We start from the raw sequence: 57,671 nt of genomic DNA on the forward strand, positions 1-57,671 counted from the left end.
GCTTCTTCTTGATCGCGAGACAAAATGGCCGCATCAAACTCATCCATGATACCGACTTGAAAGAGACGTTCATTGATGGTCATTCCAGCCAGTTTGCTCATAATCGTCTAGAGGCCCTATAACAGCGTATTCAACGAACACGTTCGTATAACACGCATTCGTATAATTCCAACCAAAACGAGTTTTCCTGAACGAAAAAACCTATATAAAACAAAGCATAGCAGGAAACCCCACGGCTACCGCCGGAGTTATACACCCACCCCGGCATGCGTCTTTCCACCCCCCGGGGGGCGTATAACTCCAAAACAACCAAAACGCTGATTCAACCATATCAGATACTTACACTGCTTTCTCGCACGGTTTCTGGGATTTTGCGAACGAGTTCGTATAACTCCACGCCGCAGCTTCCGTTGACTGCCAGCGCACGCTAAATATACTGTACATAAATACAGTCAAGGAGATTTGTGATGGATATGGATATCCCCTCCCCCTTGCCAGCAGCTCCTGTGAGGTTTCTGGACAGGCTACGCGGCTTCATTCGTATGCGCGGGCTTGCCTATAAAACTGAGAAAACCTACCTGTTCTGGATCAAACGGTTCATTCGTTTTCATGATCGCAAACACCCGGAGACGATGGGCGCCTCAGAAGTGGAGGCATTCCTCTCGCATCTGGTCCTGCAGGCAAACGCCAGTGTGGGCACGCAGAGAGTGGCGTTGAATGCCCTGGTTTTCCTGTACCGAGAATTCCTCGGCGCCCCGCTCGAAAATCTGAATTATGAGGCCGCGCGCAAGCCACGTAAGCTGCCAACGGTTTTCAGCCCCGAGGAGGCCAAGGCCGCCATTGGCAATATGAAGGATGAATTCCGGCTGATAGCCATGCTGATTTACGGTTCAGGCCTGCGGATCAATGAGGTCTTGCGTCTTCGCGTCAAGGATGTGGATTTTGGGATGCAGCAACTGGTGGTTCGCAGCGGCAAGGGAAACAAGGATCGCGTCACACTGTTACCCGACTCGCTGATTCGCCCTCTTACTCAGCAAATTGAATCCGCGCTGCTGCAGCATGCCAGCGACCTGGCCAAGGGCTACGGCTCGGTGTACCTACCCACGGCGCTCTCTCGTAAGTACCCGAACGCAAGCCGGGAACCCGATTGGCAGTATGTTTTCCCGGCCACAGATTTCTCCGTAGATCCACGCTCAGGTATCCAACGCCGGCACCACATGCTTGATCGAACGGTTCAGAAGAACTTTCGGAAAGCCATTCGATCTGCCGGTATTCGAAAGCCGGCAAACAGCCATACGTTTCGGCACAGCTTCGCCACTCGACTGTTGGAGTCCGGGTACGACATCCGAACCATTCAGAAGCTGCTCGGACACGCCGATATACGCACCACGGAGATCTACACCCACGTTGTCCGCAAAGGCGGCTTTGGCGTTCGCAGCCCGGTAGACGACGGCTTCTAGCTTTCCCAGTTGCTGGCCGGTAGTCGTTTTACATGGATGTGGCTGATCAGCCGGATCGTGGGGCGAACCAGGAACTGGAAACTGCCGATGATGAACAGCCAGATTGCCGCTTTCTCATATTCGGGGAACAGGAACAGGATGCTGCCCGCCAGAAACCAGATGGCGATGAAGAAGTCGTTGATGATGCTCAGCACTTCGTAGCGGCGACGGATAATCAGTTCTTCATGACCCAGCTTGAGAGTCAGGGGGCTGTCGGTGCGGTCGTCAACCATGATGCGTCTTGGTCCGGGAAAGCGGGAGGCAGTGGCGGAAAGGGATTCCGCCACTGAAGGTGTTAGTGCATGTCCCGGAAGGCCGCATCGGTCTTGGCCGCCATGACGAAGTCATTCTTGTGCAAACCGCCGATGGCGTGGGTCCACCAGCTCACGGAGACTTTGCCGTACTCAAGAAGGATGGCGGGATGGTGGTCTTCCGCTTCGGCCAGGTCGCCCACTTTGTTGGTGAAGGCCTGGGCCTGGGCAAAATTCTTGAGCTTGAACACCTTGTGCAGCTGTTCCTCGCCGTCGGTCTCCACGATTTCCCAGTCGGGAACCTCCTTGTGCAGGGACTGCTTTTCAGTCTCGGAAACCGTTGGCGCACCCGCACGGCAAGCTTCACAGGATTGCTGGGTTAATTCGCTCATCCGTTACCTCCGACGTTGTTTCATTCCCCCCTACTCTGGGCTTCATGTCTGGCTTTATCAACCGGGGTGCAGCGCTCTTGGTCGTTCAGCAACGTGTGCGCAATTCCGCACCCCGCTAAACACGAGATCCGGAGCCGGCCTTTTCAAGCTTAACCGCCACCTTGGGCCATAATAATAATCGTGGCAGGGGCACCTTGTGGCTCCTGAGCCCCTGCGGAGCGGACACAATCATGAATACAGACAGAGCCGAATGTGGCCACCTGACAGAATTCTCAGCACAGCTCGCCCGGCAATTGGACGCGTTCCTGACCTTTCAGCACCCCGATGCCATGCAGCAGGCCAATGCCTGGCGTCTGGCGCTGGATCAACCGGTACCGGAAGAAGGCATTGGTATCGAGAAGGTCCTGATGGAGCTGGGCCAATGGGTGATTCCCAATGGTTCCCCAATTCCCTACCCGGGCTGCACGGCGTTCATCACCACGGGCGCGACAACCATCGGCGCACTGGCAACACTGGCGGGTGCGATTGCGTCGCCCCAACGCCTCGGACTTACCGCCTTCAATCTCCTTGAGGAGCTTTCCCTCGATTGGATGGCCCGGATGTTCGAGCTGCCAGACACCATGAAGGGGCTATACAGCAGCGGCGGCTCGGTCGCCAATCTGGTGGCCCTGGGTGCGGCCCGGCAAGCGGCCTTCGAGAATGTGGGCATTGACCCGGCCAGGGAGGGTGTCGTCCGGCAGTGCCGCCTTTACGCCTCCGCCGAGTGCCATCACTCAGTCCAGCGCGCCGTCGCCGTGCTGGGAATGGGCCGACACTCGGTGTGCAAAATCGAAACCGACGACCAGGGCCGGATGTGTCCGGCGGCACTGCGACGGCAACTCGTGGCCGATCAGGAAACGGCCCTGTTACCGGTGGCCGTGATTGCCAACGCCGGCAGCACCAACCGGGGTGCCATTGATCCGCTTCGGGCCATTGGTGACATCGCCCGCGCCCATGGCCTCTGGTTTCACGTGGACGGCGCCTATGGCCTGCCTGGCATTCTCGACCCCCGCGTTCGGCACCTGTATGCGGGGTTGGAACTGGCGGACTCCGTGATCGTGGACCCACACAAATGGCTGGGTGCTCCCGTCGGTATCGGGGCCACCTACGTGAAGGACCGTGAGCTGCTGAACCGGGCCTTCACCCAGGAAGCGGCCACCTATCTGGAGGGAGCCTGCACCACCGAGGGTGTGTCGCATTCCATGGATAACCTGGGCATCCCCTACGCAGACATGGGCGTGGAACTGTCTGCGCCGTCCCGAGGGGCGGTGGTCTGGGCCCTGATTCGGGAGATAGGTATAGCCGGTCTGCGGGAGCGCATCATTCGCCACAACGACCTTGCCCGGCATGTCGCCGAACGGGCCCGGACGCACCCGGACCTTGAGGTTGTGTCGGCCCCCACCCTCTCGATCTGCGGATTTCGTTATCTGAGCGAGCGCTGGGATGACCTGAACGACCTGAACCGCCGCATTCACCGGCGCATCGTGCAGCGCGGCCTCGCCATTCCCAGCACAACCATGGTGAATGGTGTGCTGGCAATCCGGCCCTGTTTTGTGGGCGCGAGAACCGGACTGAAGGAAGCCGATGAACTCGTTGATGAGGTTCTGACCGTGGGCCGGGATGTGGCCAAAATGAGCGACGACCCCGCTGGCTGAACTATAATTTAAGGAACCCTGGCGTACCCCGATCCGGGTTAGGGCGTCTTTCTCTCAAGAGACGATCAGGAGAAGCATCATGGGTACGCTCTACAACAGCATCCTTGACACCATCGGTCACACACCGACGGTGCGTATCAACAACCTTGGCCCCAAAGGGGTCAATCTGTACGTCAAGATTGAAGCCTTCAATCCCATGGGATCGGTCAAGGACCGCCTCGCCCTCGGCGTGATTGAGGACGCGGAGCGTCGCGGCGAACTGAAGCCCGGCCAAACCGTGGTCGAGGCCACCAGCGGCAACACTGGCATCGGCCTGGCTATGGTCTGCGCCCAGAAAGGTTACCCCCTGGTGGTCACCATGGCCGAAAACTTCAGTGTCGAGCGACGCAAACTGATGCGGTTCCTGGGCGCCAAGGTCGTGCTCACGCCTGCCTCGTTAAAAGGCTCCGGCATGGTGGCCAAGGCCGAAGAGCTGGCCCTGGAGCATGGCTGGTGGCAACCCCGGCAATTCGAGAATCCGGCTAACGCCGCGGTGCACGAACGCACCACCGCGGTTGAAATCCTGGACGATTTCGAGGGCGTCGGTCTTGATTACTGGGTGACCGGTTTCGGCACCGCCGGCACGTTAAACGGCGTATCCCGAGTGCTGAAACGTAAAAGCCCGGGCACCCGCATTGTGGTCTGCGAACCGGATAATTCAGCCATTCTCGCCAGCGGCATTGCCCAACCCCGGAACGCCAGCGGTGATCATTCCGAAAGCCATCCGATGTTCCGCCCTCACCTGATGCAGGGCTGGTCACCGGATTTCGTGCCCAAGCTCGCCGAAGAAGTGATGCAGGCCCACAACATCGACGAATTCCTGCCCATCAACGGAAACGATGCCCTGCAGTGTGCCCGGGACCTGGCCCGCCGGGAAGGGATCTTTGTCGGCATTTCCGCCGGAGCCACCTTTGCAGGAGCCCTCAAGGTGGCCGAGCGGGCTCCGGAAGGGAGCAACATCCTGTGCATGCTGCCAGACACTGGCGAGCGCTACCTGACCACCCCGTTGTTCGAGGATGTACCCGTTGAAATGACAGAGGAAGAGATGGCGCTGTCACGCTCCACCCCCAACTACCGGTTCGATATTACTGTGCCCCAGGCACCGCCTGCTCCGAGCCAGCCGGTCGAACTCGATCCCGAAGCGGTGGAAGAGGTTGAAGCACTGATCAGCGATCCGGACCACCCGGTGATCATGTTCGCGCTGGAATGGTGTGAGTTCTGCTGGTCGGTGCGCAAGGTGTTCCGGAAGTACGGCATCGACTACAAAGCGGTCGATCTGGATTCGGTGACCTACCAACAGGGCAACCGGGGCGGGCAGATTCGCGCGGTACTGAAAGAAAAAACCGGCTGGACCACCCTGCCGCAGATCTTCATCAACGGCGAGTTTGTTGGCGGCTGCACCGATGTCTTTGACCAGATCAAGGACGGCTCCCTGCTGCCCCGCCTGCAAAGCCAGCACATTGGCTTCAATCCGGACGTTCACGTGGATCCCTACAGCATGTTGCCGGGCTGGCTGCACCCACGCTGATTTCGGGTCACACCATCCTTGAAATCCAGCCACTTTCAGAATACTGTATATTTAAACAGTATATTGAGAGTTTTCCCATGAGCGAGCTTCTGAAAACGCTGATGCAGGATGCCCGTGTCTGGCAGGGGCACCAGCATGTACAAACCTCCCAGCCAGCGGAACCCACCGGCTACCAGGTTCTGGACAACCAGCTCGGTGGTATCGGCTGGCCGCGAGGCGCACTGAGTGAATGCCTGCTGGACACCCCCGGAATTGGTGAACTGCACCTGTTGCTGCCCCTGATGCAACGCTTATCCCATGCCGGCAAGACCGTGTTCTGGCTGAATCCGCCGCATACGCCCTACGCCCCGGCACTGGCGCGGGAAGGCGTGAATCTGGACCAGGTGGTCATGATTCACACCGAGGACGACGGCGATTTCCTCTGGACCCTGGAAAACTGCCTGCGCTCGCCCGTCACCGGGCTGGTGATGGCCTGGCCGGGCAAACTGGCCTCGCGGGAAGTCCGGCGTTTACAGCTGGCCGCGGAAGCCGGCAGCAATGTGTGCGTGCTTTTCCGTGAGCGCCGCTATGCCGGGCAAAACTCCCCCGCCGCCCTGCGGCTCGAACTGGAACCCGGCGAGCAACAGGATTTGAAGGTCAATATCGTGAAGCGCCGTGGCAGCTGGCCCGGCCAACGTTGCGCCCTGGCCATGTCGCACCGGGCAGACCTGTCGTTCCGTGAAGCACCCCGAGTGGTTCAGGGCCCCTGGCCTACCTCAACCCGGTAACAGCACCATGCTCTGGTTATACCTGCACTTCCCGCACCTGTTGCTGGATCATATTCGCCGGTCCCGCGAAGACACGGGCGCACTGGTGATTGTCGAAGGTTCCGGGCAAAAGGTGATACAGGCCTGCCCCGATGCCCGGGACCAGGGCGTACACGCCGGCATGCGCCTGAAAATCGCCATCAGCCTGGTGCCCGAACTGGGTATGGTGCGGGCGGATCATCAACAGGAAACCCGGATTCTGGAAGACCAGGCCCGCTGGCTGTACCGCTATGCCGACCACATTGTGCTGGTGCCGCCGGATGGTCTGCTGGCGGAAATTGCCAGCCTGCAACGCCTGTATGGCGGCTTGCCTGCGGTCTGGCAGACCGTGGAGCAGGCACTGGATGAACGCCAGCTGACGGCCTGGCCCGGTATTGGCCATACCCCACTGGCGGCCCGGCTGATTGCCCGCACCGGCAAGGGCGAATGTACCGAAGACAGCGGCCACATCCTGCGCGCCCTGAGCCAGATGCCACTGCTGGCGGCAGAATTTGATGCCCGCACCTGCACCCGTCTGCAGCGGCTCGGGCTGACCACACTGGGCGAAGTCTTCGACCTGCCGGCGGCCGAACTGGCCAGGCGGCTCTCCCCTGAAACCCTCGCATGGGTCCAGAAAATCCAGGGCTCACGGCCAGACCCACAGTCCCCTTGGCGGCCACCCCACCACTTCCAGCAGCAGGCGGACTTTGTGCAGGAGATCGAACAGTCCCAGGGACTGCTGTTTCCGCTGCAACGCATTCTGTCGGAACTGGAAGAAGACCTGTGCTGGCGCCAGCAGGAGACCGACAGCCTGTTACTGATACTCCACCACCGGCACGAAGAACCGACCCGCCTGCGCATCCGCACTTCCGGTCCGGAACACCGGGCTGAGGCGTTTCTGAACCTGATGCGCCTTCGCTTTGAACAGCAGCCTCTGAGAGCCCCGGTGATCTCGCTGCGGTTGTCCGTAAAGCGCTTTCTGGGGCGCGAAGCCCCCACCGGACAGGATCTTCTGGGCGAGACTCAGGATCTGAACGAAGCCTGGCATACCCTGATGAGCCGGCTACAGGCCCGGCTTGGAGATCATGCCCTCAAGCAGCTTTCGCCCCAGGCCGACCATCGCCCGGAACGGGCCTGGAGCGCGTCCGCCGTTCAGCGCAACAACCGGCCGGAGGTAACCCCGGCCAGCCAGCTCCCCCGCCGCCCCCTGTGGTTACTGCAAGGGCCGCAACCACTCACGGAAGCGCCAACCGCATGGTTTGCCGGGCCGGAACGCATCAGTGGCGGCTGGTGGGACGGCCAGCGGGTGCACCGAGATTATTACATCGCCCAACTGGGCAACGGCCAACTGGCCTGGGTGTTCCGGGATGTCCGGGACGGCTGGTTTGTGCATGGGTGGTTTGGCTGATGAGCGAGCGGTCCTATGCCGAACTGTTCTGCTTCAGCAACTTCACCTTCCTGACCGGTGCCTCCCACCCCCAGGAGCTGGCCGAGCGGGCCGCCGAACTGGGTTATACCGCCCTGGCCATCACCGATGCCTGCTCGGTGGCCGGTATTCCGCGCGCCTGGGCCGCCCTGAAGGGCAGCCCGGTGAAGCTGATCACTGGCAGTTGGTTTGAACTTCACGACGCTCCGCCCGGTGCCAGCGTACCCCGGTTCATTCTTCTCGCCCGCACCCGCAAGGGTTACGGTCAGCTGTGCCAGTTGATCACCACCGGCCGGCGCCGGGCCGAAAAAGGCCAGTACCAGGTGCTCTTCCGGGATCTGGAACCCCACCCGCTGGATGACTGCCTGTGCCTGTGGCTCCCCCCTTCACTGGCGGAAGCCGACGCCGATCAGGCCCTGGCCGGTGGCGAATGGCTGCAACGGCTGTTCGAGCCACGGTTCTGGATTGCCGCCGCCCGCACCCTGGAATCCGGCGAAGAACAGCAACTGGCCCGGGCCCGCTGGCTGGCCGACCAGTTACGCTGCCCGATCACCGCCACCGGCGAGGTGCACATGCACAGCCGGGAACGCCAGCCATTGCAGGACGTGCTCACCGCCCTGCGCAACCACACCAGCCTGGAGCAGGCCGGCCACTGCCTGTTCCAGAATGGCGAACGTTATCTGCGGCCCTTACCGGTTTTGCGACGCCTGTTCCCGGACACCTGGCTCCGGGAAACCCTCCGGATTGCGGACCAGTGCACCTTTGAACCCGGCAGCCTGCGCTACGAATATCCGCCGGATCTGGTGCCGGAAACGGAAACACCCGCGGCTTACCTGAAACGGCTGACCCGCGAGGGCGAACGCCGCCGTTACCCGAACGGCACCCCCCTGACCGTGCAGGCCCTGATCCGCAAGGAGCTGGCGCTGATCTCGGAGATGAAGTACGAACACTACTTCCTTACCATTCACGACATCGTCGACTTCGCCCGCAGCCGGGACATTCTCTGCCAGGGCCGGGGCTCGGCCGCCAACTCTGCCGTCTGTTACTGCCTGGGCATCACCGAAGTGAACCCGGCCCGGGTCGAGCTGCTGTTTGAACGCTTCATCTCCAAGGACCGGAACGAGCCCCCGGACATCGACGTGGATTTCGAACACCAGCGCCGGGAAGAGGTCATCCAGTACATTTACCAGCGTTATGGCCGGGAACGGGCGGCACTGGCGGCCACGGTGATTCGCTACCGCCCTCGCAGTGCCATCCGTGATGTGGGCAAGGCGATGGGATTTGACCCCGCTCAGGTGGAGCAGTTGCTCGAGGGCATCGACTGGCGCGACAAGGCCACCGGCTGGCGCCAGCAGGTGCTGGACAAGCGCCTGACCCGAAACCCGAAAGTGGCGGACCAGTTCTTTGCCCTGGTCAACACCCTGCTGGGCTTCCCGCGGCACCTGTCCCAGCATGTGGGCGGGTTTGTCATCAGCTCCGGCCCGCTGGCCGAACTGGTGCCCGTGGAAAACGCCGCCATGGCCGACCGCACCGTGATCCAGTGGGACAAGGACGACCTGGAAAGCCTGGGCCTGATGAAAGTGGACGTTCTCGCCCTGGGCATGCTCTCGGCCATTCGCCGGGCACTGGAACTGATCAGCGAACAGAAGGGCCTGCCATTCCGGATGCAGGACATTCCCCAGAAAGACCGGGCCACCTACGCCATGCTCCAGAAAGGCGACAGCATCGGGGTATTCCAGGTGGAATCCCGCGCCCAGATCAACATGCTGCCCCGGCTCAAGCCGGAGACCTATTACGACCTGGTGATCGAAGTGGCGATCGTACGCCCCGGCCCCATTCAGGGCGACATGGTGCACCCGTACCTGCGGCGCAAGCACGGCCTGGAACCGGTGGACTACCCCAACGATGCCATCCGCAAGGTGCTTGAGCGCACCCTGGGGGTACCGATTTTCCAGGAGCAGGTGATCAAGCTGGCCATGGTTGCCGCAGGCTTTTCCGCCGGCGAAGCAGACCAGCTGCGCCGGGCGATGGCCGCCTGGAAGTCCCACGGGGATCTGACCCCGTTCCGGGACAAACTGGTCACCGGTATGCTGGAGCGGGGGCACAGTGCCGACTTCGCCGAACGGCTGTACCAGCAGATCTGCGGGTTTGGCGGTTACGGCTTTCCCGAATCACACGCCGCCAGTTTTGCACTGCTGGTGTACGTCTCCGCCTGGCTCAAATGCCACCACCCGACCGCTTTCTACTGCGCCCTGCTCAACAGCCAGCCCATGGGCTTCTACTCGCCCTCACAACTGGTTCAGGACGCCCGGCGCCACGGGGTTAACGTATTACCGGTGGACGTGAACCACAGCCAGTGGGATCACACCCTCGAAGGCCCGGACCAACACCTCCGCCTTGGCCTCCGGCTCATCCAGGGCCTGTCCTCCGCGGGCGCCGAACGGCTGTGCCAACAACGCCCCGAGCCGGGTTACCGCTCAGCCAGCGAACTGCGCAACCTCGCCAGCCTCCAGCAACGGGACATGGAACTGCTGGCTGGCGCCAACGCCATGCCAGCGTTTACCGCCAACCGCCATCAGGCCTACTGGCAACTGCTGGGCCACGAACAACCCACCGAACTGTTCGCCGAAGAAGCGCCGGCCAGCTACCAGCCGGAGCCGTGCGAACAGTTGCCGGAACCCACCGAGGGCCAGAACGTTCTCGCCGACTACGCCAGCCAGGGCCTGAGCCTGCAGCGCCACCCACTGGCCCTGCTCCGGGAGCAAGGCCATCTCCGGTTCTGCCTCAGCGCCGAACAACTCCAGACCACCAAAGCCGGCATCCCCGTGCAGGTCGCCGGTCTCGTCACCGGCCGGCAACGCCCCGGCTCCGCCTCCGGCGTTACCTTCGTGACCCTCGAAGACGAAACCGGCAATGTGAACGTCGTAGTCTGGCTGGAAACCGCCCGGCGGCAACGGAAGCCGCTGTTAACCGCGCGCCTGTTGCATGTGAAGGGAGTGCTTGAACGAGAGGGGAACATCGTTCACGTGATGGCAGGAAAACTCTCGGACCTGAGTCACCTGATCAAAACCCTTCCCGTCAGCTCCCGGAACTTTCATTAATGGAAAGGTTACCTCGCGTTACCCGGGAAGCTCGAAGAGTCGGTGTGAGCCCTCCTTTCAGGAATGTTGCAGGCCATGGATGGCCGGAAACAAGCGCACATGGATGTGCTCGTAGCGGTTCCTGAAAGGAGGGCTCACACCGACTCAAACTCCCAACTCGCAGTCCTGAAACAAGAAAACCCCGCACAAAGGCGGGGTTCTCGGTACTGCAGGGGCAAGAAGATCAGCTAAGCAGCTTGATCATCACACCAGCAGCAACCGCAGAGCCGATAACACCAGCCACGTTTGGACCCATGGCGTGCATCAGGAGGAAGTTCTGCGGGTTAGCTTCCAGACCAACCTTGTTGGAAACCCGCGCCGCCATCGGCACCGCGGATACACCGGCTGAACCAATCAGCGGGTTGATCTGCTCTTTGCTCAGCTTGTTCATCAGCTTCGCCATCAGAACACCCGACGCGGTACCCACACCGAAGGCAACAATACCCAGGCCCAGGATACCCAGGGTCTGGCCATCCAGGAACTTGTCCGCCATCAGCTTGGAGCCAACGGACAACCCCAGGAAGATGGTCACAATGTTGATCAGTGCATTCTGGGCCGTATCGCTCAGACGCTCGACCACACCGCACTCGCGCATCAGGTTACCGAAGCAGAACATACCCAGCAGCGGCGCTGCGTCAGGCAGGAACAGAACCACGGCAATCAGAACCACCAGTGGGAAGATGATCTTTTCTTTCTTGCTGACCGGACGCAGCTGGGTCATCTTGATGGCCCGCTCTTCGTGGCTGGTCAGCGCCTTCATGATCGGCGGCTGAATCATCGGAACCATCGCCATGTAAGCGTAGGCGGAGACCGCGATTGCACCCAGCAGATGCGGCGCCAGTACGCTCGCCACATAGATGGAGGTCGGGCCGTCCGCGCCACCGATGATACCGATGGCAGCCGCTTCCAGAATGTTGAATTCCAGAACGCCGGTCCAGTCCAGCAAGGCCGCACCAATCACGGTACCGAAGATACCGAACTGGGCCGCAGCGCCCAGCAGCATGGTCTTCGGGTTCGCCAGCAGAGGACCGAAGTCGGTCATCGCGCCTACACCCATGAAGATCAACAGCGGACCCACTGTGCTTCCGATAACCACCGAGTAGAAGTTATAGAGCATGCCGTTGCCATACCCGAAATCCTGGGCAATGGAATTCGCCATCGCCATTTCGGAATAGCTCGCCTCTTTCACCGCCACCTTGAAGGCTTCCTTCAGTTCCGGCGTCACCGCCTGACCGGCCTGGTAGGCAACGTCCAGCGGGGCTGCCAGAGCAGCGAGAATCTGAGTCGCTTCGCTCTTGAGCGCGAAGTGGATGGCATTTTCTGCCGCAGTCAGGGCAAGCCCTGCCTCCGGAATATTCGCCAGAATGCCGCCGAACCCGATGGGTACCAGCAGCAATGGCTCAAAACCCTTGCGAATCGCAAGGAACAGCAGAAGCAGGCCGATGGCAATCATCACCACCTGGCCGGGTTCTATATTGAACAGGCCACTACCTGTCCAGAGCGTCATTAATTTATCCATGGAATGCTGGCCCTTATGCGATTGTCAGCATTTCATCATCAGGGGAGACGGCATCACCGACCTTGATGAAGACTTCGCCGATGGTACCGGCTTTCGGTGCGCGAACCTCGGTTTCCATCTTCATGGCCTCGAGGATGATCATCACATCGCCCTCTTCAACCACGTCGCCTGGAGAAACCAGAACCTTGAAGATGTTGCCACCCAGAGGTGCAACCACGGGTTCACCTTCACCCGCCGCAGGTGCCGGCGCAGCGGCAGCAGCAGGCGCGGAAGCAGCACCGCCCTCACCCTGGATCTGGGTGATCTCGCCACCTTCGGATACCGCCACCACGAACTTCTTGCCGTTCACTTCAACGGTGTAGGTCTCCGGACCTCCGGCCTTCTTGGCAGGAGCCGCGTCTTCGGCGGTCGGAACCGGCTCGAACGCATCCGGGTTGCCACGGTTTTCCAGGAACTTCAGACCGATCTGCGGGAACAGAGCGTAGGTCAGCACGTCGTCGACGGTGTTTTCCGCCAGCTTGATGCCCTTCTCCTCCGCCAGTTTCTTCAGCTCTTCAGTCAGCTTGTCCATTTCCGGCTCGATCAGGTCTGCCGGACGACAGGTAATGACTTCCTTACCATCCAGAACACGCTCCTGCAGTTCCTTGTTGAACGGTGCCGGCGCAGCGCCGTACTCGCCCTTCAGGATGGCGGAGGTTTCCTTGGAGATGGACTTGTAACGCTCGCCGGTCAGAACGTTCAGTACCGCCTGGGTACCCACGATCTGGGAGGTCGGCGTTACCAGCGGGATGAAGCCCAGGTCTTCGCGAACCTTGGGAATTTCGTCCAGAACCTGATCAAACTTGTCGCTCGCGTTCTGCTCACGCAGCTGGTTTTCCATGTTGGTCAGCATACCGCCCGGCACCTGGGCAATCAGGATGCGGGAATCGGTACCACGCAGGCTGCCTTCAAACTTCGCGTACTTCTTGCGTACCTGACGGAAGTAGCTGGCGATTTCCTCGAGCAGGTTCAGGTCAAGGCCGGTATCCCGGTCTGTGCCCTCGAGAATGGCAACAACCGCCTCGGTGGGCGAGTGGCCATAGGTCATGCTCATGGACGAGATGGCCGTATCCACGTTGTCGATGCCCGCTTCCGCAGCCTTGATGGCCGTAGCGGTGGACATGCCCGTGGTGGCGTGACACTGCATGTGGATCGGGATATCCAGCTCTTTCTTCAGGCGGCTAACCAGATCGAAGGCCACGTAAGGCTTCAGGATACCCGCCATGTCCTTGATCGCGATCGAGTCCGCGCCCATGTCGGCAACTTCTTTCGCCATTTCAACCCACATGTCGATGGTGTGGACCGGGCTGGTGGTGTAGGCGATGGTGCCCTGGGCATGCTTGCCAGTCTTACGAACGGCCTTGATGGCACGATCGAGGTTACGCGGATCGTTCATCGCGTCGAAAATACGGAACACGTCTACGCCGTTCTCGGCGGCGCGCTCACAGAAACGGTCTACCACGTCATCCGCGTAATGACGGTACCCCAAAAGGTTCTGGCCACGCAGCAACATCTGCTGTTGGGTGTTGGGCATGGCTTTTTTGAGTTCGCGGATGCGCTCCCAGGGATCTTCGCCCAGGTAACGGATGCAGGAGTCGAAGGTGGCTCCACCCCAGGATTCCAGAGACCAGAAACCGACCTTGTCGAGTTTCTCGGCAATGGGCAGCATGTCATCAAGCCGCATTCGGGTGGCAAGCAGGGATTGGTGGGCGTCACGCAGGATAACGTCCGTAATTCCCAGCGGTTTCTTTGTGTCAGTCATCGTGTCAGCCTTCTGTTTAAAGGTTCTATCTATTACCGGCTCACTTCTTGTGGCGCGACCGGAATTGTGCAATCGCCTTCTTGATGGCCTCGGCGGTATCGGGGTCAACCGGCGTTGGCGCCTTGGGCTTGGCACGTGGCGTTTTGGCCGGGGTTGCCGGCTCTGGCGGCGCAAACCGTCCTATGAGTTTGGACATGAGCAGTGTCGCGAATACCAGAATGATCAGGAATACGAACACAAACCCCATGCCCGCGATCATCAGATCTACGGCTTGTGACATCAGGTTATTCATATTGAATAGCTACCTGCTTTAATGGTTTGTTGATTTCCCCGATTTGCCTGGCCGGACCAGTTGGACTAAGGTCTAAGGTCCTGCCAGAGCAATTCGGGAGGCAAAATCCTGCGTAATTTACCGTTTTAGCCTGCAGTGAGCAACCTAAATGCAAATGGCTATACGGAGTTTCCGAGCCACCCGGCCCTCATTGACAAGTTTGCCGCATACCGGCCGAAGCCCCGTCTCATGCGTACCGGACGCGGATTTTTCGCCCTTTGATACGACCGGCTTCCAATCGCTTCAGCGCCTTGGCGGCATGACTTTTGTCAATTGCCACGAAACACTGGAAATCGAAGAGGTCGATCTTGCCCACCGCGGAGCCCGGAATCCCGGCGTCGCCCGTGAGCGCCCCCAACACATCGCCCGGACGGATCTTCTCTTTTCGACCGCCGGCGATGCATAAGGTTTTCATGGCCGGCTCAACCGGTTTCCTGGGTACCGCCATCAAGGCCTCAGTGTCGCCCCAGCTCACAGTCTGGCCACGGTCCGATTCCAGCCGGCTGATCTTGTGGCCCTTGGCGGGCGTGCAGAAGGTAACCGCAAGGCCCTGCTCCCCTGCCCGGCCAGTCCGACCGACCCGGTGGGTATGCACTTCGGGGTCCCGCGCCGGTTCGGCGTTGATCACCAATGGCAGGGATTTGATATCGAGCCCCCTGGCGGCCACGTCCGTCGCCACGAGGACCGCGCAGCTCTGATTACCGAAACGGACCAGCACACTGTCCCGTTCCCGTTGCTCCAGGTCGCCATGAAGAGCCAGCGCGGAAAACCCGTTCTGGCGCAGGTCATCCGCCAGCTCATCGCATTGCTGTTTGGTGGTGCAGAATACGATGCAGGACGATGGCTCACGCTCGGACAACAGCGCCATTACCGCATCGTGAGCGGTGCCAGGCGCAATCTCATAAAACAGTTCGTGAATATCCGGGTTGCCCTGCACGGCCTCGGCCCGGACATCCTCTGGCTCTCGCTGATAGCGCGCGCTGAGCTTCCGTATCGCGTCCGGCCAGGTCGCTGAAAACATCAGGGTCTGACGGGACTCCGGAGTCTTGCCCAGTATGTCCTCCATGGCTTCCTCGAATCCCATATCCAGCATCCGGTCCGCCTCATCCAGCACCACGGTATTCACCCGATCGAGGGTGAGCGTCCCTTTTCTCAGGTGATCCTGAATCCGGCCCGGTGTTCCAACCACAATATGAGCACCGTGACTGAGGGAACCGATTTGCGGGCCGATTGCAACGCCGCCGCACAGCGTCAGGATTTTCACGTTATCCCGGGCCCGGGCCAGCTCCCGGAGCGCTTTGGCCACTTGATCCGCCAGCTCCCGCGTGGGACACAGCACCAGCCCCTGAACCGCAAACAGCCGGGTATTCAGGTGCTCAACGAGCCCGATGCCGAAAGCCGCCGTCTTGCCGCTCCCGGTCTGGGCCATGGCGATCACATCCCGTCGGGCGAGGCAGTGAGGCAAGGCTTTCGCCTGGATTTCGGTGGGCTGATCAAACCCAAGCTGCTCAAGGTTGGAAGTCATGGCAGCGGAAAGACCAAACGTTTTAAAGGACGGCATACAAGAAAATCCTGAAATCGGCGAACACGGGTGATGGAGGCAAAATAATGAGGGCGTATACTAGCGCATCAGGATACCAGAGTTTGCCACCAATTAACGGAGTTACTAATGGCGTCCCTACAGGATCAGCTACTGAAAGCCGGACTGGCTGACGAGAAAAAAGCCAAGGCCATTCGCACCGAAAAGCGAAAAAAGCGGAAATCCCAACCCAAAGGCGCTGTGCAGGAGAACGAGGCCGAAGTACGCGCCCGCCAGGCCCGCGCAGAGAAAGCCGAACGGGATCGTGAACTCAATCGCCAGCGCCAGCAGGAGGCCGAAAAGAAAGCGATCCAGGCTCAGATTCGCCAACTTGTCGAAACCAATCGACTGGACCGCAGCCGGGGCGAGACCTCCTACCAGTTCGTTCACGACAAGAAGATCAAGAAGATTTTTGTCGACGACACCATGGTTGACCAACTGTCCCGTGGACGCCTCGCCATCGTGTGTGTGAATGACAGTTACGACATCGTTGCCGAAGGCGTCGCGAGGAAAATCATGGAGCGGGATGAGAGCGCCGTTGTGGTTCTTCATGACCGAAAAACCGACGATGTCGGCGAAGACGACCCCTATGCGGCTTACGAGATCCCCGATGATCTGATGTGGTAACGCAATACCCCATAAGGCTGGGCAGTAGCGCCCAGCCTTTTCTCTACAATGCTTCCCTGCGCCTTATTCAGTGGAGCCTGTGACGCTCAAAGATCTCAAGGATCTCTCTTTCCGTCTCCGCAGGAACACTGACTTTTACCACCCTGGCTTCTTCGTCAATAAAGATATTGTCTCTGGGGATACCCGAGGCGATCAGATCGTCCCAAGTGTTCTTGGCCTGATCATGATTGTCATAGGCTCCATTAACGGTTTTATTCATGGGACCAACTCCTTTCACAAATGACCTTCCTATTTAAAGAATAGCCATCGACAGCTGAACTGCTCAATTTTTAACCACCCCGAAGTTGATCTGTGACAAACCCACTTCCTTTTGAACACAGCAAACCGCGACAGCCCTCTTTTTTTCAACCTGGTGCAACTATTTCGCCTCCCGAAACGCATTACCTGGGCGTTAGCTCGCAAAAAACTGTCATCTAAAGTTATTTCGGGGAGTTACCATGAACCATAAGATCAGGAAGTCATTGTTCGTCGCCGCCATCGCGTCCTCTCTGGGGCTTGCGTCCGCTGCCCATGCAGGACACACCAACCATGTCCTCAGCACGCAACTGAGCGCCAAAGAACTGGTTGATACCAAAGGCGACAGCAACGGTAAGGGCCACGCTCACGTCTTTGGCATCGACGGCGACCCCACAACACTCTGCTATGTCATTCAGGTTGAAGGCATCCAGACTGTTCCGGTGAAAGAAGGCATGGCCGCTCACATCCACGAGGCCGGTAAAGGCATGAACGGCGCCCCCGTGGCGGCTCTGGCCGGGCCTGAGGATGGCGACGCAGCAGACTGCCTCACCGAAGGCGAAAAAGGTAAGTTCCCGACGGGGGAAGCAGGTATCGTGAAGCGGATTCTCGAGAATCCGGCCGATTTCTACATCAACATCCACAACCCGGAACACCCGGATGGGGCCATTCGTGGCCAGTTGATGGGCCCTCATGGCATGAAGATGTAAAAACCGTCAGGCAATAAAAAACCCCGCTCATTGGCGGGGTTTTTTATTGATATGGCGCGGCTGGGAGGATTCGAACCTCCGACCGCCTGGTTCGTAGCCAGGTACTCTATCCAGCTGAGCTACAGCCGCTTGAAACAGGGGCAAGTTCTGAAGTAATGGCGCGGCTGGGAGGATTCGAACCTCCGACCGCCTGGTTCGTAGCCAGGTACTCTATCCAGCTGAGCTACAGCCGCGCATCAATCACTTGCCTGGTTGAATGCTACTTCAACCTGCTCTCGCTTTCCGGATGGAAAATGGCGGAGAGGGAGGGATTCGAACCCTCGGTACGATTGCTCGTACGGTTCCTTAGCAGGGAACTGGTTTCAGCCACTCACCCACCTCTCCTTGAGAACGGGGCGTATACTACCATAATTTTTCTGTTTTCATAGGGTTGACAGGCGATTTTTCCATCCCGATTTACCCGGCGATAAAAAAAGCCGTTCAGGTCTCCCTTGAACGGCTTTTTATCTCTCAGCTATTGCCAGGCTCCGGCTCTTCCGAGCCTTTTTCCGACTGTATACGCTGGTAGATTTCTTCACGGTGTACCGCGACTTCCTTCGGGGCATTCACGCCAATGCGTACCTGATTCCCCTTCACTCCGAGCACGGTTACGGTGATTTCATCACCCACCATCAGAGTTTCGCCAACGCGGCGAGTCAAAATCAACATATCCCTTACTCCCTATCCAGAGCTACCTGTTCCGACAAATGATTTTTTATTTACTATCGCATTTATAGCGGGGCCACTGACTGATCAAAAGACGCACATCCCCTTATACGGTTCCGCTTTGTCATAGGCTCAGTAAATGACTCCCTTATTCAAGGAGGTCCGACAGATCGACCTGATATCTGCTTACTCAGACCTCTTCTTCTACCGCGGGCTTGTCCAGTTCAAACTCACTATGCAGTGCGCGAACCGCCAGCTCGAGATACTTCTCATCGATCACCACGGAAATCTTGATTTCCGATGTGGAGATCATCTGAATATTGATGCCCTCATTGGACAATGCTTCAAACATACGGGTGGCCACACCCGCGTGGGACCTCATGCCGACGCCGACAATGCTGACCTTGGCAATCTTGCTGTCGCCACCCACCTCACGGGCACCCAGTTCATCCGAGACGCGCTGCAGCACGTCCTTCGCCCGCTTGAAATCGTTCCGATGCACAGTAAACGTGAACGCGGTCTTGTTATCTTCGCCCACGTTCTGAACAATCATGTCTACTTCAATATTAGCATCGCTTACCGGTTTCAGAATGCGCAATGCACTGCCCGGCGTGTCAGGCACGCCGACGATGGTCAGCTTGGCTTCGTCGCGGTTAAAAGCGATGCCGGAAACAACCGGTTGCTCCATGGCGTTTTCATCCTCAAGAGTGATCAGGGTACCTTCGCCTTCCTGGAAGCTGGAAAGAACCCGTAATGGAACGTTGTATTTGCCTGCAAATTCTACCGACCGAATCTGGAGCACCTTGGAACCCAGACTCGCCATTTCAATCATTTCTTCGAAGGTTATACGGTCCAGGCGGCGAGCACTATCAACCACACGGGGGTCGGTTGTATAAACGCCATCAACATCCGTGTAGATCTGGCACTCGTCTGCCTTGAGGGCTGCAGCCAGAGCCACGGCCGTCGTATCTGACCCACCCCGACCCAGAGTCGTGATATTGCCGCATTCATCAATGCCCTGGAAACCCGCCACAACCACAACCCGTCCGGCGTCCAGATCTTCCCGCATGCGCTGCTCATCGATCTGCTTTATCCGCGCCTTGGTGTGGGTACTGTCGGTCACAATCCGAACCTGGGATCCGGTGTAGGATCGTGCATCACAGCCCCGTTTCTGCAGCGCCATGGACAACAACGCAATGGTTACCTGCTCGCCGGTTGAGACCAGGACGTCCATTTCACGGGGCGTCGGCTCCTCCATGATGTTACTGGCCAGTGCAATCAGGCGATTGGTTTCGCCACTCATGGCCGAAACCACCACGACGACATCATGACCTTCTTTCCGGAACCGGGATACCTTGTCGGCAACCGCTTCAATTCGCTCGGTTGTGCCAACCGAGGTGCCACCAAATTTCTGAACCAACAGCGCCATTTTTTCCAATATCCAAAACGGGGGCTTACAGCGAAGCAGGGCCTCGCCAGTCACACGTTAAAACGAGCGGGATTATAAACCCCTGCCCGCCCTCACAAACAGTTGCTTATCCAATATTTTCTTCAACCCAGGCAGGAATACCGGCGAGAGCCTCCGCCAGCTTGCTCGGATCGTTACCGCCACCCTGGGCCATATCCGGCCGGCCACCGCCTTTGCCGTCAACCTGTGCCGCCAGGTGCTTCATGAGGTCTCCGGCCTTGATCCGGCCCGTGGCGGACTTGGTCACACCGGCCACCAGCGTCACCTTGCCATCCTCAACACTGGCGAGGACAACCACGCCTTCGCCCAGCTTGTTCTTGAGCTGGTCGGCGGTTTCCATCAGGGCTTTGCGATCCGCGCCTTCCAGCTCGGAGGCGACCACTTTCAGGCCGGCAACGTCTACCGCCGAACCCGCCAGATCGCTACCCGCAGAACTGGCCAGCTTGGCTTTAAGGGCGTCCACTTCCTTTTCTAGCTGGCGATTGCGATCAAGGGTCTGCTGGACCTTCTCGATAACGGTGTCACGCGTCGCCCGGACCAGGCCTGCGGCATTGCGCAGGGTGCGCTCGGTGCTGTCGACCCATTCCAGCGCACCGAAGCCGGTGACCGCCTCGATCCGACGGACACCCGCCGAGATACCACTCTCCGAGGTAATGCGAAACAGACCAATGTCGCCGGTTCGGGCCACGTGGGTGCCGCCGCACAATTCCACCGAGTAACTATCGGTGCCCATGCTGAGCACGCGCACGGTATCGCCGTACTTCTCGCCAAACAGCGCCATGGCGCCCTTTTCCTGGGCTTTCTCCATGTCTGTAATTTCCGTCTGAACCGGGGTGTTATCGAGAATCTGCTCGTTCACCTGGCGTTCGATTTCCTTAAGCTGCTCAGGCGTGACCGGCTCGAAGTGAGAGAAATCGAACCGCAGCTTGTCAGGATCGACCAGCGATCCTTTCTGGGTAACGTGCTCGCCCAGGATCTTGCGCAGCGCCGCATGCAGGAGGTGGGTCGCGGAATGGTTGCGCTTGGTGCGCTCGCGACGGGCATGGTCAATCCGGGCATCGACTTCCAGGCCCGGGAACAATTCCCCTTCAATCAGGGTACCCACGTGCAGGTGGTTATCCCCTTCCTTGCGCGTATCAGTCACCTTGAAGCGGCCGCCGCTCCAGGTCAGCAGGCCGGTATCGCCAACCTGGCCACCGGATTCGGCGTAGAACGGCGTGCGCTCGAGCACCACAACGGCTTCATCACCCGCCTCGGCGTTCTTCTCTTCACCGCCGACAATCACGGTGCGAATGCGTTCGTGGCCATCAATATGATCGTACCCGGTGAACTCGGTCTTGCCCTCGATGTTGAGGCCGGCCGCGTTATAATCGATGCCAAACTTGCTGGCCGCCCGGGCGCGCTCGCGTTGGCGCTCCATGGCTTGCTCGTAGCCCTCGTAATCCAGGGTCAGCCCGCGCTCCCGGGCAATGTCGTTGGTCAGATCAACCGGGAAACCGTAGGTATCATAGAGTGTGAAGATCGTTTCGCCGGGAATCACGTCACCCTTGAGTTCCGCAATGTCCTGCTCCAGCAGGCGCAAGCCCTTGTCGAGGGTCTTGGCGAACTGCTCCTCTTCCTGCAGCAAAACCTTCTCGATCTGCTTGCGGCTGTTGACCAGTTGCGGGAAAGCCTCGCCCATCAAATCGGCCAGCGCGCCGGTCAGCTTGTAAAAGAATGGCTGGGTGGCGCCCAGCTTGTTGCCGTGGCGGGCGGCTCGACGAATGATCCGACGCAACACAAAGCCGCGACCCTCGTTGGATGGCATTACCCCATCCGAGATCAGGAAGGCGCAGGAACGAATGTGGTCAGCCACGACGCGCAGGCTGGCCTCGGTCGTGGCAACCCCACCAAGCACGTCGGAGGCGGCCTTCAGCAGATCCTGGAACAGATCGATTTCGTAGTTGCTGTGAACGCCCTGCAGTACCGCGGCAATCCGCTCCAGGCCCATGCCGGTGTCCACCGAGGGCTTGGGCAGTTTCATCATCTCGCCGTCGGCGGTGCGGTTGTACTGCATGAACACGACGTTCCAGATCTCGATGTACCGGTCGCCGTCTTCCTCGGGACTGCCGGGAGGGCCACCGGCCACATCCGGACCATGATCGTAGAAGATTTCCGTACAGGGCCCGCAGGGGCCGGTGTCGCCCATCTGCCAGAAATTATCCGAGGCGTAGCGGGCACCCTTGTTGTCACCAATGCGGACAATCCGATCGGCCGGCACGCCGATTTCCTTGTTCCAGATGTCGTAGGCTTCGTCATCGTCGGCGTAGACCGTCACCCACAGTTTCTCGCTCGGCAGCTTGAGCCACTGGTCACCGGTCAGGAAGGTCCAGGCGTAGTTGATGGCCTCACGCTTGAAGTAATCGCCAAAGCTGAAGTTGCCGAGCATCTCGAAGAAAGTATGGTGGCGCGCCGTGTAGCCGACGTTTTCCAGATCGTTATGCTTGCCGCCGGCCCGGACACATTTCTGGGTGGTGGTCGCCCGGCTGTAGTCGCGCTCTTCCCGGCCCAGGAACACATCCTTGAACTGGTTCATTCCCGCATTGGTAAACAGCAACGTGGGATCGTCTGCCGGTACCAGCGAACTGCTTGGCACAATGGTATGACCTTGCTGTCTGAAATAATCGAGAAACGCCTGTCGCAACTCTGCGGTTTTCATAGCCCTTTGATACCTTTCCAGAAACTCGCCGTGAAACCGGCGGGTCCGCGATTGAATACGAATACTTACATGCGTGTGCAAATCCGCTACTCTAGCACACGCCGAGAACAGGAAAAACGTGAAACATCACAGGAGAATCCATGCCCCGACGCTTCCATGACGCCGAGGAACTATTACCCCCAGCCACGCTATTAAAACGCGCCCTCGCCATCATCTATGACGGACTGATCAGCATCGCCGTCTTACTCGTAGCCACCTGGGCCTACACCATGGTCGGCGGCTGGATTACCGGCTGGGATCGTTTCGAGGAAATGGCGGAAGCCGGGCAACTGTCGGGGGATCCAGGCCTGACCTTCGTGCTGTTCCTGGTGCTCTATGTGTTCTTCGCCTACTTCTGGACGCGCATTGGTCAGACGCTGGGCATGCAGGTCTGGCGCATTCGGATCGAGAACCTCGACGGCACGTCCGTCAGCTGGAGCCAGGCCCTGCGCCGCTATGTGACCGCCGCGGCCATTTTCTTTATCGCCCTCCTGGCGGGCTACTACGTAGGTCCGATAACGCTGCTGATTACCTTGCCGGCCATGATTGCCCTGTTCATGCCCATCAACGGCCTGTCCCTCACGGATCGGCTGTCGAACAGCGTGGTCGTTCAGGTCCCCAAGGAAACCAAATGACTGCCCGGGCCGCTAACCGGCCCGGCGCATCAGGACCGCACCCACTGCGGCATTGACTGCAATCGGGACCAACACGGCCAACATCGGATTGAAACCGTACACCAGGCTCATGGGGCCGAGCAGATCCTGCATGTATTTGAACAGCAACCCCACCAGCAGCCCCGTAAACACCCGGAACCCCATGGTCACCGACCGCAGGGGGCCGAAGATGAACGAGATCGCGACCAACACCATCACCGCCGTTCCGAGCGGCATCAGGGTCTTTTTCCAGAACGCCAGCCAGTACCGTGCCGCGTTCAGATCCTGATCCTCAAGGTACCTGGCGTAAGTGAAGAGACCGGACATCGACAGATTTTCCGGCTTGACGATCAGCACACTCAGCACGCTCGGCGACAGCCCCGTCTCCCAACGAAGTGACGGGTTCCGAACCAGCGTGGTTCCGGTTTCCTCGATACGGGTTGTGCGGACGTTCTCCAGACTCCAGTGGTCACCCTGGAAAATCGCACGCCGGGCGAAACTTGATGACAGGAGCTCCCGCTCCTCGTTAAACCGGAACAGCGACACTCCGTGCAGCACGCCGTTGGGCTGAACCGCGTTGAGATGAATGAACACATCCCCTTCCCGGTGCCAGACCCCGGTTGCCGAGGCCACATTGCTGCCTGCCCCCAACGCTACGGCCTTGTCGCTCTGAGCCAGCCGTTCAGCCGGCGGCGCGATGTACTCACCAATCAGGACACCCAGCACCACGACCACCAGTGCCGGCTTCATGGCGGACCAGACGATGCGCTTGAGCGATACCCCGGCGGCCCGGATCACGGTCAGTTCGGAGGAACTTGCCATGGAACCGAGCCCCACCAGGCAGCCCATGAAGGCGCCCAGGGGCAGATAATCGTAGATACGACGGGGAAGCGTCAGGGCCACGTACCAGAGCGCCTCGAGGGTCTGATAGTCGTTGCGGGTATCCTCCAGTTCCGCGATGAAACCGAAGATAAGATCAAGGGAGAGCACCACCACCATGACCAGAAACATCGCACCACCGACGGTGCGCATGACATAACCATCGATTCTACGCATGGGCCCGGGCCTCCTTCAGGGCGCGACGCCGATGCAGCCAGGCGGGACCGAACTGCAACCAGAGCCCGAAAGCAAGAAACAGCGCGTGCACCCAGAGCATGCCGATCCATTCGGGCACCTTGCCGTCCGCCAGGGCATCCCGGGCGACAATCAACAGGCCCAGGTAGGTGATGTAAACCAACATCGCCGGCAGCAGATGAAAGAACCGACCCTGGCGCGGGTTAACCCGGCTCAATCGCACCGCCAGAAGCGTCACGATCGGCACAATCAAAGGCAGGGAGAAACGCCAGTGCAGCAGCGCCCGATCCTCGAGATTGTCAGAGTCCATCAGGGCCAGTGTGCTGATCCCCTCTTCCAGCTCACGGGTTCCCTTTTCACCGCTTTCAATCTTCAGCCCGTAGGCCTCGAAACCGGTCACGTTGTACTCGAGCTGACCCGGCGTGCCGTCGAAACGCCCGCCACCCTCGAGAATCAGAAACCGGCTGCCGGTCTCTCGGTCGATGAGCTGAGATCCCGATTCGGCGGTAAAAATGGTTACGCCCTCGCCATCTTTGCCGTACTCGGCAATGAATACGCCCTGCAACTCACGTTTGTCGTCGCTCAATCCCTCCGTGTAGGTCACACGGCCACCGGCACTGAAATCCTGGAAACGCCCCGGAACCAGCATCTCGAACTCGGTCGCCTGGCGCTGTTCATTGAATATTTGCTCCACCTGTTTCATGCCCCAGGGCGACACGTAGAGGCTCATGGCCCCGACCACCGCCATCACCGGCAGGCTGCCCAGCAGGGTTTTCAGCAGCAGTTGCCGGTCACTGACGCCGCAGGCGAACAACACGGTCATTTCACTTTCGAGATACATCCGGCCATACGCCAGGAGAATGCCGATGAATAGCCCCAGAGGCAGGATGAGCTCCAGAAACCCGGGGAACCGGTACGCCATGATCGAAAACAGGACATCGGCGGCAATTTCGCCCTCGGCAGCACTGCCCAAGTATTTGAGGAAGCGGCCACTCATAAACACCAGCAAGAGGATGCCGGAAACGGCAACCATACTGATCATCACCTGGCGAACTAGATAACGGAAAATAATGCTCAAATGGGTCTCTCTGCCAGTGCCGGTAAAATCATGGAGGAAACAGTTAACTGCGCGTATTCTATGTAACCTTTGGGCCGAATGACAGAGTGGAACGCTTACGGTCAGGCCAGACTGCACAGGCAGGCCTGCCGGTTGATAAATTCCCTGCCAACCCCAATGCTAAACTAGATCGGAAATCCCCTCCGCCCACTGCGGACAGTTCTTCAGAACAATCAACAGGAGTTGCCATGAATTTCAGCCTGAGCAGTAAAGCCATTGTCAGCACGAAAGCCGACTGCCTTGTGATCGGTCTTCCCGAGAAAGGCACCTGGCCGGAGTCCACGACTCAGGCGGACGACGCTCTGGGCGGTTTGATCAAGACGCTCCAGAAGAACGGTGACATCACGGGCAAGAATGCCACCACGCGCACCATTCCACTCAGCGACCGGCCCTGGAGCCGTCTGCTGGTCGTGGGTACCGGTAAAGACAGCGAGCGCACGCCGGCAACCTACCGGAAGGCCCTGATCGCGTTGGTCGGTGCGTTGAAGGATGGCCCCTCGAAAACGGCCCTGGTTACCCTGGCAGACACCCCCGTCAGTGGCCCGGACGCGGTGAGCTCCGAGGAAGCCCGCCTGAACCTGATTGGTCGCACCCTGGAAGAGCAGCTGTACACCTTCACCGAGTACAAGAGCGAGAAGCCGGCGGCCCGCAAGCTGAACAAGGTTCTGGTCACTGCCTCTGGCGGCGGCAAGGCTCTGAAGGACGCCTTCAACCTCGGCCTGGCAACCGGCCGAGGCATGAACTTCACCCGGGACCTGGGCAACACCCCGCCCAACATCTGTCACCCGGAATGGCTCGCCCAGCAGGCCAAAAAGCTCGCCAAGGACCACGACTGCATCAAGACCGAAGTGCTTGATGAAAAGCAGATGGAAAAGATGGGCATGAACACCATCCTGGCCGTTGGCAAAGGCAGCACCCAGCCCCCGCGCCTGATCGTGATGGAGTACCGCGGCGGCAATCCAAAAGACAAGCCTCAGGTGCTGGTCGGCAAAGGCATCACCTTCGACACCGGCGGCATCAGCCTGAAGCCGGGTGCCGGCATGGATGAGATGAAATACGACATGGGTGGCTCCGCGGGGGTGTTTGGCGCCATGCAGGTGCTGGCCGAGACCAAGCCCAAGATCAACGTTGTGGCCGTCATAGCCGCAGCTGAAAACATGCCGGATGGCGGCGCCTGCCGCCCTGGCGATATCGTGACCACCCTGTCCGGCCAGACCGTTGAGATTCTCAATACCGACGCCGAAGGCCGGCTGGTCCTGTGTGACGCCCTCACCTACGTCAAGAAATTTGATCCCGCGGCGGTGATTGATATGGCCACGCTGACCGGCGCCTGCATCGTTGCCCTGGGCCACCACGCCTCCGGCCTGCTCTCCAACAACGACGAGCTCGCCAACGAACTGCTTGCAGCGGGTGAGCGGGCGGACGATCGGGCCTGGCGCCTGCCGCTCTGGGACGACTACCAGAGCCAGCTGGACAGCAACTTTGCCGACATGCAGAACATCGGCGACCGATCCGCCGGCACCATCACGGCCGCCTGCTTCCTGTCCCGATTCACCAAGGAATACCGCTGGGCCCACCTGGACATCGCGGGGACCGCCTGGCACTCCGGCAAGGCCAAGGGCGCATCCGGCCGCCCGGTTCCCCTGCTGGTCGACTACCTGATGTCCCATGCCGGCAAGTAACCCCAGCGATCATCCGGAGGCCGGCAGCTCTGCTGCCGGCGCCTCCGGACAAACCGACCCCAATCAGCGTTACTGGTTCCACATCCTCGCCCAGAATACGCCGGCGGCCCGCAACCTCCACGCGGCCAAACTGGTGGACAAGGCCTGGCAGCAGGGAGATCGCGTCTGCATCGTCTGCGACACCATGCAGCACGCCCAGGAACTGGACGACCTGCTGTGGAATTTCAGCCCGGATGCGTTCATTCCCCACAGCGTGGTACCGGATTCCGCCACCACCTGCACGGACCCCGTTGGCATCTTGCTGTGCCCGCCGGGCGCGGAGGATTGGGACACGGTCATCATCCTGTCCAGCACGCTGCCCGCCGATGCGGACCGGTTCAAGCGACTGGCCCTGGTTGCCCATAACGAACCCTCCGTGCTGAACCAGGCCCGCTCCCATTTCCGGCAACTGCGGGCACTGGGCATTGAGGCCCGGGTTCACGACCAGAGAAAGCGCTGAGGTTCGCCGCAACCCGGACGACCATGTATAATCGGGCGTCTTAATTTCCCCTTGCGAATCAACCAACGGTCACCAGCAGAAACCCATGGAAAAAACCTACCAGCCAGAAAATATCGAGCGCCAGTGGTACGAGAACTGGGAATCCAAAGGGTACTTCCGCCCTTCCGGTGAAGGTCAGTCCTATAGCATTGCCATCCCGCCGCCCAACGTCACCGGCAGCCTGCACATGGGCCATGCGTTCCAGCACACCATCATGGACACCCTCACCCGCTACAAGCGCATGCAGGGCCGCAACACGCTCTGGCAGGTAGGCACCGACCACGCTGGCATCGCCACCCAGATGGTGGTCGAGCGCAAGTTGGCCGCCGAAGAGGGAAAAACCCGTCACGACCTGGGCCGCGACGAGTTCATCAAGCGCATCTGGGACTGGAAAGAGCATTCTGGCGGCACCATTACCCGCCAGATGCGTCGCCTGGGCAACTCCGTGGACTGGGATCACGAGCGTTTCACCATGGACGACGGTTTCTACAAGGCCGTGCAGGAAGTCTTTATCCGCCTGTACGACGAAGGCCTGGTGTACCGTGGCAAGCGCCTGGTGAACTGGGACCCGAAACTGCACACCGCGATCTCCGACCTTGAGGTGGAGAACAAGGAAGAAAAGGGATTCTTCTGGCACCTCCGGTATCCACTGGCCGACGGCGCAACAACCAAAGACGGCAAGGACTACGTGGTGGTCGCCACCACTCGCCCGGAAACCATGCTGGGCGACACCGCCGTGGCGGTGCACCCGGATGACGAGCGCTATCAGCACCTGATCGGCAAACACGTGATGCTGCCGCTGGTGAATCGCAAGATTGCCATCGTGGCGGACCACCACGCCGACCCGGAAAAAGGCAGTGGGTGCGTGAAGATCACGCCCGCTCACGATTTCAACGACTACGCCGTGGGCAAGCGCAACAACCTGCCCATGATCAACGTGATGACCCAGGACGCCAACATCCGGGACGTCGCGGAGGTATTCAATTCCGATGGTACCGAGAACGGCGATATTGACGGCCAGATGCCGTCCGCTTACGCCGGCCTGACCCGCGAGGAGGCCCGCAAGGCCATCGTCGCCGATCTCAGGGAAGCCGGGTTGCTGGAACGGGAAGAAGACCACGTGCTGAGCGTGCCCCGTGGCGACCGCTCCGGCCTGATCATCGAGCCGATGCTCACCGATCAATGGTTCGCCGATGCCAGGACACTGGCCAAGCCGGCCATCGAGGCGGTGGAAGACGGCCGCATCCAGTTCGTGCCCAAGCAGTACGAGAACATGTACTTCTCCTGGATGCGCGACATCCAGGACTGGTGTATCTCCCGTCAGCTCTGGTGGGGGCATCGCATTCCCGCCTGGTACGACGTCGAGGGCAACATCTACGTCGGTCGCAGCGAAGAGGAAGTGCGCCAGAAGCACAGCCTCGCCGCCGACCTTGAACTGGCCCAGGACGATGACGTACTGGACACCTGGTTCAGCTCGGCACTCTGGACCTTTGGCACCCTGGGCTGGCCGGAAATCACCGAACGCCTGAAGAACTTCCACCCCACCGATGTGCTGGTCACCGGTTTTGACATCATCTTCTTCTGGGTCGCCCGGATGATCATGATGACCATGCACTTCATGAAGAACGAAGACGGCACACCTCAGGTGCCCTTCCACACCGTGTATGTCACCGGCCTGATCCGGGACGAACACGGCGACAAGATGTCCAAGTCCAAGGGTAACGTCATTGACCCGCTGGACATGATCGACGGCATCGGTCTGAACGACTTGCTGGAGAAGCGGACCGGCAACCTGATGCAGCCGAAACTGGCCGAGAAAATCGGCAAGCGCACCCAGAAGGAATTTCCCGAAGGCATCGCCGCCCACGGCACCGATGCCCTGCGTTTCACCCTGGCGGCCATGGCCACCACCGGGCGCGACATTAACTGGGACATGAAGCGGCTGGAAGGTTACCGGAACTTCTGCAACAAGCTCTGGAACGCTGCCCGCTATGTGCTGATGAACACCGAAGGCGAAGACTGCGGCGTGAACGACGAGTCCGTGGAATTGTCCCTGGCGGACCGCTGGATCATCAGCGAACTGCAGAACTGCGAGCAGGATGTGGTTCGCCATCTGGACCAGTACCGCTTCGACCTTGCCGCCTACGCGCTCTACGAGTTCATCTGGAACGAGTACTGCGACTGGTATCTGGAACTGTCCAAGCCGGTCCTGAATGATGAAAACGCCAGTGCCGAAGCCAAGCGCGGCACCCGCCGCACGCTGGTTCGGGTGTTGGAGGCGGTGCTGCGGGTGGCCCATCCGATCATGCCGTTCATCACCGAGGAAATCTGGCAGCGCATTGCACCGCTGGCCGGCAAGTCGGGCGACAGCATCATGCTGCAACCTTACCCCCAGGCGGACAGCAGCAAGCAGGATGCCGCCGTGGCGGCGGACATCGAGTGGCTCAAGGGCGTGATCGTCGCCGTGCGCAATATCCGTGGCGAGATGAACATCTCCCCGGCGAAGAAGATCCCGGTTCTGCTGCGCAGCAAGGACGCAGACGACAAACGCCGTATGGACGACAACCGTCAGTTCCTCGCGTCGCTGGCCAAGCTGGAAAGCCTGGATTGGTTTGATGGCGACAAGGCGCCGATGTCGGCAACTCAGCTGGTTGGCGAGATGGAAGTACTGGTGCCCATGGCCGGCCTGATCGACAAGGACGCCGAACTCAAGCGCCTGGACAAGGAGCTTGAACGCCTGCAAAAGGAGATCGGACGGCTGGAAGGCAAACTGAGTAATGAGAAATTCACGGCAAAGGCACCGGCCGAAGTCGTGGAGAAAGAGCAGGAAAAGCTCCGGGATGCTCAGGGTAGCCTGGCCCGTCTGAGCGAACAGCGGGCCGACATCGAGGCCATGTAACGGCATGATTGCCATTCTTGGAGCAGGCGCGCTGGGGCGGCTTTGGGCCGCCTCGCTGCCTGCCCACGAAACCGTCTTTGTTCCCAGACCGGCAACCTCGCCCAGCGAGCCTTTGGCGTACACGTTCCAACGTCTTGACGGCACAGAACACCCGGTTTCCGTACCCTGGCTCACCGCCTCAGATACGCCGGGCCTGGTACTGGTCATGACCAAAGCCGGGGATACGCGGGAGGCGCTTGAGGCCATTGCGGCCGCCCTGCCCTCGACAACCCCCATTGTGCTGTTTCAGAACGGCCTTGGCAGCCAACAGGCGGTTGCGGAACGCTGGCCAGACCGGCCGGTACTGGCCGCCAGTACCACCGAGGGGGCCAACCGGCCGTCACCGGATCGGGTCGTTCACGCTGGTGCTGGCGAAACCTGGGTTGGCGCGCTCACCGACGTCGGGCGGGCTTACACAGCCCCCGTGGTTGAACGCCTGAGCGTCAGCGGCCTGAGGATCCACCCGGAAAACAACATCCTCGGCCGACTCTGGCAAAAGCTGGTGATCAATGCCGGCATCAACCCGTTTACCGCGATTCTCGACTGCCCCAACGGCGACATAGTGTCTGCGGACTTTTTCCAGACCCACATCGACGACCTGTGCCGGGAAATCGCTCAACTGATGGCCGCAAGCGGTCAGACGGCCAGTGAACCCGCAGATCTCAGAGCCCGAATTGAAGCGGTGGCGCATGCCACTGCCGGCAACACCTCCTCCATGCGCAGTGATATGCTGCAGGGGCGAACCACCGAGATTGATTACATCAACGGCTACCTGGTGCGCCTGGGTCAGTCCCTGGGAATTCCGACACCGGTGAACCAAATGCTGACAGAACGGGTAAAACAACTGTCAACACGCTAACAGGAGCATGCCGATGGGCAATCGCCTTTCCAAGATCTACACCCGAACCGGGGACGATGGCTCAACAGGCCTGGCCGATGGCAATCGCATTGCCAAGAACGCACAGCGTGTCGAGGCCATGGGTACTGCCGACGAACTGAACTGCCACATTGGCCTGCTGATCGAAACCCTCGACAGCAACGACCCCCTGGTGGAGAGCCTGCGCCGCATCCAGCATCACCTGTTCGACCTGGGCGGCGAGTTCGCCATACCCGGCAGCAAGGTGATTGGCGAGGACCACATTGAATGGCTGGAGCAGACCCTTGATCACCATAACGAGGGAATTCCCCCGTTGAAGAACTTCATTCTCCCGGGTGGTACGCCCGCCGCAGCCCAGTGCCACCTGGCCCGGGCCGTTTGCCGGAGAGCCGAACGCATTGTGGTTGCCCTTGGGCACGAGGATTCCATCAACACCGCGTCCCGCCATTACCTGAACCGACTGTCGGACCTGCTGTTCGTGATCGCCCGGGTACTGGCCCGGCGGGACGGTGGCGAGGAAATTCTGTGGGAGCAAAAAAAATCCGGCCTCTGAGGGCCGGACTTCTGTTTTCGTGAGCACGTCACACTTTGAAGGCTTCCACCAGTCGCTGAAGCGATGCCGTAAGCTCGGACATCTCCCGGGATGATCCCAGGGTTTCCTCGGCGTTGGCGGCGGTGGTCTGGCCAAGATCGCCAATCTGAGCAACGCTCGTATTCACGTCCTTGGCCACGGCGGATTGCTCTTCCGCCGCCTGGGCAATCTGGTGGCTCATGTCCACAATGATTGAGATGCCCCGCGCAATGCGGTCGAGCGCTTCGGTGACCTGACCGGACTTGGTCACCGTGGTCTCGGTGACGTCCCGGCTATTGGTCATCGCCGAAACCGCATCCTTCACCCCACTCTGCAGCCGGGAGATCATACCCTCGATTTCTTCCGTTGACTTGTGGGTACGCTGGGACAAAGAGCGCACCTCGTCTGCCACCACCGCGAAGCCCCGGCCCTGCTCGCCAGCCCTCGCGGCTTCGATCGCTGCGTTCAGGGCAAGCAGGTTGGTCTGCTCGGCAATGGCCTTGATCTCAACCAGCACCTGACTGATGTTGTCACTGTCCTGGCTCACCCGGTTGATCACTTCAACGGCGCCAGAGATTTCCGAGGCCAGATGATTGATGGTTTCGACGGTATCCGCAACCACCTGCCGGCCGGTTTCGGTATCACTTTCGGCCGTGCCGGCACTGTCAGCCACCCGGTGGGCGCTCTCGGTGACCTCGTTGACGGCTTCCACCATCTGGTTCATGGCTTCGTTGATCTGCCCGCTCTCTTCCATCTGGCGAGCCACCGCCTCGCTGTTGGCGGCGGCCGTATCCTTGACCCGTGTCGCCTGTTGGTCCACGTCGGCCGTCGTACTGCTGACAGAGCGGATCAACTCGGCAATGCGATCGGTCATGTTGTTGAATTCGCTGGTCAGCTCGCCAAGCTCATCGCGGTTCTGCAGGTTGATGTGAGTGGTCATGTCACCCGCCGCAACGTTCCGGGCCGCCTCCGTAAACCGGTTGATGGCGGTGCGCACCGACATGAAGAAACCGATGTACAGATAGACAACCACGAGCAGGATCGCCACGAGTGCCACTACGATGAGGCGTCGCTGGTTAACCTGCTTTTCAAGTCGGGTGGAGAGGTTGCCCTCAACCACATCAAAGATGGCGGCGGTCAGCTCATCGTAACTCTCAAGCTGCGTACGAATCAGGGCGTCGTATTCCTGCCAGGGCATTTCCAGTCGCATCGGCGTGATGACATTGACGTCCAGGGCGTCACGCACCACGGTTAAACTGTCGTTGACTCGGGCAATCGTGTTGCCGGCTTCATTGGAAAGCTGGCCGGAGGCCTCTGCCGCCACTGACATCGCCGGGGCCAGCAATGAACTGCGGTTGGTCAGACGATCGTAGATTTCGTTGAGCCCCTCACTCAGGGCATAACCCACCTGGCCTTCGACGAGTGCAAAGGTGCCATAGGAGCGGGCCTGGCCAATCACGCCACGGGCCTCGGGCAAGGCTTCCCGAATCAACCCGAGGAGCAGCTGGTTCTCCCGGGACGCATCCTGGCCCAGCCCCGATATCTCGATGGTCGCTGGCAGAAGCGCCATCACCTTCTGCACGAACTCCTGGTAATACTTGAACTGGGGATCGATGTTGCCCTGGTAATTGTCATCCGCCCGCAGCGCTTTCCAATCCTCCTCGATAGCAGCCACCTGGTCCGCCCAGGATCCCGATGCATCAAACGAGCGTTGCTCCGCCGTCAGACTGCCCAACAGCGCATCAATCCGCTCGGCGGCGGCGTCGGAAGCCTCCAGCAGTCCGTCTTCGTTCTTGAGTACGCCGGCGGCGCGATAGTCCCGGTACGCCATGGAGGACGAGAGCAGCTGTTCGACGGTCGTCAGTTGCTGGAGCCCCTCAACGCCTCGGATCATGGTCTGGACCGACTGATTCAGCTGAGACATCACCAGCCAGGAAAGCCCACCGATCGGCAACAGGAACAGTATGCTGATCAGGCTGAACTTGTAGACCATGGGCAGCCGGTTCATCAGTGCTATGGCAGGATAGATAAGTTGCTTCACGGTTTCCCTCTCACTGGAACTTCAACAACTGAACGATCGTTCTTTTCTTATATTGTCGCCTGAAGCGCCAGAAACTTGAGCGTTAATTGTTGTTAAAATGTTGCCTCGGGTGGGGCTGGATCAAAGAACTCCGAAGATTACCAGCAACGCCAATCCGCAAATCCACACCAGCATGCTCCGGTTGAGAAGATCTCGGATTGCTCCCAGGCTACGCCCGCCAAAATCGACCCACTCGTCCGGGTGGATTCGGGAGAACCTCTCAGGGTCCAGCGCATACCCGGTTAACGACCCGTTTGCGGAAATCATTAGGACATCAGCCGTCTTTTTGGAGATTCCGCCGACGCTGGCGGGGAACTCGCGCATCCACCCGGCGAGGTCACCGGCAATGCCGAAGGTTATCGACAGCAGGCGAACCGGAAGCCAGGCCATCCATTCCGCCAACCTGTGGAACCGGGAGCGGGCGGCTGCCTGGGGCCACTGCTCAGACAGAGCCACCAATCCGCGAGCCAGAACCGCCAGACCAATACCGCCGACCACGTACCAGAAGCCAATCAGGAAAAAACGCTGGAAGACTGTGACCAGGAATACTTTCGACAGCGTCAGGTGCATGATTTCCGGGGACGCCGAGGCGCCTCGCTCCTCGGCGGGCAAGCGGTCTTCCACGGTGTGCCAGGCCGCCTGCATATCGCCTCGCTGCCAGGACACCGAGTAGCTCTGCAGTACGGGGCGCCAGCCCGGTGCCCCCATCATCAGGATCAGAACCAGCCATTCGATGGGGTACCCCACCATCCCCCAGCCAATGACATCGAGCAGGTACACCCCAAGGCCCACGATCAGCGCGGGCAGAACCACCAGCGCCAGGCCGCCGGCAATACCGGACTCATGACCGGCCTCGACCTTTGCAGCGCGATGGAACCAGTGCCGCCAGAGTGTGTCGCTGGAGAGTCTGTTGTGGGTATCGAGTCGGCGCCGAACCATGTAGGCCAGCAGGAATACGATCAGAACCATTCAGCCTCGCCTCTCGTTGCTTGCCGCAACGTCCGCAAGCAGGGTGCGGAAATGCGGCCAGTCAAACACAGGACCGGGATCGGTCTTTCGACCGGGGGCAATGTCGCAATGCCCGGTTAATCGCTCAGCCGTTATCGCCGGCCAGGCCAACATGATCACGTGCGCAAGCTGAGCCAGACTCCGGTACTGGGATTCCGAGTAGGGAATATCGTCCGTCCCTTCCAGTTCAATACCGATGGAGAAATCATTGCATTCCTCCTCCCCCTTGAAACACGAACGACCGGCGTGCCAGGCGCGCTCAAGAAGGCTGACAAACTGCACCAGTGAACCGTCCCGACGAATCAGGGCGTGTGCCGACACCTGCATGCCGGCAATGGTTTCAAAATACGGATGTGCCGAGTGATCCAGACGATTGCAGAAGAATTCTTCAATCTCGGGGCCACCAAACTGGCCCGGGGGCAGACTGATGTTGTGCACGACCAGCAGACTAATGGCGGCACCCTCGGGGCGGGGGCCGAAATTGGGTGACGGGCACCAGCGCGCCGCGGGTAACTTCCCGGTTTCACGAAGTGTGTTTATGTCGCTGGAAGAAACGACCGGTGAGGCTGGGGCTGTGTCTGATCGAGGCAAGGTAAATCCAAAAGTATCAGGGCATTACAGAATGCCCTGATTGAAGCACAAAGTCGCCGGTCTTGCTACGACTTCAGTCCTTGCGACTGCTGCGCAGGTTATCGATGATCGACTCCAGGGCGCGATCGAAGATCAGACCGTCATCAAGCATGCCAATTTCGCCCGAAGCCATGGCGGCAGCCAGGTCCTGGCGATGGTATTCCGCGACCTTGGCGCCACTGCGGTTCACAAAAATGTACTTACCGGTGGCCTTGATAAACGCCGCCAGCTTGCAACGAACTTTGCCACCGTCCTTCGACATCTCGATCCAGGAACCCACCCGCAATGCATCGGCACGGTCGAGCCACTCCTGTGCGATCCCGTCTGCTGGCGGAGCGGTGTCCGTTTCCACAACCTTGGGGGCCACGTGATTCGCACTCTGATCGAACGGCTCTTCCGGATGCGACGTATCGGCAAGGGCCGTCTCGCCTTCCGCGTCCGGCTCAACGGCGGCGTCTGCCGGCGCATGCTCGGCCTCCGCCTCCCGGGGCACGTCGACACTGGCAGGCGCTTTTACGGGCGGCTCGGAACGGGCGGGGGCCGTTACCAGGCGCTGGAACACATCAACGTGAGCCAGCTCCAGATCACGGATGATCGAGTCGGTCGCAAACGGATCCCAGGAAATCTCCTGCAAGGCCCGACGCAGGTCGTCGACGATGGATGGAATGGCTCTCAGCAGGTCGCTACGCGTTGTGTCAGATACCGGTTGCGGGTCGACACTCCAGACCAGCCGCTCGGTCAGATCACAGGCATCAGCCCATCTCTGGCTGTCTTCCCCTTCCCGCAGCACCAGCCACTGGAGGTACTTCCGCCAGGCTTCCTGCAGGAGCTGCGCGACCGGTGCCGGAATGTTCCGATTGATGACCAGGTCGCGAATCATGGCGTCGACCGCCTCGGACGCCCGCTCCTGTCGGGCACGTCCCTCTTCGGCATCACGCAGGCGCTGCTCGACCAGCTCCCGGCGCCGACGGTCGAGGTCCATGAAGTGGCTAAAATCGGTCAGCAGCTCTTCGAACAACCCAACGTTGTCGGTGAATTCATTCAGAATGCGTTCAACCACCGACTCAATCTTGTCCCGAAGCGGATCCCGCTGCCCGGAGCGCTTCTCGGTCCAGCCGATGGCCGAGAGTGCGAGTTCATTCAGCAGCTTGCGCACGGGGTGACCACCCCGGTTGAAAAAGTTCTTGTCGGTCAGGGCGACCTTGAGCACCGGAATTTGCAGGCGACTGATCAGCGATTTCATGACCGGGTGCAGTTGCCGGTCCTCAAGAATGAAATCGAACAGCATGCCAACCAGGTTAATGACGTCGTTATCGACCTGTCCCACGTTGGCAAACTTGCCCTGCTCGACGGTCAGCACCGGTTTGAGCTGATCGTTCAGGGTGATGATCTCGTCGACGCCCCATTGGCCGGACGCCGTCTGAATTTCACTCAACCGAGCCATCAGTCGGTCCGTATCCAGATAGCCTTCACCGGTAACGGCCCGGCCGGATCCCGCACCCTCGCCGCCCTGGTGCAGCAGCGCACTGAGCTCCGAAAACGTCGCCTGAGATCCCTGGCCTTCGCTCCCGGAACCGGTACCCGGGTATTTGGCGTCACTGGCCTTCGCCCCGGTGCCCGCGGACGATTTCTTCCCGCCCGACGATTCGGACGGTGGCCGCTTCATATCGGGGAGAATCCCCTCGGTGATCAGCGTCTGATTGGCTTCCTGGTAGAAATCTCCGAGTGTGTCGGCCAGCAGCCGGTCAAACAACTTGAGAACAACCAGCTTGGCGCGAATATCGATATCGAGGTCCGCACAGGCTTCCGCCACCCCACCACACAAGACTTCCGGGCTGAGCGGCATCTGGCTGTTGGCCAGCTCAATGGAAGGCACCACATGATTGACCCGCGCCGTCAGCAACCGGATCTGGTCGGAATACCGGGTACGCAACTTGTTGATCAGGTTTTCAATCGCAACCTGTTGCTCGAGCTGGGAGTGATCCACGAGGCTGAGGGAGTCCTCATCCACTTCGTCAAGAATGCCGGACGAATCCCGGGGCCGGAACTTGCCAATGTCGTTGAAGGCCTGGCTGACGTACTGGAGCATGGAAACCACCATGGCCTTGCGCCGGAGTCGCAGCTCCCGCATGGCGTCAAAATAGGCGGACTGGTCCACGGTGTTGCTGGCGCGGTCGGCCAATTCGAAGAGGGCGTCGTCCGAACGATCAAAGAAGTTTGCCAGCACCCGCTTCAGGGACTGACCCGATGCGTCACGTAAACGCACCAATGCCTGAGGCAGGGAAAATCTCTGCGGCGGCTTCTGGCCAGAGAAACTGACAATGTTGTTATCGCGCGCCATTGAGCTGCTCCGAGTCTGATCGCGAAATGCGGGGGGGACGTCCCTGAGTGTTTCATCATACGAGCTGTCTACGTCAGCTTGTGTCAGATTTTGTCACCTTTTGTGTACATCAGACGCTGGTCACAGTTTAACAGTTCACCCTGTATCACCCCGTTTCACCCCGTACCGTTTGGCGAATCCGTGCCGGGCCTATAGAATCCCCCGTTATTCACGTTCCAACCTGATTTGATCGGACCCGAAGCCATGATCCCTGCAGAACTTCTACGCCAAGCCCGAGTTGAGAATGTCGCCCAGAGTCTGCGTGAGGACATTGGCGATGGCGACATCACCGCTCAGTTGATTCCCGCGGACAAACTGGCATCGGGCCGGGTCATCACCCGTGAACACGCGACCATCGCCGGTTGCGACTGGGTCACCGAGGTGTTCCGCCAGGTCGACCCGACCGTGAAGCTGGACTGGCAGGTTACGGATGGCGACACCGTCTCCCCGGACCAGGTTCTGTTCCGGATGCAGGGACCGGCCCGCAGCCTGCTGACCGCAGAACGGTCAGCCCTGAACTGGCTGCAGACGCTCTCCGGCGTTGCCACGGTATGCGCCAATTACGCCCAAAAAGTGGCTCACACGGGCGTGCGCCTGCTCGACACCCGGAAAACCCTTCCCGGACTACGCCTCGCGATGAAATACGCCGTCACCTGTGGTGGCTGCCACAACCATCGAATTGGGCTGTGGGATGCGTTTCTGATCAAGGAAAATCACATCTCGGCGTGCGGCTCGATCGCCGGGGCGATCAGCGAAGCCCGGCGGATTGCCCCGGGCCGGCCGGTGGAAGTGGAAACGGAGTCCATGGACGAGCTGCAGCAGGCGCTCTCGGCCGGCGCCGACATCATCATGCTGGACGAATTTTCCCTCGAGGATATGCGCGCCGCCGTTGCCCTGACCAATGGCCGGGCCCGCCTGGAGGCCTCCGGCGGCATCAACGCACAGTCGCTGGTGACGGTCGCGGAAACCGGTGTCGACTACATCTCGATCGGCGCCCTGACCAAAGACGTCAAGGCAACGGATCTGTCCATGCGCCTCGACTGATCAGTTTCCGGACAACAGCCGGTCGATTTCTTCCAGCTCACGGATCAGGCCGACACCGGATTCCGGCCGACTGCGAAAATGCTCTTCGGCCATCGGAGCGATCCCCGATACGGCCGGCAGAGGGTGGTCATTCTCGATGATCACCTTCATTCGCTCAACGAACACGAACTGAATCCACTGGGTGAATTCCAGCGTGTCGACGCAGAAAGGCTGGGTGCTTTGCATCGCCTCCGGCGGTGGCGGCTCCTCGTCCCACAGCCCGAGCTGGCGCAGCTCCATCTCGATTCGGAGCAGACTGTCGGCAACCAGGCCGACCTGATCACTGGCATCACTCATAACAACCCTTTTTAATCGGCCAGGGGCTCCAGCTCCACCGTCTCACCGTTCAGTACTCGGAACAGATCTTCGTACTGACGGGTCAGGGTGTGCTTGGGAGCCATGTGAATGAGCGGCTGCCGGCTCTGGTGCGATTCTTTCATCTTGACGGAACTCGACAGCCGTACCGGCAGAACCGGCAGGCCCTCTTCCATCAATTCCCGGACCAGTTGCTTTGGCAGGCTGGCGCGCGGCTGAAACTGGTTGGCAACAATACCCTCGACCACCAGATCCTCGTTGTGGTCTTCCTGCAGGTCACGAATTTCATTCAGGATGTTGTACAGGGCCTGGCGGGAGAAATCATCGCAATCAAAGGGGATCAGACACCGCTGGGCCGCAATCAGGGCGGAACGGGTGTAAAAGTTCAGTGCCGGAGCCGTGTCGATGTAGATCGCGTCGAAGGTCTCACCGAGTTTCTTCAGGGCCTCACGCAATTTGTAGATCTTGTGCTTGGCCTCCAGCTTCCGCTCCAGAAAGTCCAGCTCCGGACTGGATGGCATCACAAAGAGGTTATCGAAGGGAGACGCATGTACGAATTCATCCGGACGGCGGTTGAAGACGGTAAAGGCCACCGTCTGCTCCAGCATGTCCGCGACCGTATCCCGGAGTTCGCCCGCAGGCTTGCCCAGAAGATAGTGGGTCGAATTGCCCTGGGGGTCCAGATCCACCACCAGCGTCCGCTTGCCTCGGGCCGCACTGATGGCCGCCAGGTTACACGTGATACTGGATTTGCCTACACCGCCCTTCTGATTGAATACAACCCGTCTCATGTCGTCTCTCCCTTGCGCACTTTCTAGTTTTTTAGGCCAACATTCCGTTTACCAGCCCATCACCGTCTTGACGAACGGAATGGTCAGTCGTCGCTGGGCCTGAAGCGAATTCTCATCCAGAGTGTCCAGAATTGCCAATAAATCTCCCAATCGGCGCGGGGCCCGCCGCATAATGAACCCGGCAACGTCGTCTCCGATCACCAGGCCCCGCTGTTCCGCACGGGCCATCAGGATGCGAAGTCGATCGTCATCCCGATAGATACCGAGTTGAACGGTCAGGCCGTGTGTGAGTCGCGACACCAGGTCCGGGAGCCTGAACGAGGCCGCGGAGGGAACCTCTGAAAGGCTGACGACCAGCAGGCCACCACGGTCCTGAACCCGGTTATACAGGTGAAACACCGCTTCTTCCCAAGCTTCCTGGCCAGCAATGCGGTCGAGGTCATCAAGGCAGATGACGTCCGCACCCTCCAGCCCGCCCAGTGCCTCGGGGCCAAAGGGTTCCAGCTCGGCAATGCTGATGCACACGGCAGCCCGCCCCCTGCTCTCCGCATCGTGGCAGACGGCCTGGAGCAAATGACTCTTGCCGGTATCCGAATCTCCGGAAATCACCACAACCGGGATGCCGTCCGGCTGATCACAGATAGCCTTGAGACGCGACGCCGCACTCGCGTTCCGGTCGCCGTGAAAGTTCCCGAAGCGGGCATCATCACGGAGCTTGATTCCAAGCGACAGCTGCGATGCTTTCACGACCGCCTGGCCCTCCACGCCCGCACACCCCACACCAGCACATAGTGCAAGCCACTGAAGACCGCCGACACCGCCACCAGCAAGATGCCGGCGTCCAGGACCCAGGGCTGCATGGGCAGGCCCGCCAGCAGCACAATGATGGCAAGAACCACTAGAATCTGGATGAAGGTGTTGAGCTTGCCCGGGATACTGGGCTGCATGTCAAAGCGTCCGATACCGTAATGATAAGCCAGAGCGCCGACCACGATCAGGAAATCGCGGCCGAGAACGAGAACGAAAAGCCACACCGGCAGCACGCCGGTCAACGTGAGCATCAGGTAAGCCGTCAACAGGAGGGCTTTATCGGCCAGGGGGTCGGCGATCGCGCCGAACCTGGACCGCCAGTTGAAATGCCGGGCCAGGAAGCCATCAAACGCATCGGTGGCCGCCGCCACGACAAAAATCAGCAACGCGAGTCGATAGTTCTCGGACAGCAGTCCGCCCGCGAAGGGAGCAATCAGCAGGATGCGCAAAAACGTCAGGGCATTGGGAATCCAGCGCCAGCGTTCCAAACTCACAAGGCTCCCTCCGGTAGCGCCTTACTGTCCGTCACCCTTCCCGATGACGGGCGTTGTTTCCCAACGATAATACAGCACCTGATACAGGGATTCGAACGCCTGCTCGGCCTCCTGCTCATCGACCGGCATTGGCTGATAGGAAAACATGGACTGATTCCCCTCCGCGGCTTCTGCCCCGGTAGCCGTGTCCGCCTCGGCCTCCGGAGCGACGTCAGCCCCGGGTGTAACGTCGGCCTCAGCGTCGGCCGACTCCGCAACCTCGGTGGCGGCCGGTCCCGGCACCACGTCCGCCCCGGAAGGCTCTGACGAGGTTACGTCCGGGCCACTCGGCTCCCCTTCCATCGCAACAAAACGGGGATCCAGGGCAATGTATTCCTTGAGCTGGTCCAGCTCACCGGAAAACGCCACACGGAGCGTCAACTGATCGCCCTTGACCCGCGTCGCGCCAACGTTCACCACGGGCGTCAGCCCCTCGAGGACGTCGTTGATCTTGCCATAATCCTCAACGGATGAGACGCCGCGCAGGACAATATCCACCTGAGGGGACTCCCCGACTTCGCCGGCGGCAACGGCGTACCGGTTCGCGTAACGCTCGGCCCAGCGATTGACGACAGTCTGCGCCAGGGCTTCCGGAGTCGGTGCGGTCACCGATTCCTCCCCACCGTCCATGGACATACCCTCAAACACCCAGCCAGCCCGCCACTGACCGCCGGTCCGGTTGACCCGGACCAGCGCCATGACGTCGTGCTCAATATCACCGGAAACCGCATTGATTCGATTAACGAACTGCCCCCAGAGGTCGGAGAGCAATTCGCGATCGCCGCTGAACCTCGCGGGAGGCAACGCCACCGGCAGGCCCCGGTCCAGAGCGGCCTGATCGAACGCACGTTGCCAGGTCGACGACGTCTGCTGGCCGCCGGCGGCACCGGAATCCGGACTCTCGGTGATCAGAGACCGGGCACCCCGGTCCTCAACGGCCACCCAAGCCAGGGTCAGGGGGCGGTTTGCGCCCCACACCGGCGCATTAATGGACGCCAGGGCACGGTTGACACCAACCGCCCCGAACGCCATGCGAAGCCGGTTGTCGCCATTCTCACCACGCAGGTACTGATACGACAGCAACAGGGACTCGGCATCCGCCAGCAAGGCTTCCACGCCCTCCTGATCCAACACATCCCGGGTTCCGGACACACGAACGAAGACTCTGGCGAGACCATCGGCATAGCCGACAGCAAGTTCGTTTGGGGATGACCCGGTTACGGGCACTTCAACCGAGTAGAGGCCGGACACGGTGACCGCGGAGGCGGGCACACAAAAGGCTGCGAGAATGAGCCCCAACATGAAAGCCCACGCGGCCGGTCCAGACTGGTACGCCGACTTAGGTCCTGATACTGACATGAAACACCCTGCAGTTCGCATGAATGGCGCATAGGATACACCATGGCCCAGGACGTGAGTAGCAGGCCAGGGTTTCAGAAAAGCAATATTGGCAATACGTTGACCACTTAGCGTTCCGGCCGGCACGCGGTAGGGGGAATTACATTTGGAGCGCCACACCGCACCTGTTAAAATCCGCCGCCTGACCCACTGGCCAACGGTTAAAGTACCCCATGAGCGAACAGAAGCCCTCCCTGACCTACCGTGATGCCGGCGTTGATATCGACGCAGGCAATGAACTCGTCAATCGCATCAAGCAGACGGCCGCGCGCACCAAGCGCCCGGAAGTCCTTGGCGGATTGGGCGGGTTTGGCGCCATGGTTTCAATTCCGGCCGGATACAATGAGCCAGTCCTGGTTTCCGGAACGGATGGCGTTGGCACCAAGCTGCGTTTGGCGATGCAACTGCAGAAACACGACAGCATTGGCATTGACCTGGTGGCCATGTGTGTAAACGATCTTGTGGTGGGCGGCGCCGAACCGCTTTTCTTCCTGGATTACTACGCGACCGGCAAGCTCAACGTGGATGTGGCCGCCCAGGTGGTGTCCGGCATTGGCGAGGGCTGCGAGCAGTCCGGTTGCGCCCTGGTTGGCGGCGAAACGGCAGAGATGCCGGGCATGTATGAAGGCGACGACTACGATCTCGCCGGTTTCTGTGTCGGCGTTGCCGAGCGCAGCGAAATCATTGACGGCAGCCGGGTCCAGGCTGGCGACGTTCTGTTGGCGCTGGGCTCATCCGGCCCACACTCCAATGGTTACTCCCTGATTCGTAAAATCCTGGAAGTAAGCAATGCCAATCTGGATCAGGCCCTGGACGGCACCACCCTGGGCGACGCCCTGATGGCTCCGACTCGCATCTACGTCAAGAACCTTCTGCAGCTGATCCGGGAAGTGGATGTCCGGGCTCTGTCCCATATCACCGGCGGCGGCCTCCCCGAGAACATTCCCCGGGTGCTTCCGGATGGCAGCGTAGCGGCTATCGACACCGCCAGCTGGACCCTGCCCCCGGTCTTCCAGTGGCTGAAGGACGCCGGCGGCGTTGCCACCGAGGAAATGTACCGAACCTTCAACTGCGGCATTGGCATGATTGTCTGCGTGCCGTCCAACCAGAAAGACCTCGCACTCGATACCCTGAAAGCGCTAGGAGAACACGCCTGGCAGGTGGGCGTGATCGAAGCAGCGGACTCCGCGGACGCCGCCCCCGTGGTTCGCTACGCACCAGGGCTGCTCTCGGCATGAAGGCAGATCAGGCTCCCATGCCCCGAATCCTGATCCTGGCTTCCGGCAGCGGCACCAACGTCCAGGCGCTGATGGAGGCCAGCCGGGAGCGGGATTTTCCCGGTCAGATCTGCGCCGTTGGCAGCAACCGCCCGAACGCCTTTGCACTGGAACGCGCCGCTCAGGCCCACATCGAGACGTTCGTGGTCGATCACAAGAAGTACGACTCACGGGAAGCCTTCGATGGGGCCCTGATGGCTGAAATCCGGCGGCACAATCCGGATCTGATCGTACTGGCCGGATTCATGCGCATTCTGACCACGGATTTTGTTCGGGCTTTCCGAGGCCAGTTGCTGAATATTCATCCGTCACTGCTGCCCAAATACACCGGCCTGAACACCCATCAACGGGTGCTGGACGCCGGAGACACCCAACACGGCGTGTCGGTCCACTTTGTCACCGAGGAACTGGATGGCGGACCGGTCATCGCACAGGCCGAAGTGAGCGTCGCCCCCGATGACACCGCGGAGACGCTGGCAGAGCGGGTGCAGGCGAAAGAACACATTCTCTACCCGATTGTGGTTCGCTGGTTCTGCGAGGGCCGAATCCAGCTCGGAAGCGATTACGTGCTGTTCGACGGAGAGCTTCTGACCACCCCGATGCGGCTTCCTGATAACTGAGTCCCACCCTGAACGGATTGTCATCTCCCCACCGCTGGTAACCCGCTAAACTGTCGCCATTAGAGACGGCTTTTGGGTTACCAGTTATGCATCTGATTCGACGGACCGCAAAGATACTGCCTGCCGTGGCAGCAACACTGCTGCTCCAGGCATTACTGAACATTCCCGCCCATGCAGAGGAGCCCGGCTCCACCCTTACCCCTTACCAGGCCACTTACACCGCCTCGATGAACAAGGGCGTGTCCCTCAACGGCACCGCAAAGCGCACCCTCAGCGACCAGGGAAATGGCGTCTGGCTCTACCGCACCGACGTCGACTCCTTCATTGCCGATATTGACGAATCGCTGATACTGAAATGGGAAGACAACCGGGTCATCCCGTTGCGCTATCGGTATCGTCTGTCCGGCTTCCTGATCAAGGACCGGGAACAATCGATTGATTTTGACTGGGACGCGGGGATTGCCACCGGCAAATACCGTGGCAAGGCGTTTGAACTGGAGCTGTCGGAAGGCGTGCTGGACCCGCTGGGCTTCCAGCTTCAACTGAGCCAGGACATCAAGTCCGGCAAGCGTGACCTGACGTACCAGGTCATTGATGGCGGTGATTACGACCACGACCGTTTCGCGGTTCTTGACCGGGAACCATTGGAAACCTCCCGCGGCCCCATCCCGACCCTGAAAGCAGAGAAAGTGCGGGATGAGTCATCAAAGCGTGAGACGCTGATGTGGTTTGCGCCTGATGAAGACTTTCTGCTGGTCCGCCTTCTTCAGGTTGAACCTGACGGCAGTAGCTACGAGCTGAAGTTGCACCGGGCCGACCTCGGCAGCTAGGCCCCGCCACTGGCCTCGGCCCAGACCGCCTTGACTTCATCTGCAATGATCCGAAGGCCCTCGGCAACGCGGGCATCGTCCTGAGAATAGGTCACCCTGAGGCACTCATGGCGATGCTTCCAGTTATCGTCCGGCAGGCCCGGGAAGAAATAGTGACCGGACACCACCAGCACGCCGCGCGCTTTCAGGCGCTGGTATAACTCCAGACTGGTGATGGGTAGGTCCGGGAACCACAACCACAGGAACATGGCCCCTTCGGGCTTGTGAATGTACCAGCGGCACGTATCTTCGCCCATGGCCTGGCGAAAGGTCGCAACGGCCTTTTCCATTTTTGCCTTGTAGAACGGACATACCACGTCCCGACTCAGGGACAGAATCTCACCGGACCGGACCAGTGGATCTGCCAGCATCGCGCCAAAGCTGCCGGTCGCCAGGTTCATGATGGCGTTGACGCCGGACAGCGCCTTGATAACTGGCTTGGCCGCAATCACGATCCCGGTTCTTGCCGCCGGCAACCCGAGCTTGGAGAGGCTCAGGCACAGGATGATCTGGTCGTTCCAGGTCGGCTTGGCATCAACAAACAACAGACTTGGGAACGGCGTGCCGTAAGCCCCATCCACGATCAACGGCACATCGTGCTCACGGGCCAATGCTTCGAGCCTGGCCAGCTCATCGTCGGTGACGACATTGCCGGTGGGATTGGTGGGCCGGGAAACACAGATCGCGCCGGTTTCCCCGGTGACTTCGACCGCATCGAAGTCGACACGGTACTTGAATTCGTGGGCATCGGTGAACGAGATGTCGGGCTGAACCGCGTGAAACAGACCGGGCTCAATGCCGGCGTCCGCGTAACCAATGTACTCGGGGGCCAAGGGCAACAGGATGTGCTTGTGCTGGCCATTACCGTAATCGCCGCCAAACATGTTGAACAGCATGAAGAAGGCGGCCTGGCTGCCGTTGGTGAGCGCAATATTCTCGGGCTCAAGGCCCCAGCCGTACTCGCGATTCAGAAGTTCCGCGAGCGCGCCAATGAACTGCTTCTCACCCTGGGGCGGATCATAGATGCCCACCAACCGCCGGACATCGCCCTCGCTTTGACTCATATCCGCCAGAATTTCCTGGACCCGCTGCTGGATTTCAGGAATGTGACCGGGATTCCCACCGCCCATCATGATCATGTCATCGCCGGACGCCATGGCATTGCCCAGATCGTCCATCAGCGAGGTTATACCGGCATCGGCTGTAAACTTGCGACCAAATGCAGAGAGTTTCATGGCGTTAAATCCGTCGTGCACACCCGGTGAATAAAAAATCAGCACCAGGGACAGTGTAGCCGGTCCCCGATGGCGGAGCTTACTCGGCCAGCGAAATCCCCAGGTTACTGACGCCGTCGTTGGCAGCATCGTCCCGCAGCTTCTCGATGAACTGCTCTGTGGGGGTACGCTGGCGCTTCAGCGCCAACACGATGTCGCGCTGGAAGGCCTTGTCTTCTTTCATCAGGGGATGCTGGTCAAGCAGGCGCACCAGTTCATCCTCGTCGAGCTCGTCGCCCTCGGACAGCTCGACAAAATTCATGACGGTGCCCGTGGCCATTTGCGACGCCTCTGTCGCCCGGTGTTTCGCCGGGTTCAGGCGGTTGAGCAGGGCCTGCTCGAGCAACTGGCAGAAATCGAACGCCGGATACACGCCGTAGGCATCGTAGGCGTCCACGTCCGGGGACAGTGTTTCGAGCTTGGCCAGCAATTGGGGAATGGCGGATTCGGCCGCATCCTTCTGCAGCATGTCCCAGGCCAGGTCCAGCAGTTGCTGCATCTTGGCGCCGGTCTTCAGGCCCACCGCATCGGCAAACAGCGCATAATTCGGAAAGGAGCGCTCGGCGAGCGCCAGCAGGAAGGCGCATTCGCGCCATCCCTGCAGTTGGGAAACGGCTTTCAGGAACTGGTTGGCGTTCATGTCCGCGGCAGGGTCACGCCAGTCTGACCCAGGTACTTGCCGCCACGATCCTTGTAACTGGTCTCGCAGATCTCGTCGGATTCGAAGAACAGCATCTGCGCAACACCTTCGTTGGCGTAGATTTTCGCCGGCAGGTTGGTAGTGTTGGAAAATTCCAGGGTGACCTGTCCTTCCCACTCGGGCTCAAGGGGCGTCACGTTGACGATGATGCCGCAACGGGCATAGGTGGACTTTCCAAGGCAGATGGTGAGCACGCTGCGGGGAATGCGGAAGTATTCCACGGTGCGAGCCAGAGCAAAGGAGTTCGGCGGGATGATGCAGACGTCGCCGGTATAGTTCACAAAGCTGTTTTCATCAAAATTCTTCGGGTCGACCGTCGCGGAGTGGACGTTGGTGAAGATTTTGAACTCGTTGCTGCAGCGCACGTCATAGCCGTAGCTCGAGGTGCCGTAGGAGATAACCCGGCCTTTTTCGGATTCACGAACCTGCCCGCTTTCGAACGGTTCGATCATGCCGTGCTGCTCGGACATCCGGCGAATCCACTTATCGGATTTGATGCTCATGGGTGAAGTCTCGTTTCCACTGGAAAAATTGAGGCGTAGTTTACCTGTTCGGCGGGGGTCTGTCGAAGTCCCGCAGGCTCACTTTAGCGGGGGGCTGCGACCACAGGAAACACGTGCCAAAAACCGCTACGAGCACATCCATGTGCGCTTGTCTCCGGCCATCCCTGGCCTACGACATTTTTGGCAAGTGTTTCCTGCGCTCGCGATCAAACGATGAGCAGCCTGCAGGAAAAATCTGAACTTAGTGCTCGGTTACCGAAACACTGGAGATCGAACCGCTGAGATTGCGCTCACGGGTGGACAGTTCAGCGCCCACCTTACGGGCAATGTCCCGATAACGGCGCGCCACTTCAGAGTCCGGCTCCGCCACCACAGAGGGCCGGCCGCCGTCGGTCTGCTCGCGGATGGTCATGTGCAGTGGCAGTTGGCCGAGCAGCGTGGTGTCGTATTCCTCGGCGATCCGCTCGCCGCCGCCATGACCGAACAAGGGCTCTTCGTGGCCGCAGTTGCTGCAGATGTGGACGCTCATGTTCTCAACCACACCCAGAACCGGGATATCTACCTTGCGAAACATTTCGATGCCCTTTTTGCCGTCCAGCAAGGCGATGTCCTGGGGTGTCGTGACGATGACGGCGCCGGTCACGGGCACCTTCTGGGCCAGGGTCAGCTGGATGTCGCCGGTGCCCGGCGGCATGTCGACGATCAGGTAATCAAGCTCGTTCCAGAGGGTCTGCTGGAGCAACTGCATGACCGCACCACTCACCATCGGACCGCGCCAGACCATGGGGGTCTTTTCGGTGACCACAAACGCCATGGAGTTGGCCTGGAGGCCATGGGCTTCCATGGGCACGAAGTACTTGTTTTCACGGGTGTCCGGCCGCTTTCCTTCCGGCACGCCCAGCATCATGCCGATGCTGGGTCCGTAGATGTCCGCGTCCAGGATGCCAACCCGGGCTCCTTCGGCCTGCAGTGCCAGGGCGAGGTTAACGGCCGTGGTGGACTTGCCGACACCGCCTTTACCGGAGGCCACGGCAATGATGTTTTTCACCCCTGGAACGGACGGCAGGTCTTTCTGGACCTTGTAGGAGTGTATCTTCTGCCCGACATGCACCTCGGCATGCTCGACCCCATCCACGTTTTCGAGCGCCACGGAAACCAGCTGTTTGAGGGCGCCGGCGATGCCTTTGGACGGGTACGGCAGCTCGACCATCAACGTCACGTTGCCCGCGTCGTCAGCGTTCAGTGCCTTGACGGCATCGAGCTCGTAAAGGTCCTTTTCCAGATACGGATCGCGGTACTCGCGAATCGCCGCCTGCAGGGCCTGCTCTGAAATCTGTGTCATCGGGTTCTCCGGAATAAGCTCATGCTTGATTTTAAGCACGGAAACAGGTGATTCGGGTGAAAAATTTCTGCTCGGAAGGTATCATCTGTGCCCGTTTCTGACCATACAACCCCTACTTTGAAGAAAGGTTCGGACACACCATGACGCAAGCGAGTCCAAAGCAACAGCGCGATATTCTGGTCACCAGCGCCCTGCCCTATGCCAATGGCCCCATTCATCTGGGCCACCTGCTGGAATACATTCAGACCGACATCTGGGTGCGCTACCAGAACATGCGCGGCCAGAACTGCTACTACGTTTGCGCCGACGATGCCCACGGTACCGCTATTATGCTGCGAGCCGAGCGCGAAGGCATCAGTTCCGAGCAATTGATCGATCGCATTCGCGAGGAACACCAGCAGGACTTCGGTGGCTTCCACATTCGCTTCGACAACTATTACACCACCCACTCGGAAGAGAATCGCCAGTTCTCCGAGTACATCTACCATCAGCTTCAGGAAAACGGGCACATTGCCACGCGCAAGATCACCCAGTCCTTCGATCCGGAAAAGAACATGTTCCTGGCGGACCGCTTCATCAAGGGCACCTGCCCGAAGTGCAAGACCGAGGACCAGTACGGTGATAACTGCGAGGCCTGTGGTGCCACATACACCCCGGCCGAGCTGATCAACCCTCGCTCTGCGGTCTCCGGCGCAACCCCGATCGAGAAGGAGTCTGAACACTATTTCTTCAAGCTCCCCGATTTTCACGACTTCCTGGCTAACTGGACCCGCAGCGGCACGCTTCAGCCGCAGGTTGCCAACAAGCTGGCCGAATGGCTGGATGCCGGGCTGCAGGAATGGGACATCAGCCGCGACGCGCCCTACTTCGGTTTCGAGATTCCGGATGCGCCGGGCAAGTACTTCTACGTCTGGCTGGACGCGCCCATCGGCTACCTCGCCAGCTTCAAGAACCTGTGTAACCGGGAAGGCATCGATTTCGAGCACTTCTGGAAAGCCGATTCCACGGCCGAGGTCTATCACTTCATCGGCAAGGACATTATCAACTTCCACGCCCTGTTCTGGCCGTCCATGCTCCACGATGCCGGCTTCCGGACACCGACTGCGGTCTGGGCCCACGGTTTTGTAACCGTCAACGGCAAGAAGATGTCCAAATCCCGTGGCACCTTCATCATGGCCCGCACCTACCTGGATCATTTGAATCCGGAGTACCTGCGGTACTATTTCGCCGCCAAGCTCACCGGTGGCGTGGATGACATGGACCTTAACCTGGAAGACTTTGCCGCCCGGGTGAACTCGGACCTCGTGGGCAAAGTGGTCAACATTGCCAGCCGCAGCGCCGGTTTTATCACCAAGCGGTTTGACGGGCAGCTCGGCAAGGTTACCGAGCATGACAAGCTCCGGGAATTCATTGAGGCCGGCAAGGACATCGAGGAATTCTACGAATCCCGCGAATTCGGCCGTGCCATGCGCCGCATCATGGAGCTGGCCGACATTGCCAACCAGTACGTCAATGACGAACAGCCGTGGGTCATCGCCAAGCAGGAAGGGCAGGACGAAAAACTGCAGGCCATCTGCACCAACGCCCTGAACATGTTCCACCTGCTGATTACCTACCTCGCGCCGGTTCTGCCGGAAACCGCCAAGGCGTCCGAGGCTTTCCTGAATGCGCCGCTGAACTGGAACGACCGGGCCCAGCGTCTGGAAAACCATGGCATCAACAAGTTCAAGCCGCTGATGAACCGGGTGGACATGGCCCAGATCGAGAAGATGCTGGACGCGTCCAAGGAAGAACTGCCCGCAGCGACCGGCAAGCCGGCACCGGCTGCCAATCTGGAGCCGGTCGCCGATGAGATAGAATTCGGCGATTTCGCGAAGGTGGACCTCCGCGTTGCAAAGATTGTCAAAGCGGAGCATGTGGACGGCGCGGACAAACTCCTGCGTCTGACGCTGGATATCGGGCACGGTGAGCGCAATGTGTTCGCCGGCATCAAGTCCGCGTACAAGCCTGAAGACCTTGAAGGCCGGCTGACGGTGATGGTTGCCAACCTGCAGCCGCGTAAAATGAAATTCGGCCTGTCCGAGGGCATGGTTCTGGCCGCAGGGCCGGGAGGTAAAGAGATCTTTATTCTCTCACCGGATTCCGGCGCCACGCCCGGCATGCGGATCATGTAAGCAGAGAACGAGGCAGAGCAGCTCCGATGACAGAGTATTTGCTGATTCTGGTCAGCACCATACTGGTGAACAATTTCGTGTTGGTGCAGTTCCTGGGGCTGTGTCCCTTCATGGGGGTTTCCGGCAAGCTGGAAACCGCCATGGGCATGTCCCTGGCCACCACCTTCGTGCTGACGCTGTCATCGGTCTGCAGCTACCTGGCTTATACCTACCTGCTGGCGCCGCTGGATCTCGCCTTCCTGAAAACCATCACTTTTATTCTGGTGATCGCCGTGGTGGTCCAGTTCACCGAAATGGTGGTTCGCAAGACCAGCCCGCTGCTCTACCGGGTCCTCGGCATTTTCCTGCCCCTGATCACCACCAACTGCGCCGTTCTGGGTGTTGCACTTCTGAACCTGAACAAGAACAACAACTTCGTTGAATCCGTACTCTACGGTTTTGGTGCCGCCGCCGGGTTTTCCCTGGTGCTGGTGCTGTTTGCGGCCATGCGGGAACGCATCGCCGTCGCCGATGTGCCGGTTGCCTTTCGGGGCGCCGCCATTGGTATGGTAACCGCAGGGTTGATGTCACTGGCGTTTCTGGGCTTCACAGGCCTGGTCAGCGTTTAACGGAGACACGTTGTATGTGGACAGGCATTGTCATTGCCGTACTGGTTCTGCTGGCCCTCGCTGTGGTTTTCGGTGGCCTGCTGGGCTTCGCATCTGAGCGCTTCCGGGTTGAGGGCAATCCGCTGGTGGACCAGATTGATTCGCTGCTGCCGCAAACCCAGTGTGGTCAGTGCGGCTTCCCCGGCTGCCGCCCCTATGCCGAGTCCATCGCCGACGGTGATGCCATCAACAAGTGCCCTCCTGGCGGTGAAACGACCATCAAGGCCCTGGCGGATCTGCTGGACGTGGAACCCCAGCCCCTGGATGCCGAGCACGGCGTCGAACAGGCCAAGCGGGTGGCAATCATTCGTGAGGACGAATGCATTGGCTGCACCAAATGCATCCAGGCCTGCCCGGTCGACGCGATCCTTGGCGCGGCCAAACACATGCACACGGTGATTGAAAGCGAATGCACCGGCTGCGATCTCTGCGTGGACCCCTGCCCCGTGGACTGTATCGACATGATCACCATTGAACCGGATATCCGTACCTGGACCTGGACACCGCCGGCGTCCGGCGTCATCGCCACCGATCGCCAGGGGGCCAGCGCCTGATGACTCAGTTGTGGGATTTCACCGGTGGCATTCATCCGGCAGAGAACAAGCATCAGTCCACCGCGCGCCCGATTCGGGACGCGGGCATCCCAGACAGCCTCGTGTTGCCGCTACAGCAGCACATCGGCGAACCGGCCACGGCCATTGTCAGCGTTGGTGAACGGGTCCTTAAAGGCCAGAAAATTGCAGATGTGAGCAACGGCCTGGGGGTGCCGGTGCATGCGCCGACGTCTGGAATTATTGAAAACATCGCCGAGCTGCCCGTGCCCCACCCCTCCGGCATGAACGACTGGTGCATCACCCTTCGGCCCGATGGCGAAGACCAGTGGATACCACTTGAGCCCACTCGCGATTACCGCAACCTGGAGCGGGGCCAGGTGCTGGAACTGATTCGGGACGGCGGCATTTCCGGTATGGGCGGTGCGGGTTTCCCGACCAACATCAAGCTGCGCCCCCCGAGAGACCGCAAGGTTGATACCCTGATTCTTAATGGCGCCGAGTGTGAGCCCTATATCACCGCCGATGACATGACCATGCGTGAGCAGGCCGATGAGATCGTCGCGGGTCTCAAGGTCATGGCCTGGATCCTGCGTCCGGAACGCTGCGTGATTGGTATCGAGGACAACAAGCCGGAGGCCATCGAGGCCCTGCGCGTTGCGACCGAAGGCACCCAGATTGAACTTGCCGTCATCCCAACCAAATACCCCTCCGGCGGCGAAAAGCAACTGATCCAGATACTGACGGGGATGGAAGTGCCCAGTGGAGGCATCCCGGCCGATATCGGGGTCATGTGCCAGAACGTCGGCACCGCGGTTGCTGTATCCCGGTTGATATTTGAAGGTCGCCCCCTGATTTCCAGAATCGTGACCATCACCGGTGAGGCCGTCCGGGAACCGGGGAATTTCAACGCTTTGATTGGCACCCCGGTGCAGTATCTGCTGGACCAGGCCGGCCTTCAGCCAGACAAGGTGAACCGCCTGGTGCTGGGTGGTCCGATGATGGGCTACACCCTCACCACCACGGCCGTGCCGGTGATCAAGACCAGCAACTGCGTGATTGCCGCCACCGCCACGGAGTTGCCGGCGCCGCCACCGGAGCAACCCTGTATCCGGTGCGGGGAGTGCGCCGAAGTCTGTCCAATGGAGCTCCTGCCACAGCAGTTGTTCTGGTACTCCAAGGCTGCGGAGTTTGAAAAAGCCGAGCACCTGAACCTGTTTGATTGCATAGAGTGCGGCGCCTGTTCGTACGTCTGCCCGAGCTCCATTCCCCTGGTGCAGTACTATCGCTACGCCAAGGGAGAGATTCGGGTGCAGCGGGCCGAACAGCTGAAGGCCGACCGGGCTCGGGAGCGTTTTGAAGCTCGCCAGGAGCGCCTGGAGCGGGAACAGCAGGAGAAGGAGCAGCGCCGGAAGGAACGCGCGAAAGCCGCAGCGGAAGCCCAGGCGAAGAAGAAGGCGGAAGCTGAAAAAGCGGCCGCCGAAGGCGATGCGGTGGATGAGCGTTCAGCCAAGGCGGCACTGGTTGAACAGGCCCTCGCCCGCAAGAAAGCCAAGACCGAGGCTGCCAAACCGCAAGCGCCTGCGGCCGAACCTGCTCAGGACAAGCCCGACCTGGAGGCACTCGAAAAGCAGTTGGCCCAGGCGCAGTCCAAACTTGAAACCATGCAGGGCATGCTGGAAGAAGCCAAAGCCCAGCAGGCCGACAATGTAGAGAAACTGGAACGGGCGGTCGCCAAGAACCACGACCGGGTGACGCGCGCGGAAGAAGCCCTGGCCGACGCCCGCCAGAAGCTGGCGTCCCAACCCGAATCCCAGTCAACCGAATAACCGAATTCAGGCCCGACATTCATGGCATTTGCTCAACAGTCTTCACCCCATGCCCATCATGCCCGCCCCACATCAAGGGTTATGCTCTGGGTAATCATCGCTGCGTTGCCTGGCCTGTTCGCGCAGACGGTGTTCTTTGGCTGGGGCAACCTGATCAATGTGGTGTGGTGCGTTGCACTGGCGATGGCCTGCGAGGCTGCCATCCTCAAGCTCCGGAACAAGCCCGTCGCCTTTTTCCTGAAAGATAATACGGCGGCGGTAACCGGCCTGCTGCTCGGCTTGTCGTTGCCACAATTTGCGCCCTGGTGGGTTTCCGGCATTGCGGTTATGTCCGCCATCGTCGTTGCCAAGCAGCTCTATGGCGGGCTCGGTTCCAATCCCTTCAATCCGGCGATGGTGGGCTATGCCCTGGTTTTGATCTCCTTTCCGGTGGCCATGACCACAAACTGGGCGGAACCCGCGTTGCTGTGGGACGGCGCGCCCGGTTTCTCCGAAACCCTCGGCACGATCGCCTCGGCCCAGCAGACTGCGGTTGACGGCTGGACCATGGCGACACCGCTGGACGAGTACAAGCACAAGATCGCGACCCGCACGGCGGAAGAGGTACTGGCGCACCCGACCTTTGGTGACGGCATTGCCAGGGGCTGGGAATGGGTGAATGCCGGCTTTCTGGCGGGCGGGCTCCTGCTGGTCCTGCTCCGGATCATCACCTGGCACATTCCGATCGGCTATCTCGCCGGACTCGTGCTGATGAGCCTGGCTTTCGGCAACAACGCCGATCAGTACGCGCCACTGTCCCTGCACCTACTGGCCGGTGGCACCGTGCTCGGAGCCTTCTTCATCGCCACCGATCCGGTGTCGGCAGCGACCAGCCATCAGGGCAAACTGATTTACGGTGCTGGCATCGGCGTGCTTATTTACCTGATACGGACCTGGGGAAGCTACCCCGATGCCGTGGCCTTCAGCGTTCTGCTGATGAACTTTGCGGTTCCGTTCATTGATCACTACACGCCACCGCGGACCTACGGCCACCACAAGGCCCGTCGCGGTGTGCCGGGCAGGAAGCAGGGGTAACGTATGGCTGCACTTGCACAATCGATACGTCGCAGCGCCATTGGCCTGGGCCTGTTCGCCATGATCACCGGGGGCACCATCGCGGTTACCCAGGCACTGACCGAGAAACGGATCCAGGAGCAGGCCGCGCGCGCCGAAGCCAAGGCGCTGTTTGAAATCATTCCGGAAAGCGCCCATGACAACAACCTGCTCCGGGATACGGTCCAGTTGCCCGCCAGTGAACGCCTGGCCACCGATGGGCCGCTGACGGCCTGGGTGGCTCGACGTGACGGCCGGCCCACGGGCATGATCCTGCCCATCGTTGCCCCGGACGGCTATTCCGGCAATATCCGGCTGCTGGTCGGTGTCGACCTGAACGGCACGGTTCTCGGCGTCCGGGTCACCAGTCATAAGGAAACGCCCGGGCTCGGTGATCGCATCGAGACCAAGAAGTCCGACTGGATCCGAAGCTTTGAGGGCCGCTCGCTTGGCCAGCCACCGCACCGCGAGTGGAACGTGAAGAAGAACGGTGGGGAGTTCGACCAGTTCACCGGTGCCACCATTACCCCCCGGGCGGTGGTCAAGGCGGTCCAGAAATCCCTGATCTATTTCCGCCAGAACCGGCAGGTGATTCGGGAGCGACTCAACGAAGCGCCGTCACCCCGACCGAAAGCCATCACTCCGGAAACCATTGCCGGAGAAGCAACCCGTTCGGAGCATTCCTGATTATGGCCACCAAAACCTCCCGTGAAATCATTCGCGACGGGCTCTGGAACAACAACCCCGCCCTCGTCCAGGTCTTGGGGCTGTGCCCGCTGCTGGCGGTGACCAGTACCGTCGTCAACGCTATTGGCCTGGGCCTGGCAACCCTGCTGGTGCTGATGGGGTCCAACCTCGCGGTGTCACTGATCCGGAACTTTGTGGGTGAGTCAGTCCGACTGCCCGCCTTCGTGATGATCATTGCATCGTTTGTCACCTGTGCCGAACTTCTGATGCAGGCATTCACTTACGAGCTTTACCAGATCCTGGGCATCTTCATTCCCCTGATCGTGACCAACTGCGCCATTCTCGGCCGGGCGGATGCCTTCGCCTCCAAAGTGACGCCCGGGCCGGCTCTGCTGGATGGTGTCATGATGGGGCTCGGCTTCCTGGCGGTGTTGGTGCTGCTGGGAGGCATGCGCGAACTGATTGGCCAGGGCACGCTGTTTGTCGATATGAACCTGTTGCTCGGCCCCATGGCCGCCGACTGGGTGATTCGTCCGTTTGAGAGTTATCCCGACGTCCTGTTCATGGTCCTGCCTCCCGGCGCGTTCGTAGGTCTTGGCCTCCTGATTGCCCTGAAGAATGGCATCGACAACCACCTGGAGAAGCGTCGCAAGGCCGCCGAACCGGCCCCGGCGGCCAGTGGCAGCAAACGCGTTCGCGTCACTGGCAACGTTTCCTGACCCGCAGGTAAGGTGAATCCCGGATCCCATGAACAAACAGAAACGCATTGAAATCTTTACCCGTCTTCGGGATGCAAACCCGAACCCCACGACGGAGCTGAACTACTCCACACCGTTCGAGTTATTGATTGCTGTCATCCTGTCCGCCCAGGCCACCGATGTTGGCGTCAACAAGGCCACCGACAAACTGTTTCCGGTGGCAAATACCCCGGAAGCGATTCTGGCACTGGGTGTGGACGGGCTGAAGGAGTACATCAAGACCATCGGCCTGTTTAACAGCAAGGCCGAGAACGTGATCAAGACCTGCCGGATCCTGATTGAGAAGCACGGCAGTCAGGTTCCGGAGAAGCGGGAAGACCTGGAGGCATTGCCCGGAGTTGGCCG

At 60.0% G+C, this 57,671-nt stretch carries 51 protein-coding genes and 3 tRNA genes (1 of these 54 running past the window's edge); 26 read left to right on the forward strand and 28 right to left on the reverse strand.

What is annotated here, in order from left to right:
• The first annotated feature begins 464 nt into the window (after window positions 1-464).
• A complete protein-coding gene (locus KXD86_RS18220; RefSeq protein ID WP_376770989.1) occupies window positions 465-1,460 on the forward strand; it encodes an integron integrase in 996 nt (331 codons plus the stop codon).
• Here the strand turns inward: KXD86_RS18220 and KXD86_RS18225 are convergent.
• Window positions 1,457-1,732, reverse strand: a complete 276-nt coding sequence (locus KXD86_RS18225) for a YrhK family protein (RefSeq protein ID WP_218637570.1) — start codon at window positions 1,730-1,732, stop codon at window positions 1,457-1,459. The two genes, KXD86_RS18220 and KXD86_RS18225, sit on opposite strands and share 4 nt — an antisense overlap.
• 62 nt (window positions 1,733-1,794) lie before the next feature.
• Window positions 1,795-2,142, reverse strand: coding sequence for a 4a-hydroxytetrahydrobiopterin dehydratase (locus tag KXD86_RS18230; protein WP_218637571.1), 348 nt, complete (start codon window positions 2,140-2,142; stop codon window positions 1,795-1,797).
• 230 nt (window positions 2,143-2,372) lie between these two features.
• Between KXD86_RS18230 and KXD86_RS18235 the strand changes: the two genes are divergently transcribed.
• From KXD86_RS18235 to KXD86_RS18255, 5 genes are all read left to right on the forward strand, one after another.
• Entirely contained in the window at window positions 2,373-3,836 is a 1,464-nt protein-coding gene (locus KXD86_RS18235; protein WP_218637572.1) for a pyridoxal phosphate-dependent decarboxylase family protein, read from the forward strand.
• A gap of 79 nt (window positions 3,837-3,915) precedes the next feature.
• The gene (locus tag KXD86_RS18240) at window positions 3,916-5,403 is read left to right on the forward strand and encodes a pyridoxal-phosphate dependent enzyme (protein ID WP_218637573.1); all 1,488 of its coding nucleotides are present in this window, start codon (window positions 3,916-3,918) and stop codon (window positions 5,401-5,403) included.
• Between the two features lie 77 nt (window positions 5,404-5,480).
• Complete coding sequence (gene imuA, locus KXD86_RS18245) at window positions 5,481-6,170, forward strand: translesion DNA synthesis-associated protein ImuA (RefSeq protein WP_218637574.1); 690 nt, start codon at window positions 5,481-5,483, stop codon at window positions 6,168-6,170.
• Between the two features lie 7 nt (window positions 6,171-6,177).
• Window positions 6,178-7,596 (forward strand): Y-family DNA polymerase, encoded by a 1,419-nt coding sequence (locus KXD86_RS18250; RefSeq protein ID WP_218637575.1) that lies wholly within the window; start codon window positions 6,178-6,180, stop codon window positions 7,594-7,596.
• Window positions 7,596-10,715: an error-prone DNA polymerase gene (locus tag KXD86_RS18255; RefSeq protein WP_218637576.1), complete on the forward strand. Its 3,120-nt coding sequence runs from the start codon at window positions 7,596-7,598 to the stop codon at window positions 10,713-10,715. Before KXD86_RS18250 ends, KXD86_RS18255 begins: the two co-directional genes overlap by 1 nt.
• A 223-nt stretch (window positions 10,716-10,938) precedes the next feature.
• Here the strand turns inward: KXD86_RS18255 and KXD86_RS18260 are convergent, their stop codons facing one another.
• The 4 genes from KXD86_RS18260 to dbpA all read right to left on the reverse strand — a co-directional run bounded on the left by KXD86_RS18260 (window position 10,939) and on the right by dbpA (window position 15,966).
• A complete protein-coding gene (locus KXD86_RS18260) occupies window positions 10,939-12,273 on the reverse strand; it encodes a sodium ion-translocating decarboxylase subunit beta (protein ID WP_376770990.1) in 1,335 nt (444 codons plus the stop codon).
• Between the two features lie 13 nt (window positions 12,274-12,286).
• The gene (gene oadA / locus KXD86_RS18265) at window positions 12,287-14,074 is read right to left on the reverse strand and encodes a sodium-extruding oxaloacetate decarboxylase subunit alpha (protein ID WP_218637578.1); all 1,788 of its coding nucleotides are present in this window, start codon (window positions 14,072-14,074) and stop codon (window positions 12,287-12,289) included.
• A 40-nt stretch (window positions 14,075-14,114) separates the two neighbouring features.
• Window positions 14,115-14,366 (reverse strand): OadG family protein, encoded by a 252-nt coding sequence (locus tag KXD86_RS18270; protein ID WP_218637579.1) that lies wholly within the window; start codon window positions 14,364-14,366, stop codon window positions 14,115-14,117.
• A gap of 226 nt (window positions 14,367-14,592) precedes the next feature.
• Entirely contained in the window at window positions 14,593-15,966 is a 1,374-nt protein-coding gene (gene dbpA, locus KXD86_RS18275) for an ATP-dependent RNA helicase DbpA (RefSeq protein WP_218637580.1), read from the reverse strand.
• Between the two features lie 108 nt (window positions 15,967-16,074).
• Here dbpA and KXD86_RS18280 point away from each other — a divergent pair, with 108 nt between their 5' ends.
• Window positions 16,075-16,611 carry a DUF2058 domain-containing protein gene (locus tag KXD86_RS18280; protein WP_218637581.1) on the forward strand — a complete coding sequence of 179 codons (537 nt, stop codon included), beginning with the start codon at window positions 16,075-16,077 and terminating at the stop codon, window positions 16,609-16,611.
• Window positions 16,612-16,678: 67 nt separating this feature from the next.
• Here KXD86_RS18280 and KXD86_RS18285 read toward each other — a convergent pair whose 3' ends face one another.
• Window positions 16,679-16,870, reverse strand: coding sequence for a hypothetical protein (locus KXD86_RS18285; protein ID WP_218637582.1), 192 nt, complete (start codon window positions 16,868-16,870; stop codon window positions 16,679-16,681).
• A 238-nt stretch (window positions 16,871-17,108) separates the two neighbouring features.
• Here KXD86_RS18285 and KXD86_RS18290 point away from each other — a divergent pair, with 238 nt between their 5' ends.
• The gene (locus tag KXD86_RS18290; protein WP_218637583.1) at window positions 17,109-17,615 is read left to right on the forward strand and encodes a CHRD domain-containing protein; all 507 of its coding nucleotides are present in this window, start codon (window positions 17,109-17,111) and stop codon (window positions 17,613-17,615) included.
• A gap of 52 nt (window positions 17,616-17,667) precedes the next feature.
• Here the strand turns inward: KXD86_RS18290 and KXD86_RS18295 are convergent.
• The 6 genes from KXD86_RS18295 to alaS all read right to left on the reverse strand — a co-directional run bounded on the left by KXD86_RS18295 (window position 17,668) and on the right by alaS (window position 22,486).
• Window positions 17,668-17,744 (reverse strand) — tRNA-Arg (locus tag KXD86_RS18295).
• Window positions 17,745-17,771: 27 nt separating this feature from the next.
• Window positions 17,772-17,848 (reverse strand) — tRNA-Arg (locus KXD86_RS18300).
• Window positions 17,849-17,909: 61 nt separating this feature from the next.
• Window positions 17,910-17,999 (reverse strand) — tRNA-Ser (locus KXD86_RS18305).
• 126 nt (window positions 18,000-18,125) lie between these two features.
• Complete coding sequence (csrA, locus tag KXD86_RS18310; protein WP_007155535.1) at window positions 18,126-18,323, reverse strand: carbon storage regulator CsrA; 198 nt, start codon at window positions 18,321-18,323, stop codon at window positions 18,126-18,128.
• Between the two features lie 187 nt (window positions 18,324-18,510).
• Window positions 18,511-19,749 carry an aspartate kinase gene (locus KXD86_RS18315; RefSeq protein ID WP_218637584.1) on the reverse strand — a complete coding sequence of 413 codons (1,239 nt, stop codon included), beginning with the start codon at window positions 19,747-19,749 and terminating at the stop codon, window positions 18,511-18,513.
• Window positions 19,750-19,855: 106 nt separating this feature from the next.
• Window positions 19,856-22,486 (reverse strand): alanine--tRNA ligase, encoded by a 2,631-nt coding sequence (alaS, locus tag KXD86_RS18320; protein ID WP_218637585.1) that lies wholly within the window; start codon window positions 22,484-22,486, stop codon window positions 19,856-19,858.
• Window positions 22,487-22,626: 140 nt separating this feature from the next.
• Here alaS and KXD86_RS18325 point away from each other — a divergent pair, with 140 nt between their 5' ends.
• Window positions 22,627-23,160, forward strand: a complete 534-nt coding sequence (locus KXD86_RS18325) for an RDD family protein (RefSeq protein WP_218637586.1) — start codon at window positions 22,627-22,629, stop codon at window positions 23,158-23,160.
• Between the two features lie 12 nt (window positions 23,161-23,172).
• Here KXD86_RS18325 and lptG read toward each other — a convergent pair whose 3' ends face one another.
• Window positions 23,173-24,234, reverse strand: a complete 1,062-nt coding sequence (gene lptG, locus KXD86_RS18330; protein WP_218637587.1) for an LPS export ABC transporter permease LptG — start codon at window positions 24,232-24,234, stop codon at window positions 23,173-23,175.
• Entirely contained in the window at window positions 24,227-25,330 is a 1,104-nt protein-coding gene (lptF, locus tag KXD86_RS18335) for an LPS export ABC transporter permease LptF (RefSeq protein ID WP_218637588.1), read from the reverse strand. Before lptF ends, lptG begins: the two co-directional genes overlap by 8 nt.
• Before the next feature lie 227 nt (window positions 25,331-25,557).
• On the opposite strand from lptF, the gene KXD86_RS18340 reads away from it, so the two are divergent.
• From KXD86_RS18340 to KXD86_RS18360, 5 genes are all read left to right on the forward strand, one after another.
• On the forward strand, window positions 25,558-27,051 hold the full coding sequence (locus KXD86_RS18340; RefSeq protein ID WP_218637589.1) for a leucyl aminopeptidase: 1,494 nt from the start codon (window positions 25,558-25,560) through the stop codon (window positions 27,049-27,051).
• Window positions 27,038-27,550: a DNA polymerase III subunit chi gene (locus KXD86_RS18345; RefSeq protein ID WP_218637590.1), complete on the forward strand. Its 513-nt coding sequence runs from the start codon at window positions 27,038-27,040 to the stop codon at window positions 27,548-27,550. The genes KXD86_RS18340 and KXD86_RS18345 overlap by 14 nt, the downstream gene beginning before the upstream one ends.
• Window positions 27,551-27,635: 85 nt before the next feature.
• Window positions 27,636-30,488 carry a valine--tRNA ligase gene (locus KXD86_RS18350; protein WP_218637591.1) on the forward strand — a complete coding sequence of 951 codons (2,853 nt, stop codon included), beginning with the start codon at window positions 27,636-27,638 and terminating at the stop codon, window positions 30,486-30,488.
• Window positions 30,489-30,492: 4 nt separating this feature from the next.
• Window positions 30,493-31,386: a ketopantoate reductase family protein gene (locus tag KXD86_RS18355; protein WP_218637592.1), complete on the forward strand. Its 894-nt coding sequence runs from the start codon at window positions 30,493-30,495 to the stop codon at window positions 31,384-31,386.
• 13 nt (window positions 31,387-31,399) lie between these two features.
• Window positions 31,400-31,957: a cob(I)yrinic acid a,c-diamide adenosyltransferase gene (locus tag KXD86_RS18360; RefSeq protein ID WP_218637593.1), complete on the forward strand. Its 558-nt coding sequence runs from the start codon at window positions 31,400-31,402 to the stop codon at window positions 31,955-31,957.
• 28 nt (window positions 31,958-31,985) lie between these two features.
• On the opposite strand, the gene KXD86_RS18365 is transcribed toward KXD86_RS18360, so the two are convergent.
• The 4 genes from KXD86_RS18365 to KXD86_RS18380 all read right to left on the reverse strand — a co-directional run bounded on the left by KXD86_RS18365 (window position 31,986) and on the right by KXD86_RS18380 (window position 38,034).
• A complete protein-coding gene (locus KXD86_RS18365) occupies window positions 31,986-33,983 on the reverse strand; it encodes a methyl-accepting chemotaxis protein (RefSeq protein WP_376770992.1) in 1,998 nt (665 codons plus the stop codon).
• A 153-nt stretch (window positions 33,984-34,136) separates the two neighbouring features.
• Window positions 34,137-35,024: a CobD/CbiB family protein gene (locus KXD86_RS18370; protein WP_218637595.1), complete on the reverse strand. Its 888-nt coding sequence runs from the start codon at window positions 35,022-35,024 to the stop codon at window positions 34,137-34,139.
• The gene (gene ampD, locus KXD86_RS18375; RefSeq protein WP_228739709.1) at window positions 35,025-35,654 is read right to left on the reverse strand and encodes a 1,6-anhydro-N-acetylmuramyl-L-alanine amidase AmpD; all 630 of its coding nucleotides are present in this window, start codon (window positions 35,652-35,654) and stop codon (window positions 35,025-35,027) included. It lies immediately after the preceding gene.
• 73 nt (window positions 35,655-35,727) lie between these two features.
• Entirely contained in the window at window positions 35,728-38,034 is a 2,307-nt protein-coding gene (locus tag KXD86_RS18380; RefSeq protein WP_218637596.1) for a DUF1631 domain-containing protein, read from the reverse strand.
• 243 nt (window positions 38,035-38,277) lie between these two features.
• Between KXD86_RS18380 and nadC the strand changes: the two genes are divergently transcribed.
• The gene (nadC, locus tag KXD86_RS18385; RefSeq protein WP_218637597.1) at window positions 38,278-39,117 is read left to right on the forward strand and encodes a carboxylating nicotinate-nucleotide diphosphorylase; all 840 of its coding nucleotides are present in this window, start codon (window positions 38,278-38,280) and stop codon (window positions 39,115-39,117) included.
• On the opposite strand, the gene KXD86_RS18390 is transcribed toward nadC, so the two are convergent.
• Genes KXD86_RS18390 through KXD86_RS18410 form a run of 5 tightly spaced genes read right to left on the reverse strand, consistent with a single transcriptional unit; the run spans window position 39,118 to window position 42,964 of the window.
• The gene (locus KXD86_RS18390; protein WP_218637598.1) at window positions 39,118-39,453 is read right to left on the reverse strand and encodes a YqcC family protein; all 336 of its coding nucleotides are present in this window, start codon (window positions 39,451-39,453) and stop codon (window positions 39,118-39,120) included.
• Window positions 39,454-39,464: 11 nt separating this feature from the next.
• Window positions 39,465-40,262: a ParA family protein gene (locus KXD86_RS18395; RefSeq protein ID WP_218637599.1), complete on the reverse strand. Its 798-nt coding sequence runs from the start codon at window positions 40,260-40,262 to the stop codon at window positions 39,465-39,467.
• Between the two features lie 48 nt (window positions 40,263-40,310).
• On the reverse strand, window positions 40,311-41,009 hold the full coding sequence (hda, locus tag KXD86_RS18400) for a DnaA regulatory inactivator Hda (RefSeq protein WP_218637600.1): 699 nt from the start codon (window positions 41,007-41,009) through the stop codon (window positions 40,311-40,313).
• The gene (locus KXD86_RS18405; protein WP_218637601.1) at window positions 41,006-41,566 is read right to left on the reverse strand and encodes a CDP-alcohol phosphatidyltransferase family protein; all 561 of its coding nucleotides are present in this window, start codon (window positions 41,564-41,566) and stop codon (window positions 41,006-41,008) included. Before KXD86_RS18405 ends, hda begins: the two co-directional genes overlap by 4 nt.
• 21 nt (window positions 41,567-41,587) lie before the next feature.
• Window positions 41,588-42,964, reverse strand: a complete 1,377-nt coding sequence (locus tag KXD86_RS18410) for a DUF8605 domain-containing protein (protein WP_228739710.1) — start codon at window positions 42,962-42,964, stop codon at window positions 41,588-41,590.
• Between the two features lie 212 nt (window positions 42,965-43,176).
• On the opposite strand from KXD86_RS18410, the gene purM reads away from it, so the two are divergent.
• The 3 genes from purM to KXD86_RS18425 all read left to right on the forward strand — a co-directional run bounded on the left by purM (window position 43,177) and on the right by KXD86_RS18425 (window position 45,730).
• Window positions 43,177-44,241, forward strand: coding sequence for a phosphoribosylformylglycinamidine cyclo-ligase (purM, locus tag KXD86_RS18415; RefSeq protein WP_218637602.1), 1,065 nt, complete (start codon window positions 43,177-43,179; stop codon window positions 44,239-44,241).
• Complete coding sequence (purN, locus tag KXD86_RS18420) at window positions 44,238-44,900, forward strand: phosphoribosylglycinamide formyltransferase (RefSeq protein WP_218637603.1); 663 nt, start codon at window positions 44,238-44,240, stop codon at window positions 44,898-44,900. The genes purM and purN overlap by 4 nt, the downstream gene beginning before the upstream one ends.
• A gap of 125 nt (window positions 44,901-45,025) precedes the next feature.
• Complete coding sequence (locus KXD86_RS18425; protein ID WP_312846330.1) at window positions 45,026-45,730, forward strand: DUF3108 domain-containing protein; 705 nt, start codon at window positions 45,026-45,028, stop codon at window positions 45,728-45,730.
• Here the strand turns inward: KXD86_RS18425 and KXD86_RS18430 are convergent.
• The 4 genes from KXD86_RS18430 to apbC all read right to left on the reverse strand — a co-directional run bounded on the left by KXD86_RS18430 (window position 45,727) and on the right by apbC (window position 49,588).
• A complete protein-coding gene (locus tag KXD86_RS18430) occupies window positions 45,727-47,004 on the reverse strand; it encodes a valine--pyruvate transaminase (protein ID WP_218637605.1) in 1,278 nt (425 codons plus the stop codon). The genes KXD86_RS18425 and KXD86_RS18430 overlap by 4 nt on opposite strands.
• A gap of 79 nt (window positions 47,005-47,083) precedes the next feature.
• On the reverse strand, window positions 47,084-47,683 hold the full coding sequence (locus KXD86_RS18435) for a YjaG family protein (protein ID WP_218637606.1): 600 nt from the start codon (window positions 47,681-47,683) through the stop codon (window positions 47,084-47,086).
• The gene (gene dcd / locus KXD86_RS18440) at window positions 47,680-48,246 is read right to left on the reverse strand and encodes a dCTP deaminase (RefSeq protein ID WP_218637607.1); all 567 of its coding nucleotides are present in this window, start codon (window positions 48,244-48,246) and stop codon (window positions 47,680-47,682) included. The genes KXD86_RS18435 and dcd overlap by 4 nt, the downstream gene beginning before the upstream one ends.
• Window positions 48,247-48,487: 241 nt before the next feature.
• On the reverse strand, window positions 48,488-49,588 hold the full coding sequence (gene apbC / locus KXD86_RS18445; RefSeq protein ID WP_218637608.1) for an iron-sulfur cluster carrier protein ApbC: 1,101 nt from the start codon (window positions 49,586-49,588) through the stop codon (window positions 48,488-48,490).
• Window positions 49,589-49,728: 140 nt separating this feature from the next.
• Between apbC and metG the strand changes: the two genes are divergently transcribed.
• The 8 genes in view from metG to nth are tightly spaced (at most 28 nt apart) and all read left to right on the forward strand, a layout consistent with a single transcriptional unit that may run on beyond the window.
• Window positions 49,729-51,762 (forward strand): methionine--tRNA ligase, encoded by a 2,034-nt coding sequence (metG, locus tag KXD86_RS18450; protein WP_218637609.1) that lies wholly within the window; start codon window positions 49,729-49,731, stop codon window positions 51,760-51,762.
• Between the two features lie 26 nt (window positions 51,763-51,788).
• Complete coding sequence (gene rsxA, locus KXD86_RS18455; RefSeq protein ID WP_218637610.1) at window positions 51,789-52,370, forward strand: electron transport complex subunit RsxA; 582 nt, start codon at window positions 51,789-51,791, stop codon at window positions 52,368-52,370.
• Between the two features lie 14 nt (window positions 52,371-52,384).
• Window positions 52,385-52,963, forward strand: coding sequence for an electron transport complex subunit RsxB (gene rsxB / locus KXD86_RS18460; RefSeq protein WP_218637611.1), 579 nt, complete (start codon window positions 52,385-52,387; stop codon window positions 52,961-52,963).
• On the forward strand, window positions 52,963-54,789 hold the full coding sequence (gene rsxC, locus KXD86_RS18465; RefSeq protein ID WP_218637612.1) for an electron transport complex subunit RsxC: 1,827 nt from the start codon (window positions 52,963-52,965) through the stop codon (window positions 54,787-54,789). The genes rsxB and rsxC overlap by 1 nt, the downstream gene beginning before the upstream one ends.
• 21 nt (window positions 54,790-54,810) lie before the next feature.
• A complete protein-coding gene (gene rsxD, locus KXD86_RS18470) occupies window positions 54,811-55,863 on the forward strand; it encodes an electron transport complex subunit RsxD (RefSeq protein ID WP_218637613.1) in 1,053 nt (350 codons plus the stop codon).
• A gap of 3 nt (window positions 55,864-55,866) precedes the next feature.
• On the forward strand, window positions 55,867-56,568 hold the full coding sequence (gene rsxG / locus KXD86_RS18475) for an electron transport complex subunit RsxG (RefSeq protein ID WP_218637614.1): 702 nt from the start codon (window positions 55,867-55,869) through the stop codon (window positions 56,566-56,568).
• A gap of 2 nt (window positions 56,569-56,570) precedes the next feature.
• Window positions 56,571-57,287: an electron transport complex subunit E gene (locus tag KXD86_RS18480; RefSeq protein ID WP_218637615.1), complete on the forward strand. Its 717-nt coding sequence runs from the start codon at window positions 56,571-56,573 to the stop codon at window positions 57,285-57,287.
• A 28-nt stretch (window positions 57,288-57,315) separates the two neighbouring features.
• Window positions 57,316-57,671: the 5' portion of an endonuclease III gene (gene nth, locus KXD86_RS18485; protein WP_218637616.1), read on the forward strand. It continues 283 nt past the right edge of the window; 356 of the gene's 639 nt are visible here — the first part of the coding sequence; it begins with the start codon at window positions 57,316-57,318; the stop codon falls past the right edge of the window.

It is taken from the genome of Marinobacter arenosus (assembly GCF_019264345.1).
GTDB classification, from domain to species: Bacteria; Pseudomonadota; Gammaproteobacteria; order Pseudomonadales; family Oleiphilaceae; genus Marinobacter; species Marinobacter arenosus.

Excerpts from the sequence above, each read along its gene's own strand:
- KXD86_RS18225 (WP_218637570.1), bottom strand. The coding sequence starts at position 1,732 with ATGGTTGACGACCGCACCGACAGCCCCCTGACTCTCAAGCTGGGTCAT.
- KXD86_RS18230 (WP_218637571.1), bottom strand. The coding sequence starts at position 2,142 with ATGAGCGAATTAACCCAGCAATCCTGTGAAGCTTGCCGTGCGGGTGCG.
- KXD86_RS18235 (WP_218637572.1), top strand. The coding sequence starts at position 2,373 with ATGAATACAGACAGAGCCGAATGTGGCCACCTGACAGAATTCTCAGCA.
- KXD86_RS18240 (WP_218637573.1), top strand. The coding sequence starts at position 3,916 with ATGGGTACGCTCTACAACAGCATCCTTGACACCATCGGTCACACACCG.
- imuA (WP_218637574.1), top strand. The coding sequence starts at position 5,481 with ATGAGCGAGCTTCTGAAAACGCTGATGCAGGATGCCCGTGTCTGGCAG.
- KXD86_RS18250 (WP_218637575.1), top strand. The coding sequence starts at position 6,178 with ATGCTCTGGTTATACCTGCACTTCCCGCACCTGTTGCTGGATCATATT.
- KXD86_RS18255 (WP_218637576.1), top strand. The coding sequence starts at position 7,596 with ATGAGCGAGCGGTCCTATGCCGAACTGTTCTGCTTCAGCAACTTCACC.
- KXD86_RS18260 (WP_376770990.1), bottom strand. The coding sequence starts at position 12,273 with ATGGATAAATTAATGACGCTCTGGACAGGTAGTGGCCTGTTCAATATA.
- oadA (WP_218637578.1), bottom strand. The coding sequence starts at position 14,074 with ATGACTGACACAAAGAAACCGCTGGGAATTACGGACGTTATCCTGCGT.
- KXD86_RS18270 (WP_218637579.1), bottom strand. The coding sequence starts at position 14,366 with ATGAATAACCTGATGTCACAAGCCGTAGATCTGATGATCGCGGGCATG.
- dbpA (WP_218637580.1), bottom strand. The coding sequence starts at position 15,966 with ATGCCGTCCTTTAAAACGTTTGGTCTTTCCGCTGCCATGACTTCCAAC.
- KXD86_RS18280 (WP_218637581.1), top strand. The coding sequence starts at position 16,075 with ATGGCGTCCCTACAGGATCAGCTACTGAAAGCCGGACTGGCTGACGAG.
- KXD86_RS18285 (WP_218637582.1), bottom strand. The coding sequence starts at position 16,870 with ATGAATAAAACCGTTAATGGAGCCTATGACAATCATGATCAGGCCAAG.
- KXD86_RS18290 (WP_218637583.1), top strand. The coding sequence starts at position 17,109 with ATGAACCATAAGATCAGGAAGTCATTGTTCGTCGCCGCCATCGCGTCC.
- csrA (WP_007155535.1), bottom strand. The coding sequence starts at position 18,323 with ATGTTGATTTTGACTCGCCGCGTTGGCGAAACTCTGATGGTGGGTGAT.
- KXD86_RS18315 (WP_218637584.1), bottom strand. The coding sequence starts at position 19,749 with ATGGCGCTGTTGGTTCAGAAATTTGGTGGCACCTCGGTTGGCACAACC.
- alaS (WP_218637585.1), bottom strand. The coding sequence starts at position 22,486 with ATGAAAACCGCAGAGTTGCGACAGGCGTTTCTCGATTATTTCAGACAG.
- KXD86_RS18325 (WP_218637586.1), top strand. The coding sequence starts at position 22,627 with ATGCCCCGACGCTTCCATGACGCCGAGGAACTATTACCCCCAGCCACG.
- lptG (WP_218637587.1), bottom strand. The coding sequence starts at position 24,234 with ATGCGTAGAATCGATGGTTATGTCATGCGCACCGTCGGTGGTGCGATG.
- KXD86_RS18340 (WP_218637589.1), top strand. The coding sequence starts at position 25,558 with ATGAATTTCAGCCTGAGCAGTAAAGCCATTGTCAGCACGAAAGCCGAC.
- KXD86_RS18345 (WP_218637590.1), top strand. The coding sequence starts at position 27,038 with ATGCCGGCAAGTAACCCCAGCGATCATCCGGAGGCCGGCAGCTCTGCT.
- KXD86_RS18350 (WP_218637591.1), top strand. The coding sequence starts at position 27,636 with ATGGAAAAAACCTACCAGCCAGAAAATATCGAGCGCCAGTGGTACGAG.
- KXD86_RS18355 (WP_218637592.1), top strand. The coding sequence starts at position 30,493 with ATGATTGCCATTCTTGGAGCAGGCGCGCTGGGGCGGCTTTGGGCCGCC.
- KXD86_RS18360 (WP_218637593.1), top strand. The coding sequence starts at position 31,400 with ATGGGCAATCGCCTTTCCAAGATCTACACCCGAACCGGGGACGATGGC.
- KXD86_RS18365 (WP_376770992.1), bottom strand. The coding sequence starts at position 33,983 with ATGAACCGGCTGCCCATGGTCTACAAGTTCAGCCTGATCAGCATACTG.
- KXD86_RS18370 (WP_218637595.1), bottom strand. The coding sequence starts at position 35,024 with ATGGTTCTGATCGTATTCCTGCTGGCCTACATGGTTCGGCGCCGACTC.
- KXD86_RS18380 (WP_218637596.1), bottom strand. The coding sequence starts at position 38,034 with ATGGCGCGCGATAACAACATTGTCAGTTTCTCTGGCCAGAAGCCGCCG.
- nadC (WP_218637597.1), top strand. The coding sequence starts at position 38,278 with ATGATCCCTGCAGAACTTCTACGCCAAGCCCGAGTTGAGAATGTCGCC.
- KXD86_RS18390 (WP_218637598.1), bottom strand. The coding sequence starts at position 39,453 with ATGAGTGATGCCAGTGATCAGGTCGGCCTGGTTGCCGACAGTCTGCTC.
- KXD86_RS18395 (WP_218637599.1), bottom strand. The coding sequence starts at position 40,262 with ATGAGACGGGTTGTATTCAATCAGAAGGGCGGTGTAGGCAAATCCAGT.
- KXD86_RS18410 (WP_228739710.1), bottom strand. The coding sequence starts at position 42,964 with ATGTCAGTATCAGGACCTAAGTCGGCGTACCAGTCTGGACCGGCCGCG.
- purM (WP_218637602.1), top strand. The coding sequence starts at position 43,177 with ATGAGCGAACAGAAGCCCTCCCTGACCTACCGTGATGCCGGCGTTGAT.
- purN (WP_218637603.1), top strand. The coding sequence starts at position 44,238 with ATGAAGGCAGATCAGGCTCCCATGCCCCGAATCCTGATCCTGGCTTCC.
- KXD86_RS18430 (WP_218637605.1), bottom strand. The coding sequence starts at position 47,004 with ATGAAACTCTCTGCATTTGGTCGCAAGTTTACAGCCGATGCCGGTATA.
- KXD86_RS18435 (WP_218637606.1), bottom strand. The coding sequence starts at position 47,683 with ATGAACGCCAACCAGTTCCTGAAAGCCGTTTCCCAACTGCAGGGATGG.
- dcd (WP_218637607.1), bottom strand. The coding sequence starts at position 48,246 with ATGAGCATCAAATCCGATAAGTGGATTCGCCGGATGTCCGAGCAGCAC.
- apbC (WP_218637608.1), bottom strand. The coding sequence starts at position 49,588 with ATGACACAGATTTCAGAGCAGGCCCTGCAGGCGGCGATTCGCGAGTAC.
- metG (WP_218637609.1), top strand. The coding sequence starts at position 49,729 with ATGACGCAAGCGAGTCCAAAGCAACAGCGCGATATTCTGGTCACCAGC.
- rsxA (WP_218637610.1), top strand. The coding sequence starts at position 51,789 with ATGACAGAGTATTTGCTGATTCTGGTCAGCACCATACTGGTGAACAAT.
- rsxB (WP_218637611.1), top strand. The coding sequence starts at position 52,385 with ATGTGGACAGGCATTGTCATTGCCGTACTGGTTCTGCTGGCCCTCGCT.
- rsxC (WP_218637612.1), top strand. The coding sequence starts at position 52,963 with ATGACTCAGTTGTGGGATTTCACCGGTGGCATTCATCCGGCAGAGAAC.
- rsxD (WP_218637613.1), top strand. The coding sequence starts at position 54,811 with ATGGCATTTGCTCAACAGTCTTCACCCCATGCCCATCATGCCCGCCCC.
- rsxG (WP_218637614.1), top strand. The coding sequence starts at position 55,867 with ATGGCTGCACTTGCACAATCGATACGTCGCAGCGCCATTGGCCTGGGC.
- KXD86_RS18480 (WP_218637615.1), top strand. The coding sequence starts at position 56,571 with ATGGCCACCAAAACCTCCCGTGAAATCATTCGCGACGGGCTCTGGAAC.